Origin of the sequence: Eisenbergiella tayi (assembly GCF_001881565.1) — a bacterium.
GTDB lineage: Bacteria > Bacillota > Clostridia > Lachnospirales > Lachnospiraceae > Eisenbergiella > Eisenbergiella tayi.
On sequence record NZ_MPDJ01000008.1, the window covers coordinates 190,113 to 235,349 of the forward strand.

Sequence of the window (45,237 nt, forward strand, 5' to 3'; positions counted from 1 at the left end):
TAAAGCTCCAGCCTTTGGCAGTTTATGCCGTACTCAGGGAAGTGCCGGGACTTAAACGTTTCCAGCTGGTTCAAAAGGAACGGAATGTGCTGGAGCTTAGAATGCTGGCACAAGATCCAAAGGAAGTTTTCGGAAAGGCGGAGGAGGTCCTGCAGAGCTACTTTAGGGATAATGGAGTGCATGCCGTTATATATGCGGGAAAGGTTTTGCCGCAGGTACATCCTGAGAGCGGGAAATTCAAGCATATTGTTGCGCTGGGGCGGGAGTGAAGAGCGTTTGACGGTATACGTGAAAACGTATGAGAAGGAAGATTCTCCTGATGAAGAATCGTAGAAAAAATGAATATTATTATCCTGGTGCTATTGATTTTACTCTTGCCATATGTTATATTACATATAGAACAAATATAACTATGCCTTCATACCCAACCGGGCAGCAGAAGGCAGATGAATGGAAGGTGACAGCAATGGCAGCAAAAAGAGATTATTACGAAATTCTTGGAATAGATAAAAATGCAGACGATAATACCATAAAGAAAGCATACCGTAAGCTTGCAAAAAAATACCATCCCGATCAAAATGCCGGCAATGCCCAGGCAGAGAGGCAGTTTAAGGAGGTAACAGAAGCTTATTCCGTATTGAGCGATCCGGAAAAGAAAAAATTATATGACCAGTTCGGCCATGCCGCCTTTGATGGTTCAGCACCGGATCCTGACTCCTTTACCCGGGGCGGAGCCGGAAACGGCGGGTTCCGTGAATTTCATTTTGAACAGGGAAATATGGACGATATTTTCGGAGATATTTTCAGCGGTATATTCCATGGAAAAGAAGATGCGGGAAGAGGTTTTTCTTTCCATGGCTTTGGAGGAGACGGCTTTATGGGGCACGGTGCTGACGGCCGTGGCTTTGCGGGAAGCAGCTTCGGAAGCCATGGTTTCGGCGGAAATGGCTTTGCGGGTAGTGATGTCCGGATGAAAGGCCAGGATATCCAGGCGCAGGTGGAGGTCAGCTTCGATGAAGCGGTATTCGGGTGTGATAAAGTCATCAGCCTGCAGAATGCAGAGGGCCAGGTACAGTCCCTGCAGGTTCATATTCCGGCGGGCATCGAAGACGGCAAGAACGTAAGGCTTAAAGGAAAAGGCATGCCGGGATACGGCGGCGGGAAACCGGGAGATCTTCTTCTTAAAGTGAAGACAGGCAGCAAGCCGGGCTTCGAACGGAAAGGTATGGATGTGTACAGCACTATCTCCATTCCCTTCACCACAGCCGTATTTGGCGGAGAGGTTCCGGTACAGACCCTGTCCGGAAAGATCATGTGCAAAATCCGGGAAGGAACACAGTCAGGAAGTAAAATACGGCTGAAGGGAAGAGGGATTGTATCCATGAAAAATCCCAGTGTACACGGGGACCATTATGTAACCGTTCAAATCCAGGTACCTAAAAACCTGAGCCGGGAAGCGAAAGAAAAATTGAAGGAATATGAAGAAGCGTGTGGGGCAGGACGACATGGCAGCAAAAAGGGAAGCGCCGCATGACAGAGTAATAAATGAAAAAAGAAAAACAGATTTGTTGGCCGTAAACCATCAAATCTGTTTTTTGTGTACAGGCAATCTGCCAGCAGAAATTCATCGTTCTCTGGGAGTGCATCCAAAATAACGTTTATATGCTCTTCGGAAGGTTTGAGGAGAATTATACCCTACTATTCCGGAAATATCGGATACCGTATACATATCCATTTCAATTAATTCCTTTGCTTTATTCATACGAAGCTCCTCTACATATTTGGAAAAGTTCTGTTCAAAGGACTGTTTGAAAAGACGGGAAAGGTAAACTTCAGATATACCGAAGCTGTCTGCCACGGATATCAGGGACAGCTGAGGATCCGCATAATTTTCTTCTATATGTTTCCGTATTCTCTGTTTAATATCATAGGTTTCCTGCTCTCTGATTTTTCTGACCAGATTTTTTTCATCATACCACTGGATAATGCCTTTGAAGGACTCATATTCATTATCCAGCAGGGTACGTATGTGTTTAAAGCCGGAAGGAATCCGGCCGATATCGGTTATCGCATCCCCATGGAAGGAGATGCTGATGCCGCTGTTATTTTCCATTTTTTCTTTGACATAAGCCAGGTTCTGTTCGCACTGCTGTTTGGCCTCCTGCTTTTCCTGACAGGATGACTCCAGTAAAAGAGCAATTCTCTCAAAATCCAAATCGTAAATCTGTGTTGTCCGGAAAGTCTCTTCCATTATTTTCTTCAGATAAATCTTCTGTGCCGCTATTTTTTCCAGATTATTTCCTGTATCCAAATCATTGAGTGAAACAATGATAATCAGATAAAGAGGAGAATCGGCGGCGATTTGTATCTTCTGCAGATTTTCCCCTATCTCTTCCCGGGTATGGTAGCCTCCGGTTGCAAGAGTATGGAAAATGGAGGTCTTCAATGCCGGGATTTGTTTTTCCAGTTCATCCTGCATCTGTTCATTTTTCTGGATTAACCGTTCAATTTCTTCATCAAATTCATCGTAGGAAACGGCAGATTTTCCGGTTTTCAGTAAGTCATAAATTTTGGTAATGGGAGCGGAAAGCCTGGTGGTGAAATAATGTACAAGAAGGATGCCGATGCCCAGAGCAAAGACAAGCATGAACAGAAAATAGCCCCAGGTGTCCTGCACTGCACTCATGACCAGCTTTCTGGGAACGGCACATACATACAGCCAGTTATTTTTATCTTTATAATAGGTGAGAAACAAGTCATTTCCGCCAATTTTTTTGGTGATGAATCCACTGTTTTCTGAGGTCTCCTCTGACGGCAGGTAAATATTTTCAACGCCGGTACGGTTATCCTCGCAAAGAATATTGCCGTCTCCGTCCTGCAGATAAACAAACCCATCCTTTTGATATTCCAGTCTGTCAAAATACCGGAACAGCTTGTCCTGTCCCAGAAGAATAAACACGCAGCCGCTGCTGTAAATACCTGAATTGGCAGGAATGTCGCTGCTGAAAAAAAACATTTGTTTGGTTATGCTTTTGTCTGTGGTTTCCAATGTATGCAGGCGGTTATTCCAGTTATGGATTCCCATGAGCATTTCATGATACCAATGGTCATAATCGATCCCGGTAATGGAAAAGGTATAATCATAGTACCGGTTCAGATTAATAACCACCTGTGTGCCGTCAAGCAGCATTTTGTTATTTTTAGAAAAAATCTGGATATTATCGATGGCATCATTGGCAGTTATCAGGGAATTTATATCTTTCTGAAGAAGAATGACCTCATTGGTATTAGTTCCGTCTTCGTTCAGAGAATAAAAGTTGAGAAATTTGTTTACGGAAGAACTTTCGTCAAGATAATTAACAATACTTTCCACAGAAGCCATCATGCTCTCTCCCATAAGTGCGCTGTTTTCAAGTATGGAAATATTTTTATCATAGATTTCCTGCTTGAACAGCTTCTGGTTCCGGAAATAGGCACTGAACAGAAGGAAAAGAGGAATAATAAGAATCGGCAGAGCATTAAGCAGAAAGCGTATATATATTTCTCTGTTTTTTCCCTTGCGCAATACTATTCCCCCCTTGCCAATATGGCTTCATGTGTTATCAGTATAATAGAAAGAAGATATTAATTCAAGTATGACAGGTCAGAAAACACTGCGTTTTCTGTGTATAAAGCACAGAAATAAATAAAAAAGAAGCAAAACTTAAACAATATGTACAATAATGATCCTTGTGGACAAGCACTGAAATCATATGATAAGAGTATCAATATTGTTTGCAGTAGGCAGAAGGGAGCAATTATGGGGATGAAGGAAAAAAGCAGAGTAAGCCAATATGATGTGGTATATCATTCTCCTGGTAAAAGTGACAGGAGCGCCATGCCTCTGGGAAATGGAGAGCTCGCTGTCAGTGTGTGGATGGATGAAAAAGGGGTTCTGCGTTTTTATCTTGCCAGGACGGATGCGGTAACGGAATTGGACAGAACGGTAAAGCTGGGAATGGTGGAAGTGAGGACAGCCCCGGGATTCCTGTCAGATGGTGATTTTATTCAGAGGCTGGAGCTGGAGCATGGGATCGTACATATGAAAAGCTGCGGTAAGGAATTATGGATTTGGGTGGACGATGCTTCGGATATAGTATATGTCAGCGGTAGGATGAAACAGGAGATGAAAGTAAAGGTACGATATTATACCTGGAGGACAGAAAAAAATCTGCCATGGAATTCGCCTGTCCGTTCCACAGGGCTTACAGAAGCGGCAGATATGGTGGATGAGCTGGAGGATCGAATCTGTTTCCACCATATAAATGGGGAAAATGGAATTGAGCATCTGGCAAGGCTTCAGTGTGTGGATGATCTGTCCTGTGTTCCGGATCTGCTGACAGGGCGCATTTTCGGAGGAATAATGTATCTGGAGGGAGGAAGAAGAGTCGGATACGAATTGGTAAAAGGGGAATGCACGGATTTTTGTCTGAAGGTAGCAACACATAGTGCCCAGCTTGAGGAAAGAGAATGGCTGGGCAGAGTTGACGGGATGCTTAAAGGAAGCAGAACGGCTGATGAATCCCGGGAAGCCACTGCTGTTTCCTGGGAAGCTTTTTGGAAAAAGAGTTATATTTTTGTGGAAGGAGATAAGGAGAGGAAGCCTGTATACAATGAGAGGATCCTTGACTGTGTATCGGAACCCATGGAGTGTACCGGTACCGCTTCTCCGGTCACCAGAGGTTATCTTCTGACAAAGTATATGCTGGCCTGCTGTAAGGATGGCAATTTCCCTGTTTTTTACAATGGCATGCTTTTTAATCTGTGTCCGGGGAACAGGGAACATCTGGGAGTTATGGAATTTGTAAGCGGTTTTACCAGAATCCCCTGTGGAGAATACCCTACGCTTTCTATTAATCCGGATGAAAGATCCTGGTCGAATGAACACTTGTGGCAGAATCTCAGACTTCCCTACTACACCATGCTGGCAACGGGAGATTTTGACAGCCTCAAAAGGCTTTTCGTATATTTCCGGCGGTTTTGGGAGCTGAACAGAATACGCGCAGAACGTTTTTATCATGCGGGAGGGCAGCATAATACGGAAATGACACTTTCCTGCGGTCTGCAGTCTGAAGATATTTATGGGCTGGAACGGGAGGGAAAGCCTGATGGCTGGTCGGATAACCGGTGGGGAGGGGCGATTGATATTTCGCCGGGCCTTGAACTTACCCATTTAATGTTTGCTTATTATCTTTATACTATGGATGAAGAATTCCTCCGGACACAGGCGCTTCCCTATGCGAGAGAGCTTCTTCGTTATATTGAAACCCGTTTTGAGGATAGGGAAAAAGGAAAAATAGTAATCGGCCCGCTTCAGTCGGTTGAAACTTATTTTGATACAGTGAATCCGACCCCGGTAATTGCCGGAATGCGGGCAGTCCTCAGGGACATTCTGGAGCTGCCGGAACAGTTGGTTGATGACAGGGATTTTTTTGAAAGGATCTATGAAATGACTCCGGAAATACCCACCGGGGTATGGAATGGGGAAAAAGTAGTAAAGCCGGCGGAAGAATATGAGGATGTGAGAAGGAATGTAGAGGCGCCGGAGCTTTATGCCATTTATCCGTTTGGGCTTATGGGAAAATATGAGGATGGGAAAAAGGCATATCATACCTTTCTCCATGCTCTGGAAACAGGCGGGCAGATGAAGCCTCACATTCTGGGTGAAAATCCGGGGGCTCCCTGTTACAGCGGCTGGCAGTATATCGGAAATGCGGCTGCTTTACTGGGGCTTGGTGATACGGCAGGAACCATATTGGAAAATAACTGTGCGCTGCAAAATCCGGGCAGCCGCTTCCCTGCAATGTGGGGGCCGGTATATGATGCGGTACCGGATACGGATCACGGGGCAAATATCATGAATCTGCTACAGCTGATGGTTCTTCAGTGCCGGAAAGAAAAAATTTATGTACTGCCGGCGCTGCCGGATTCCTGGGATGTTTCCTTCCGGCTGTATGCCCCATATCAGACTATTGTAGAGGCTGTTTATGAAGAGGGCAGGCTTATCAGCCTTCGGACGATACCGGAAAGCCGTATGAGTGATGTGATAATGGGATAATAAGGGACCGCAGCGGTATATAAGTGTATATTCCGCTGCGGTTTGTTATTATATGAGGTAAAAACGCAGTCGATAGTTAAGAAATGGATAAATCTGAATGACGAACAGATGAAAAAATAAATAAATAATATTAAATAATAAGATAAAAAGTATAAAAAATACAGAACAAAATTTAACATGAAGTATAAATAAAGGATTACGATATCTAAAAAGCTGTAAATAATGAACTGAATGATACAAAAATAAAACATAATGCACAAAAACGCTTCTTGAGAAAGAGTTGTAAGATATGTACTATGGATTCATAGAAAGGAGGCAGACATGAAAAACAAAATCAGGATTGTAAAGAATACAAATCCGAAAAAGCTTAAAAAAGGAATTTTGCAATTATATATACTTGCATTGATTCCCCTTATCTTCGTTATTATATTTAATTACCTTCCAATGGGAGGACTGCTGATGGCATTTAAGGATTACAGTATTCGGAAAGGGGTATTCAGGAGTCCCTGGGCAGGTCTTAAATATTTCAAACAGCTGTTTAACACACCTATATTTCCTCAGATATTAAAAAATACCATTATTTTGAGTCTGGAGTCATTAGTCATTGGTTTCCCGGTTCCTATCATTCTGGCGCTGGCATTTAATGAACTGAGCAGCGAGAGGGTAAAGAAAGCGCTTCAGACATTTACCTTTGCTCCCTATTTTATTTCCACAGTAGTGGTAGTAAGTATTATGACCCAGGTATTTTCTTACCGTTATGGAGTGGTAAATTCTTTTTTGAATTTGTTTGGTATGGAATCCATTGATTTTATGGGGACAAAATCCTTTTTCAGGCCGGCATATATTTTTTCAGGAATCTGGCAAAGTGCAGGCTTTAATTCTGTCCTTTATATCGCGGCTCTGTCCGCGGTGGATACCTCATTATATGAAGCGGCGGCCATGGACGGGGCAAACAGGTGGCAGAAGGTTATAAATATTGATTTGCCCTGTATTATGCCTACTATAATTATCACATTGATACTAAATACGGGAAATATCCTGAGTATTGGTTTTGAAAAAGTATTTCTGATGCAGAATCCTGTTAATTATGCCTCTTCGGAAATTATTTCCACTTATGTTTATAAGGTTGGTATTGAACAGGCACAATTCAGTTTTTCCACGGCGGTAGGCCTGTTCAATTCGGTGATTAACTGTATTGTATTGTTCCTGGTAAACAGTTTCGCTCGTAAAGTAAGTGAGACAAGCCTGTTTTAAGGAGGGGCAGATTAAATGCACAACAATAATATTATGAAAAAAAGTCCGGCGGACAGAATATTTCTTGCCATTGTATATCTGTTTCTTGGATTGTTTGTATTGGTGGTTCTGTACCCTCTTATCTATGTGGTCAGTTGTTCTTTTTCATCTCCCCAGGATTTGGTGGCGGGAAGAGTATTTCTGTGGCCTGTGAATCCGGGGCTGCAGGGGTATAAAGCTGTTCTGGGAGATGAGCGGGTATGGAGCGGATATGGGAATACTATTGTATATACCGTACTGGGAACATTAATTGGTACGGCAGTTACCTTTATCGGAGCCTTTGTATTGTCGCGGAAGGAATTCCCCATGAGAGGGCTGTTAACCACTGTTTTTGCCATCACCATGTTTTTCGGAGGAGGTACCATTCCGACATATTTGCTGCTGAAGCAGCTTCACATGCTGAATACTGTATGGTCAATTGTATTACCGGGGGCATTTAATGTGTGGCTTGCTATCGTGGGACGTACTTTTATCCAATCCTCTATTCCGGAAGAATTGTTTGAAGCCACATGCCTTGATGGAGGTGATTATTTCCAGTATCTTACCAGAGTGGTGCTGCCCCTGGCTAAGCCGATTCTGGCCGTATTGGCTCTGAACTTTGCCCTGACCCACTGGAATTCCTATTACAGTGCACTGCTGTATTTGAATGAGAGTGTGAAGTTCCCTCTTCAGCTGGTTCTCAGAAATATCCTTTTGAATAACCAGGTGGATATAACGCAGATGAGTTCGGATGCCTTGGATATGATGAATAAGCAATATCTTTCAGAATTATTGAAATACTCCCTGATTATTATTTCCAGCGTTCCGTTAATGATTACATATCCGTTTTTACAGAAGTATTTTATAAAAGGGGCTATGGTAGGTTCTGTCAAAGGATAAATTTAAATTGAAAATCTTAAGCATATGCTTGATTTTAATAAAAAATATAAGGAGGAAAAGGGTATGGTATTAAAAAAGATGATGTCGGTGTTACTGGCTTCCGTGATGGTGCTGTCATTGGCAGCCTGCGGAAACAGTAAATCAGAGGGAGGTGTTTCTTCTTCAGCAGAGAGTGGTTTGGCAGAGAACGGGACTGCAGAGGAAAAGGAATATGATGGAGAATTTGATGAGAATGGACTATCAAAGCCCGGCCAGCTTCCGATCAGTAAGGAACCCATTACTATGAGTATTTTCGTAGGACAGCAGCCAGGAGTGGTTGATATAACCAAGCATTCTATTTTTAAGGAATTGACCGAGAAGACCAATATTAACTTTGAATTTATTGTAGCACCTCAGGAAGGCGCACAGGATAAGCTGAATATGCTTCTGGCAAGCGGGGATTATCCGGATATTATTATCGGCGGTTTTTTTACCAATGCAGATCTTGTTAAATATGGTACAGGTGAAAATATTCTGATACCTTTAAACGATTTGATTGAAGAAAATTGTGTCAACCTGAAGGAACGCTGGGAGGATGCACCGAAGATTAAGGAAATGATGACCACTCCCGACGGGAATATCTATGGAATTCCCAGTCTGGATTCCGGCGGGCTTGGACATGGTGCAGTGAATTATAAGGTCTGGATGAATAAGGAATGGCTGGAAAATGTAGGTATGGAAGCGCCGCAGACAACAGAGGAATTCCGGGCAGTCCTTGAAGCCTTCAAAGAACAGGATGCTAACGGAAACGGGGATCCCAATGATGAAATCCCGTTCTCAGGTGCGATTAATACATGGGCGGCAGAAGTATATCCATATCTTATTAATGCATTTGATTATTTTGACCCTTCCAACGGTTATCTGAAGCTGAAAGATGGTGTTATCAGCGGTACGGCAGGTACTGACGGGGTCAGAGAAGGCCTGAAATATATTGCCGGCCTGTATGCAGACGGACTTATCGATCCGGCGGCACTGACTCAGGATGAATCCCAGCTGTCAGCTTTGGGAACGAAGGAGGAGGTTATCTGCGGTACAGCAGCATGCGGACATATCGGCATGTTTGTTGATATCAATGATATACAGCGTTCGGCTGCTTATGATAATCTGCTTCCGCTGGAGGGGCCTGACGGATACAGAGGGATCCCCACACAGACAGAGCCTGTGGTTTCAGGCGCAGCTTTTGTAATTACAGATAAGTGCAAATATCCCGAAGCAGCTATAAAGCTGGCAGATTTATTCTGCGGTGAGGAATGGTCTCTGCGTACTCAGGTTGGTATCAAGGGACAGCAGTGGGACGATGCGGATGAAGGTACTTTCACAATGGATGGAACTACACCTGCCACACGGAAATATCTGGAAATGCGAACTCAGAATGCAACCGCAGCAGAGGATATCAAATGGCACTGGACACTGCGTCTGGTAGAACCGGACTGGAAAAATACATTCCAGGTAGTGGGAGATATCACGGATCCGGCCAACTACGAAGCGAGACTGATTCAGTGTACACAGAAGCTTGCACCTTATGCCGCAGATGCGGAATATATCCCGCCATTTTACATGGAAGTGGAAAAGGCTAATCAGGTTGCCAGTATGAAAACAGCTATTGATGATTATGTAAAGGCATCGTTCATAGAATTTATTACGGGCGCCAAAGATCCGGAAAAGGATTGGGATGCATATCTGGCAGGCCTGGATAAATTACAGTATAATGATTATATTGCTTTGAACCAGGAGGCGTATGATTCCACATATAAATAAAGGATGACTGTAATACTGTATAAGAACAGTCAATGAGCAGGGAGGCATCCGGCGCCGGGGAGGTACCGGATGCCGTTTCAATATAAAGGGGAGAGGACTATGACGTGGTCTGTAAAAGAAAGAAAAAAGGAATGTGAACCGGACTATTTATTCCAGGTCTTTTCAGAAAAGGAATGGGAGGAATACCCGTTCGCAGGAGAAGAAAAGCTGCAGTGGTTCAGAGATGCCAGGCTGGGACTTTTTTTCCATGTGGGAATTTCTGCCGTGGGCGGCGTAGATATCGGCTGGCCCCGTCAAACGCATAAGCTGCCGGATCCGGGACAAGGAACGGTGCCGGATGAGGTATATGACAGCTGGGCCGGACAGATAAAGATGGAAAATTTCCATGCGGAAGAATGGATTGACCTGGCGATAAAAGGCGGTTTCCGTTATGTAGTCATTATTACAAAGCATCATGATGGTTTTCATATGTGGGATACCGCCTGGTCAGAATATAAAATAACCAATGCTCCCATGGGGAGGGATTATCTGAAGGAATTAATTGATGCCTGCCATGAGCGAAAAATGCCGGTAGGACTGTATTATTCCCAGAGAGACTGGCACCATGAGGATTATGAACCTGTGGATGCCGCTATTGCGGAACGCAGTGAGAACATACCCTTTTATCGCATAAAGGATGGGCAGGAATGGCGCTATGGAAAACGGCATCCCGATTATATCAGGTATCTTCATCGGACCGTGCTGGAGCTAATGAAAAAATACGGCAAAATTGATATCCTCTGGTGGGATGCCTGCTGGTTCGGAGGCATGTTTACAGAACCTATGTGGGAAACCCTGAAGCTGGAAAAAGAAGTGCGAAAGTGTCAGCCTCATATTTTGATTAACAACCGGGCTAGTGTACCCGGAGACTTTGATACTCCCGAATGCAGAGTGGGTTTTATGCAGAGGGATCGGGCATGGGAAACCTGCATGCCGATGGGCAGGGAATGGGCGTGGACAGGTAATGGACTGAAGCCATGGGAGGAAATCATGCATGAGTTCCTGTATTCGGTATGCGGGGATGGTAATTATCTCCTGAGTATCGGTGCCATGCCCGACGGAAAAATAGCACCTGAGGAAACGGAATACATAATCAGAACAGGAAAATGGATGAAGCAATACGGAGAATCGATTTACGGCACAAGAAGCGGGCCGTGGAATCCTGGGAATTATGGGGGAAGTACTTTCCGTGGAAAAACGATCTATCTGCATCTTTTAAACAGACCTCTGCAGGAAAAACTGATATTGCCTTTTCCTACAGAAGGAGGTAAGGTGCAGGAGATTACCTGTATGTCAGGAAGTATGCCTGATATCATACTGGAAAAAGGAAAATTAGAACTGACCAATATCTGTATACCGGAAACCTGTGTGGATTTGATACTGCGTATTCAGATGGAGAACGAAATGGAACTGTCTCTGCAGGGAATTGATGTGGAACAGCCTTTGGACTGCTTCCGGAAAGAGCCGGCACTGTATGGCAGTGTCCTTGCCTTTTGCGGGGAAGAAAAGAAAGAATTTTTCTGTGACCTGGGGCAATTACATAAAGCTACCGGGATACATGGGGAATTCAGAAGGGGAAAATTGGCTCTTGCACTTTCCGCAGATGGAATAAGCTGGGAAACATGTAATACGGGAGAGTGGGGCATAGGAAAGCCGCAGCTTATACTTAAGAGCTATGAAGCCGGAATGGAGAGTGTGGGGAAAACCGCACGCTTTATACGGATAAAGGCGGAAAATGAAATGAAGAATATTGAGGTCTTCGGGTTTTAGGGGGGAAGGAAAATGGTATTGAGGGAATTTGTAAATCCACCTGAAAAATATGGGGAAGTTTCTTTTTTCTGGTGGCATGGTGACAAAATTGAAAAAGATAAGCTGCACTGGATACTGGAACAGCTTAAGGATAAGGGGATTGCAGGAATCCAGCTGAATTACTGTCATTCTGATAAAGGCGGGCTTCAATACGGGCTTACTATGGATTCGGATCCGCGTCCCTTTACTTCAGAATGGTGGGAACTGCTCGGCTGGCTGCTGGAGGAATGCCGGAAGGATCATATGGCTTTCAGTCTCAGTGACTATACCCTGGGAGCCCCCGGACAGGGGAGCTATATGGATAGGGTACTGGCCAGACATCCGGAGTTCGGGGGTCAAAAGCTGGAATGGCGGAATGGCCGTGTGGAGATTGTGAAAGTACCGTATTCTGCAAATCCTATGGCGAAGGGGATTGGAGAAGCTGTGGCGGATGAATTTTATGGAGCATTTGAACGTCATTTCCCCGGAGAATGCGGGAAACATATTAACTTTTTCTTTTCTGATGAACTGAATTTTAATATACGGGGAAATCTTTGGTGCGGGGATTTTCGGGAAGAGTTTCGGAAGAGGAAGGGGTATGATATTACGGAAAAATGGGAGGCTATTTTTCAGGATACCGGGCCGGAACCCCCTAAGATCAGGCTGGATTATTACGATGTGATAGTTGCCTTAAGTGAGGAAGCATATTTTAAACCGGTGTATGAATGGCATGAAAGCCGGGGAATGACTTTTGGCTGTGATCACGGGGGAAGAGGACAGGATGTCACGGAATTCGGTGATTATTTCAGGACAATGAAATGGAATCAGGGACCGGGCAATGATCAGCCCAGGCTGGCCTCCAATATTATCAAGAGTAAGGTTTCGGCATCCATAGCCCATTTGTACCACAGACCCCGGGTGTGGCTGGAGGGTTTTTATTCCAGCGGCTGGCAGACTTCCAGCGCGGATGTGGCAGATGCGGTATTCCGTAATTTCGGCCTGGGACATAACCTTTTGTCTCTTCATGGCCTGTATTATTCGACCCATGGAAGTATGTGGGAATGGGCGCCTCCCTGCAACCATTATCATATGCCTTATTGGAATGAAATGGGGACACTGCTGGAATGTACAAAACGTCTCAGCTATTTTCTGGCTCAGGGTGTACACAGATGTGATGCTGCTATTATTTACCCTGTGGCGGCTATGGAGGCAGATGAGGAACAGGGGAAAGCTTCGGTTGCCATGGCTTTTGCCATGGGTCGCTGTCTGTACCAAAATGGAATTGATTTTGATTTTATTGATTTCGAAAGTATACAACGGGCAGAGGTACGGAATAACAGGCTGTGTGTGTCGGGGGAAGAGTACCGGTATCTCATCCTTCCGGATATGAAAAATGTACGGTTTGGTATGTTTCAGGCTCTTATCCGCTTCGCAGAAGCAGGAGGCACGGTGCTTGTTCTGGGAGACCTGCCTGAAGGCAGCGACAGGATGGGACGGCAGGATCCTCTTCTGGATGAGCTTTGCGGTGTATTGAAAGAAAAAGGAAAAATATTTACAGGTGCAGAAGCAGCAGAAGCTTATATCTGTCAGCAGGGAGATTTAGATCTGGAAACAGGAATAAAAGAAGTATTTTATCAGCACAGGGTAATAGACGGACGGGACTGTTACTATCTCTATGGGGTGGAAAAAGGGAAAGAATGCCGATTCCGGGCATCGGGCATACCGGTATTGCTGAATCCATGGTCGGGAAAAAGAATGCGGATTGCAGATTTTGATACGGATGGATGTACGACAAGGCTGCGTTTTCCCTTAACTAAAAAAGAGCCGGTACTCCTTGTATTTGAAGAGGATTGCCCGGAGACAGAGGTACTGCCTGTATTTGATAAAACTCCGGAGACAAGATTGGATCTGCGGGGAGACTGGGAATGCGAAATCATACCAACTATGGACAACCAATATGGAGATTACCGACTGCCAGCCGAAGAGGCTTTTATCGGTCCGGAGGCCAGGGAAGCATTATACTGCATTACAGAAGAGGACATGACGGAAAATAAAGCTGCCGGAAGATGGCGCTCGGAATGGCTTTCTTATGGAGAATACTTCTGGATCTGTCAGGGACATGAGGCGCAGGAAAAAGAATTTGCCAGGATGGAGAGTCCGGTAAAAGGTTTCGAGCCGGCGGTTGTATCCATGAAATACGGGGTAAAAGGGGACGCCGGGTACCAGGGCAGCTATCACGGCCTGAAGGGAAAACTGTCGGATGAATTTATTACTCTTGGGAAAAAGCGGCTGACTTTTGCCGGTTCATCCAGCGTTTATGAGGGGGAAGGTTGTTATTATGTCTTTTTCATCTTTTATGGGGAAAAGGAGATGACAGTACATATGGAAACAGGAGAACTGAAGCCATGTTCCGTATGGGTGAACCATGTAAAAGTGACGGAGGAGGAAGTGCTTCTGCAGGAAGGAAGCAATTATGTGCTGTTAAAATATGACAGAAGCGGACGCACCTTCTTTACCCTGCTGAAAAAGAATGGATTTGTACAGGAACGGCCCTTAGTGACCAAATGGTATCAAAACAGCGATATCATTCCTTTCGATCCTCATCCGGATTATGCAGGAAAACTTTGCTGGTACCGCTTTACGGCTCCTCCCGGGATGAAAGGAGTCCGCCTTTCCACAGTAGGGGATACCCATGTATATATCGATAAAGAGGAACTGAAAGCAGAGAACGGCGTTTACTTTTGCAGGGAAATATATCCCACATCAGCAGAGGTACTGGTAAGCATTCGCCAGGAAAGGGGATATTATGGCTGTAATGCGTTCATGGAGCCCGTAAGCTTTGTGTTGGGAAAAGGGATCCTGCAGCTGCCTCTGGAACGGGAAAAAGAGGGACTCCGTTTTTATTCCGGAGGGATTCGGCTGTGCAAAGATGTGGATATTGTAAAAAAGGAACATATGAAGCTTTGCACCGGCAGCCTGGGAAGTGCAGTCGCCGTTTATATAAACGGAAGAAAGGCACTCAGTCTGGTTGCAGATCCCTATGAAGGAGACATAACAGATTTTCTCCAGGATGGAAGAAACAGAATAGAGCTGGTCTGCTATAATACTCTTTATAATCATATGCTCACAATTCCTACGAATTATAATTATGAAAAAAGCCCGGACTGGAGATTGGATATCTGAGAAACTGCCGGCTGTACAGAGTGGAAAACCCGGCAGACGCCGCGGCAGGACATCAAATATCGGTAGGGCTGGCATAAGGAAAAATTAGCAATCCACTGGTGTGTCCGTCATAATTGTGCTATTATTATATATAACGTCAACTATTTAGCTGGCAGGGGAAAGCCTTTCTCCTGCCAGCTGATTATTATGCGGGCAGACACAGGAGACCCGCAGTATGCCCTAAAAGTAATGAGGAAAGAGGAGAAGAGTGATATGGAAGCAATGACACAGGATGAGGCGCGCAGGCAGGCGCATTATGAAAAAATGACACAGACACCGGTTCCTAAGCTGGTAACCACGCTGGCAATTCCCACGATCATAAGCATGATGGTATCTGCCATTTACAATATGGCGGATACCTTTTTCGTGTCCCAGCTAGGAACGAGCGCGGTGGGGGCGGTAGGAATCGTATTTTCCCTGATGGCTATTATCCAGGCCGTCGGCTTTACACTGGGTATGGGTTCAGGAACCATCGTATCCCTGCATCTGGGGGCGAAGGAAGACGATAAGGCGACCTGCGCGGCCAGTACGGGATTCTTTACTGCTATCGTGATGGGGCTTTTGCTCACCATCTTCGGCTCCATTTTTGTAGTACCGCTGATGCGGCTTCTGGGCGCTACGGAAACCATACTTCCCTATGCGAGGGATTACGGGCAGTATATCCTTCTGGCAGCTCCGATCATGTGCGCATCCTTTGTAATGAATAATATTTTCCGCTGTGAAGGGAAATCCGTGCTGGGAATGCTGGGAATCGGTACCGGCGGAATCCTGAACATCATCCTGGATCCCATTTTTATTTTCGGCCTGGGACTGGGAACGGCAGGAGCGGCTATCGCAACAGCATTAAGCCAGACGGTCAGCTTTATCATTCTGCTGATATTGTTCCTGAAAGGAAAGAGTGACGTACGCTTACGGATTACCAAGGTTTCCAAAAAATTGAAAACCTATGTTGATATTATTACGACAGGTATGCCCACCCTCTGCAGGCAGGGGCTTGCCAGCCTCGCTTCGGTGGCTTTGAATGTAAATGCTGCTATTTACGGGGATGCGGCAGTGGCGGCTATGAGTATTGTAGGAAGGCTTATGTTCTTTATGTTTTCTGCCATGCTGGGCTTCGGTCAGGGCTTCCAGCCGGTAGCGGGCTTTAACTACGGCGCGAAAAAATATGGAAGGGTACACGAAGCTACCCGTTTTACAATCCTGGTAGGTACGGTGGTGATGGCGGTATTCAGCCTTGTGATTTTTATTTTTTCTCCTCAGATATTGATGGCTTTCCGCAAGGATGATGCTGTGGTTATTGAGCTTGGCAGCTTTGCCCTGCGGGCGCAGTGTCTGGTCATGCCGTTCTGCGGAGTCACGACAACAGCGAATATGGCGCTGCAAAGCACCGGACAGTCAGGCAGGGCCACCTTCCTTGCATTGTGCAGGCAGGGCGTGTTCTTCCTTCCGCTGATTCTGATCCTGCCGCGTTTCTGCGGTGTCCTCGGAGTTCAGCTGGCACAGCCGCTGGCGGACGCGTGCACCATGGCGGCATCCATACCGTTCCTGGTGGCATTCATGCGCAGGCTGAAGGTGATGAATGTACAGGAGGGTGAAAATCTCTGTAAAGAATAAGGTATCTTTGCGGAAAATACATAGTAACAGCAGGAAGGAGTGTTTTATGCTGCAGGCCATTCAGGACAGAAGAAGTATAAGGAAATATAAACAGGATGAAGTTCCTGTTTCTGCTATAGAGGAAGTTCTGCGGGCGGGGATGCTGGCGCCGTCCTCCAAAAACCGGCAGCCCTGGAGGTTTATTGTGGCAGCGGGCAGGGAGAAGGAACGCTTTCTTGATGCTATGCGCTCCGGTCTGGAGCGGGAAAAGACGCAGCCGCTGCTGCCGGAGAGCGCCTGTTATCTTGGCGGCGCGGAAAATACCCTTCGGATCATGGAGCAGGCGCCGGTGCTTATTTTGATTCTCAATACCCTGGGAGTTGATCTTCATGCCGCTGCAGGGCCGGAAGAGCGCATTTTTGAGATATGCAATGCGCAGTCCATAGGGGCGGCTGTTCAGAATATGACGCTCACGGCGACGGAACTCGGCCTGGGAAGCCTGTGGATATGTGATACTTATTTTGCCTATCAGGAATTATGTTCCTGGGCGGGCGGAGAACTGGCCGCGGTAATGGCGCTGGGGTATCCCGATGAGGAACCGGGCCCCAGACCCCGGAAGAGTCTGGAAGAGGCTGCAGAGTGGAGGATATAGATATAGAAGCTTTTTATAAGGAAATAGGGAATGAGGCCTGCTCACGATACATGAGCGGGCCTTTCTTTTTAGGAACAGCATATATTTCAGATCCGAATGAATCCTTTCTAACCTAACCAAGCGGACGGTTCCGGAAACCATGTTATGGCAGTGAGATAACCTGTTGCCCCTGAAAGTTAACCTCTTGCTTCTTTTCTATTTACGATTTCACGGATTTCTGTATAATGATAACTATCAGCAGGGCAGTTAAACATCTGGGTAAATGAAAGGTAAAATTATGAGGGTGAGAATTGAAATTGAACCGGAGCTTCCGGAAGATGAAGTCATTATCCGGTGCAGGAAGGTGGAGGAACATATCCTGAAGCTTCAGCAGATGGCTGTGGATTCCGGGCCGGGAGACAGCTGCATCGCTCTGCAGAGCGGAGATACCAAATATTATGTCCCACTGGCGCAGCTCTTGTTTTTTGAAACGGAGGGGAAGCTGGTCCAGGCCCATACGGCAGATAGGCTGTATCTGACGGACCGTAAGCTTTATGAACTGGAAGAAAGTCTTCCCGGCAGTTTCATGAGGATATCAAAATCCACGATTGTAAATCTGGATCACATTTATTCCATAACAAGAAACCTGACCGCTTCCAGCATTGTTGAATTTTATGGAACGGCCAAAAAAGTCTATGTTTCCCGAAATTATTATAAAGCCCTGACCGAAAGGCTGGGAGAGAAGAGGAGAAAAATATAATGAAGAAGAAAAATGTTTTTTGGGGCCTGTTATTCATACTTGGGGCGCTTGCAGTGCTTGTAAGCAAGCTGGGTGTTTTTGAGGGTCTGGGCTTTTGGTCGGTCCTGTTTTCCATCGGCCTGATAGGGATCCTGATTAATGGAATTATACACAGAAGCTGGGGGACGATTCTTTTTTCTGTGGCATTTCTTGCCATTGTCAACAGCAGGCTTCTTGGCATTGAAAAGCTGGTTCCCTGGCCGGTGCTGGGCGCGGCGCTTCTGGGAACAATCGGTCTGAATATGCTGTTCCCTTCCAGACACCGTCATGGTCATTATGTGTATAACAGGGGAATCGGCGGAGAAGTGGGTGAAGTGGAATATCATGAGGAAGTGAGCAATGACGGATCGGAGCAGGTAAATTGCGGAGTGAGTTTTCATTCTTCCGTCAAATATATCCAGTGTACACAGCTGAAAAGTCTCAATCTGGACAGTTCCTTTGGCGGTCTGACCGTGTATTTGAATAATGCGGTACTTAAAGGTCATGAAGCCTTTGTGAATGTGGATGTTTCCTTCGGAAACATGGAGCTTTATATCCCTGCGGGCTGGCGTGTGATCTGCAATGTTTCCTCCTCTTTCGGGAGCGTGCAGGAGCATGGACGCTGCAGAGGGGAGGAAGCGGATATGCTTACCATCAATGGCGAGGTTTCCTTTGGAACCCTGGATATATACTATATTTAATGAGTGAATAACAGAAAAATGCACCGGGAGCGATAAGAGGCTTATCGTTTCCCGGTACTTTTTGTACCGTATGCAGCCGAATAGAAAAATATCGGCGGAGAATAAATGAATGGAGGCAGCACATGATTGAAAAACTGGCATTTTCACTTGGAAGAAATGACGAGCTCCCCAATATCGAGCTGGCACAGCAGCTATGTAAGGAAAACAATGCAGAAGGCATAAAAGAAATTGTTGAAGGCCTGAAAAACAAGGATAAGCGGATTGCGAATGATTGTATTAAGGTTTTATATGAAATCGGAGATAAAAATCCTGCTTTGATTGCCGAATATGCAGATGTGTTTATAAATCTTTTAAACTCACGCAGCAACAGACTGGTCTGGGGGAGTATGACTGCTTTAGCCTCAATAGCGGAACTGGTTCCGGAGGCTATACATGAGAGGATAGCCTTACTGCTGCAGGCTTTTGAGAATGGCAGCGTTATTACAGTGGACAACTGTGTTTCCGTCCTGGCAGGGCTTTGTAAAGCAAATGAAAAATATAAGGAAGAACTGTTTCCTGTATTATTAGAACACCTTAAGACGTGCAGGCCAAAGGAAACAGCTCAGCATGCCGAACGTATCGCAGTCTGCGTAGATAAAGATAACAGAGATAGTTTTATAGAGGTGATTGATAAAAGGATGGAATATTTGCACAAATCTCAAATTAATCGTCTGCAGAAACTGAAAAAAGCATTAGGTAATCTCAAGTAAGTAATGTCAAGTAAATACTCTCAAGCAGGAAAATTGGCTTGATAAAGTACGGAAAACCTCATATGATTAACAGGACAGCAATTATATGTTTGGAAAAAGGGGTAAGATAATGTACGATTTTATTATTATAGGGGCAGGGCCTGCGGGCTGTACGGCTGCCGCACAGTTAGCGGAAAGGGGGCTGAAGGTACTGCTTGTGGAAAAATGCAGGCTGCCCAGATATAAATCCTGCTCAGGCGTCCTGATAAAAAAATCCATGGATTTGGTAAGGCTTTATTTTGGGGAGGAAACCCCTCTGCATACCATGTGTACACCCACAGATAACAGAGGGATGATATTTACCAACGATAAAGGAAAAGAATACCGTTTCGAGCAGGAAGGGCTGAATGTCTGGCGCAGCGGCTTTGATAACTGGCTTGCCGGCAAAGCTGTGGAAAGAGGGGCGCAGCTGAGAGACTGTACGACGGCTGTATTCTGTGAAGACAGGGGAGAATTCGTGTCTGTTACTCTGCATGGGGATAAAACGTATACGGAAAAAGCGAGATATGTCCTGGACTGCGAGGGCGTGGTGGGAGCATTGAAAAGAAAGATAATGGGCAGAACAGACGGTTATATAACGACCTTTCAGACCTTTAACCGGGGAAGCATCGAACTTGACAGCCATTATTTCTATGCTTATCTTCAGCCTGAATTATCCCAATACGACGCCTGGTTTAACGTGAAGGATGAACTTCTCGTACTTGGGGTATCGGTAAAGGAACCGGAAAAAACGGAGTACTATTATGAGAAATTCCTATCCTATATGAAAAAGGAACACCATTTGTACATAGAGGAACAGACCAAAGCGGAAAAGTGGCTTATGCCCCATATCCGTCCCGGCTGTGCGGTTGATTACGGCAGAGGCCGGATTTTATTTGCTGGTGAAATCGCAGGCTTTCTCAATCCCATGGGGGAAGGCATCTCCGCAGGGATGGAAAGCGGATACCAGGCGGCGGAAGCGGCGGCAATGTATTTTGAATATCCGGAAAAAGTGCTTGAAGCCTACCGTGACGGAACGGCTTCCCTGCAGTCTTATATGCGGCGGCAATGGAGCTTTGTCGGCGGGATTACAGAAACCTTCAGGGAAATGGAATAACAGGAAAGGATGATAAAGCCATGTTTCATTTATTTAGTAAAAAGAAAAAGACAGGGGAACCTTTTCTCTTTCGCATCGAAGATACCTTCGCCATGAAGAACGGAGACTGTGTACTGGCGGGAGAAGTGACGCAGGGAAGCATTCATGTGGAGGACGAGGTGCAGTATCTGGATGCGAAAGGCAATGAAGTCCGTAAGGTACAGATTGGAGGTATTGAATATGGACGGGAAGGCCTCAGGGAAACTGCCGCGCTGAATCCCGGGGGAACATATGGTTCTCATTATGGTATACTGATAAAAGGCCATTCTAAAGAAGAATTTGAGATCGATGGATCGCTTCGTGCATAGCTTAAGAGAAAACAGGAGAATCAGCAAATGAGTACAGCAGAATACCATAAACTCGTCCGGGACAAAATACCGGAAATGATTCGGGAGCAGGGAGAAACACCGGTATTCCGGATATTGGAACAGGAGGAATACCTGAAAGAGCTGGACAGGAAACTAGACGAAGAAATCCGGGAATATCAGGAAGATAAATCTCTGGAAGAGCTTGCCGATGTTTTTGAGGTCATGCTGGCTATTTGTAAGGCCAGAGGCTATTCCGAACAGGAATTAAGGGATGTGTATGAAAAAAAGCACGCGAAACGCGGAGGTTTTGAAGATAGGATATATCTGATCTCCAAGGAATAACAAAAACAGAAGAGAAACGGGAGATAATATGACAATTACAGAAGCAGACAGCAATACGCTGAAGGTTACGAGCAATGCATTTAAGGATGGCCAGTATATGCCGGTAGATTATACCGGTTTTGGCAAAGACATGTCACCGGATTTCCGGCTTCACAATCTCAGTAAAAAGGCTGTTTCCATAGCCATTATTATGGATGATTTGGATATTCCTTTCCTTCCGGCCTATAATCACTGGCTGATCTGGAATATCCCTGCAATGCAGGAGATACCGGAAAAGATTCCTCACGGACCGGAAATCCCCGGACTGGGAAATGCCAGACAGGGGATTGCTTATGGCAAAAACAAATACCGCGGGCCGAAACAGCCGGTTTTTATCAGAAATATGCACCGGTACGTATTCCGTATTTATGTACTGGACTGTTTTCTGGATCTGACAGCCGCATCAGTGAAAAAGGATCTTACTGAAGCCATGGAAGGGCATGTGCTTCAGCAGGGAAGCATTATGGGAAAATACAAACGGAAATGAGAATACAGAGTGTGGGGAAAAACGGAGAAATGCTGAGAGGTACGAAATGCCGAAGTACACATTTGAAGAAATAAAAGCATTGTTATTGAAATGTATAAATGAACATAAATGGGAAGCAGAACTGACTCTGACCTTTGCTGATAAGCCGGATGAATATATGATTATTATTTATGAAGATCATTGTTCCTTTCAGCGATGTGGTAATGCAGAAAAGCAAAGCGGTGAATATAACTGCACTACATTAGATAAATTATATAGTGCAGAACAAATGGACGGAATTGTATTAGAAAAAGACTGGAATAAGATAATAGATTTCAGCTGTTGTGATTTTGATATATTAGGACTCTGGTAATTTATCAATTCCTAATTGATATAGCAGCGGTAAAAGATGATTTTATCTGACAGAATGTGTTCTGAAAGTAATGGATATGGACGGGAGAAATGCAAATTGGAAAAAACAAATGTGATAAATTCACCTGATAATACTTGTAATTGGAAGCTGCTTAATGCCACAACATTGAAGCTGCTTGCAGTTGTTTTGATGTTTCTGGATCACATTCACCAGATGTTTGTCTCTGTCGGTGCACCTATATGGCTTACTATGGCAGGACGACTTGTGTTTCCTATTTTCTTATTTGCGGCATCCGAAAGCTTTCATTATACACACAACAAAAAGAAATACTTACAGCGCCTTCTGTTCGCAAGCTGGGGAATGACGGTTTTTACGTTTGTGCTGCAAAAGGTGCTGCCAAACGATAATGTCGTGTTAATGAACAATGCCTTCAGTACCTTTTTTGTGGCGGGCTTATATATGCTGTTTTGGGATAAATTGGTTGAGGGTATACGTGACAGGAAGCCAATGCAGGCGGTAAAAGCAATATTGTTCTGCTTTATCCCGGTTTTGTGCGCATTGCCTTTGCTTTTTGTCGCAGCCCTTTCTTACAATGAGAATATTCCGTTTGCGGTTATAAGGATGTTGGTAACCCTCTCACTGCTGATTCCCAACATATTGGCTGTCGAGGGTGGCGCAGCGCTGGTTGTTTTGGGACTGGCCTTTTATATTTTCAGAAAACACAGGGTTATACAGATTTTGGTTTTGCTGATTTTCTCTGCTGCCGTATATGTGGTGGACAGAGATTTTCAGTGGATGATGTGTTTTGCGGCTATACCGATTGCGTTATACAATGGAGAACGGGGAAGGGGCATGAAAAATTTCTTCTACATTTTCTATCCGCTCCATATTGGGGTGTTATATATTATATCTACACTTTTTTGTTCTTGATACGCATTGGGGGCTGTGCAGATGAACCATATTGAGGTCAGATATATAAAAACATGCTATGATTATTATGAATACTATTGGGTGATTGATGACGAACCCATAACCGTGTATTTGGACCGCAATAACACAGGTTCTCTCTCTGCTTTTGGTTCGCTGTTGGGATTGCTTCCCGCATGGAGCGGAGAACTGATATGGCAGTGGGAAAATGATTTTATATGGGAAATGGCTGACAGCTGTGAAGAACTGAATGTACCTGTTCTTGTATGTGAGGATGACTGCGATTTGTCTTGTATTGTCATAGTGGCGCATATCCGTAAGGAGAAAAATGCGGTGTACTGGGATCGGATTGGAGTGTTGGATAAATCCAATATCAGCGCACAAGATTATGGGCAAAGCGGGATTCTTTGTCTGGAGGCTTATACAGATGAGGATTGGGAAAGGTATGGCGACAACATAGCATTAGAGGAATATGGAAGTTCGGAGTACTGGAAATGGGTAAGTGAAAACAGTTACGAGGAACATATACGAAGATTACGGAATTATTTGAAGCCATATATGCAGAACGGGCAGAATATTGAATGGATTTGGGACACTGGCTGGCAATTCGAAAGAGAAGAATATGAAATAATGGCAGAACAGTATAGGGAAATAGCAATGAAACGGGAAAGATAGATGATACTTCAGGAGAAAAAGATATGGGAGACACTAAAATAGTTTACGACGAAAAATTTGGGATAACTACTTTTAAAAGAGAAATTTGCGCACAATTGGGAGAATCCTTTTGGAATGAGCTCGTTGAAAATATTGAGTTACCTGACATAGATTCAGAATGTAAGTGCCAATGCCATAATATGTATCTGTTTATGAAGCGGCTTGAAGAAATGACAGATGAAGAAACCTTAAAGAAAATATTGTATAAAGTCAGGCATGGATTACATCCGTCTCAATGTGAGTGGGCTCATAAAGAATTTATGGAAGCAGGAAATTTAGATGATTTTCTGAAGAAGCATTTGAGTGATGAACTGAATGGCTTTATTGAATTGAACAAAGAAAAAAAGGATTTTTACGGACAGGAGATCACGGATGAGGTATTAACGTTTATAAAAGAAAATCCGAAAATGTTAGCGCCTGAGAGAAAGGGAAATAAACTGTATTGCATGGCATTCCCCTGCAATATGAAAGAGTATTTAAGTGTCACTGATGAAAAAATGAAGCGATATCATGCCTGTCACTGTCCTTTTGCAAAGGAATCTATTTTATCAGAAAATGTGGTGTCGTCTGTCTTATGTAATTGCAGCCTGGGCCACGTGATGAACTTTGCAGAAGCATTTATGGACAGAGATCTTAGAGGGAAAGTGGTTCATTCCGTTTTGAATGGAGATTTGATTTGTGAATATGAGATTGAAATACCGGATGATATCATGCAAAAGTATGTAACTTCAGAGGAGTAGGAAAAAGATGTTTCAATCTGGATGATATTTGTTATGGTGGAAGGGCAAACTGCATAGCTGCGGGCAATCTGGGCATGGGTAAGTCCTGTTCCCCGTTTTTCGTCCAGTTCAAGCAATATCTGGCACCGCTTTAAAATACTTTTACAGGTCTTCTTATTATGATTTCAGCCGGTATTTTCGTTTTACCAAACATGAGACTGACAATGGTTTTGGAGAAAATCCGGTAAAATCAATGGAGTGCGGCATTTAACAATTGTCTATAAAAAAGGAGTAAAGGAGAAAACCATTGTATGATCAAAAATATTATTTTTGACGTATATGGAACGTTGGTATCTACTGGTATGGGTTCTTTAGAAGCGACTGACAAGATATTTGATAAGTATCATTTAAAACAAAGCACTAAAGAAATATATAAACGTTGGAAAGAAGTGCATCGAATTCACACAAAAGAAAGTGAGGAGTTTATCACTGAAAAAGATGTTTTTATTAAGGATTTGGATGTGTTGTTCAAGGAGTACAATATTGAAGGGGATGCAAAATGTGAGATTGAACCAATGTTAGATTCATTGTTGGGGAGAGAATTATTTGCTGATGTAGAAGATGTAATGAGAATGCTTCTCGATCATTATAATGTTGCAATCGGCTCTACAACAGATACATATCCACTGATGAAAAATATTGAAAATACTGTATTGAATGAGATACCATACATTTTTACTTCAGAGTTATTGAAACAATACAAACCAAAGAAATTGTTTTATGAAGGAATACTGAGCGCAACCGGATGGAAAACGCAAGAGTGCTTGTTTGTAGGGGATTCTATAGATGATGACATTATAGGACCACAAACAGTGGGCATGAAAACGATTTTTATTAATAGAAAAAATATAGATAAACAGGAGTTGTTAAGTATTCCTGACTATGTAATATCATCACTAGATGAATTGGGTGAAATAGTTAAATCATTTTAATGAAAAGTCGGATCTTAGCTATGCTGGGAGAATAGAATAAGTGGAAATGGTGAGGATATCAATAAAAAATCTCCTGTGCTATATTACTTTGTACCCATAACAGCGAAGGACGGGGTAGAAAGCCTGAAATAACCGATTCTGATATCACCTGGGTCGTGAACAAAGCACACCAAAAACCTACCAGGTAATTGGGGCAACCACGGAGGACAGGCCGCCAAACTCAGGTGCAGATAGGAATAGTTGCATATACCGGGATTATGGATATGTGCGTTATGGTACATTATCGCTGCTTGCTGCCATTGGCCTGCTTACAGGGGAAGCGATCCCCTATATAAGCCCTGCCCATAATCTGGCAATACTAATTGATAAGTATCAAAATACGTATGGCTTTTTAATGTGAAAAGATATTCCTTTCAGAGAAACAGATAGATTGTATTTTTCCTGATGGAGGTATAAATGATGACAATCACACTGGAAAAAGCGGATATAAGTGATGCCCGAGAAATTTATGATCTGCAGATAGAATCGTTTAAGGCATTGCTGAATAAATATCAGGATTTTGATTATAGCCCGGGAGCGGAAAAACCGGAGCGAACGGTACAGAGACTGATGGAGCCAATCACGGATTTTTATTTTATTTCTTTGGATGGAAAGCATATTGGCGCATTAAGAGTATGTGATTTTGACAGCCTGTGCAAGCTGAAGCAGATTTTCATTCTGCCGCAATACCAGGGGCATGGCTATGCGCAAAAGGCGATGATATTGGCAGAGACACGGTATCCCGCTGCTGTAAGATGGGAGCTTGACACCATACTGCAGGAAGAAAAGCTATGCTATTTATACGAAAAAATGGCTTATAAAAAGACTGGTCAGACCATACGTATTAAGGACGGAATGGATATTGTGTTTTATGCCAAAGGAGAATATTCTGAAGGCGGCTGATAAAGCCGCCTTCATTGCGGTATAAAGGTTAGTGTGTTAATATAAAACCAGACATGCGACGAGGGAAAATGTCCATTCTGAAAAAAACACATACGAAAATAGGACAGCGGCAGAGGAGATGTGTGTACTGTAAACAGAAGGACTGTCAGAAAGGATAAGGACAAAAAATGAGTGAAAAAACGGAAGGCTTCGATACCATTGCCGATGTTATGAAAAAGCAGTATCCGGATCAAAAGAGTTTCTATTACGGTACCTTGCTGCCCTATAGGCTGGGAGGAAACGATCCCCTGGACGGTGTGGAAATCTGGGAGAGTGAAAAAGGCATGCCACACTGGCATTATGTAACTTATGGTTTTACGGAACTGTACGATAAAGAAAGTGATGATCCTCAGGTCAGCGGCTATGGTTTTGAACTGACCTTCCGGCTGAAACGAGGAAATGAGGAAGAGCCTCCGGTATGGCCGGTGAACCTCCTCCAAAATCTTGCCCGTTATGTCTTTTCATCCGGTAATGTGTTCGGATCAGGACATCATCTGGACTGCAACGGGCCAGTAGCGCTGGAAGAGGATACCCTGCTGATGGCACTGGCTTTTCGGGTGGATCCGGAACTGGGAGAAATGGACACTCCTAACGGACATATGGTATTTCTCCAGGCCGTGGCAATCACCAGGGACGAACTGGATGCCATGGTATGCTGGAATGTGGAGAAGGCCTTGAAGGAGATGGAAAAATATCTCCCTCTTTGTATCACCGTACTCGACCGGCCGTCCCTGATGGAAAATCCGGCCTTTCATAAGGCATGGAAAACAGGCGTGGAGGCAGATGGATCTTCCACCGGCTTCCTTTATGTGGAAAAGGGAGAGGTAAGACTGGAGGATGGCCGGGGAACTTTGACTTTAGGGGCGATATGCACCAAGAACCTGCCGCTTATGCTCCGCGCCCGCATAGGAAAAGGGCGTGAACTGTTTATCCAAAGCCGGGATGCCGCTTTTTCTTTCCGTCCGGGCTCACAGTCCGGAATTGAAAAGGATGGAGAATTGTATCAGCTTACGCTGACAGAACAGGCATTATCAGAGCTGTGTGCCCTCCTTCAGCCCCATGCCGGCAGCTGGCAGCTTACATCCATGCCCCTGACACTGCAGCTGGAGCCTACGGAAATATTGGATTCGGATGGGAAGGTAACGGAAGTGATCCGTTAAAAAGGAATTTAACTATGGACTTAAAATATATAGACATTGGCATAAATTTAATGGGAAAACAGTTCGCCTCCGACAGGGATAAGATAGTTGAGGAATCCCTGGAAAAAGGCGTAGGACTTATCATAACGGGAACCGATATGCGGTCAAATAAGGATGCGGCTTCCTATCTGAAGGCAAAGCACCCGGAAAATGTCTGGTGCACCTGCGGACTCCATCCTCATAATGCGGACAGATGGAATCCCGATTACAAACGGGATTTCACGGAATTTATCCGGAAAAATAAAGAGAATATCGTTGCCCTGGGTGAGGCAGGCCTAGATTACGACCGTATGTTTTCCACGAAAGGAAATCAGCAAAAATGCTTTTCTGATATACTGGAACTGGCGGAAGAAATGGATTTGCCCCTGTTTCTGCATGAAAGAGATGCAGGAAGGGATTTCATAAAATTAATGAAGGAACATCCTTCAGTATGCAGCCGAAGCGTCGTTCACTGTTTTACAGGCTCGAAGGATATGGCCCGGCAGTACCTGCAGCTGGGGTGCTATATCGGTATAACAGGCTGGATCTGTGATGACCGCAGGAACCATGATGCGGTGGAAGCAGTGAAACTGATTCCGATGGAACGACTGATGATAGAAACCGACGCCCCTTATCTGACGCCAAGAAATATAAAAGGATTATCGAGCAGGAATGTCCCGTGGAATATAGCTTATGTGGCTCAAAAGATTGCAGAGATAAAGAAAACTGATACGGAAGAAGTCCGGCGTATCACGCTGCAAAATACTAAAAAATTCTTCGGTCTTTAAGACGGTGGATATGAGGAGGCCAGGAAAGCGGTGTTTACCGCACGGTATTATCATGGAGACATGAGGCATTACCTGTATTCCATAAGCCGGTCAAATCCATAAATGGTAATGTGCAGATATGGAGAGAAAAAATAACCGTCGGTTAAGAATTCACGTCTGTCGGTTAACGGCGCCTCCATTGTGCAACACAGTATGCACAGCTATACTTTTTTTATCGGAACAGATAATAAAAGAAAAGGAGCCTTCATTATGAATATGGATTTAGGAACACGCATTTCCGAACTGCGCAGGGAAAAGGGAATGACTCAGGAGCAGCTGGCAAAATTAGTGGGGATATCCGCACCGGCGGTGAGTAAATGGGAAACAGGTTCTTCCTGCCCGGATATTGCACTGCTGTGTCCGCTTGCAAGGGCTTTAGACACCAATGTGGATACGCTGCTCCAATTTGAGGAAGAACTGTCTCAGGAAAGACTGGATGAATATCTCAATGAGATTTTGGAGAAAGCCCGGACAGGGAAACAGGAAGAAGCGGAGGCAATGCTGCAGAAACAGCTTCATACGTATCCTTCCAGCAGCGCCCTTAAATACAATGCCACTACGGTACTGAATTTCTTTCTCATGATTTTTCCCATGGAAAGTCCTGAAAAGAAAAAAGCCTGGCAGATGCAGAAGAAACAGTTGTTTGAAGAGGTACGTATATCCGGGAATCCCCAATATTGGCAGGGCGCTGTGTCGGGCCTGGCGGCAGCCGCCATACAGGAGGAGGATTTTGAAGAAGCGGAGCTTCTGCTGAAGGAATTGCCTGAAAACAGCACGGAAAGCACCTTGCTTTGGATGCAGCTGTATCTGAAGAAAAAAGAACCTGAGAAGGCCCTGGAGGTAACCCAGCACCGTTTGTACGTGCTCGTGCGTCAGATGCTGATGTGCCTGACAACTCTGATGAACGGCGGAATGATAACCGATAACGAAAAAGTGCTGGAAATATGCGGGGTGTATCATAGGCTGGAAGAAATATTCGGCGTTGGAGGCGGAGTGAGCGAGGGCTTTTTTGTAGAGGCCTACAGGAGAATGGACAGGCCGGAGGATGCGCTGAAAAGCCTGATTAAAATGGTGGAGGTTTCCATCAGTCCTATGCAGGAACCAAACCCTCTTCTTTTTTCTCCTACGATTCACATAGAAGAGGGACAGTCGGTCACTACCCTGGAAATGAAACAGATGCTCTTGAATAGTATTTTAACCGATGATTTTTTTACTGGCTTTCTGGAGAGGGAAGAGCTTCAGGAGGCTGTAGAAAAATTAAAACAGGATATCCGGAAGGAGTCTGCCGGAGCAAAAGAATGAGGCTCAGAGGAGGAAAATGGATAAAAAAGGGATGGCGCCCTTATGGCTTATGTATCCCCATATACCTAATGGAAGCATCGGATGGAGAATGGGTTACGGAGAAAGCTATGGGGATGAATTTTACAGATGGTTCCATACCTTAAGCAGGGAGGAAAAAGAGGAATATAACAGAAAATTTCCGGAGCCTGTCTGCTGGAGTCTTTCAGAGTATAACCTTATGCGTTATCATACTTTCTGGACGTATCAATGGAACAGGGATACCTGCCGCCATTATTCCATGGAAAAGCTTCGGGAAGAAAGAGCGGCAGGAAAAGAACGGGAAATTATTTTCTTCTGGGGACATCAGCCCGGAAAAGAGGGAAAAACCGGAAAAGAATGTCTGAGCCAGTGGTATCAGGCAGAGTTCCATGTGGGGCATGTGGCCTATTGCTGTATGGAACAATATCTGATGGCCGGAAAGGCCAGGTTATTCGAAGATTCAGAAACAGAAAAGAAGATCATGCAGTCTGCCGATCCCTCTGAAATAAAACAGCTGGGGCGCATGGTGAAGGGCTTTGATGAAGACGTCTGGGAAAGGTTCAGAGTCCCCATTGCATTGACCGGAAATTATTATAAATTTTCCCAGCTGAAGGAGCAGCGCTCCTATCTTCTTGGCACCGGAGACAGCCTGCTGGCGGAGGCCAGCCCTTATGATGACATATGGGGAATCGGACTGGATCAGGCGCATGCCGCCGGAGTGGATGTGACAGGCTGGAGAGGACAGAATCTGTTGGGATTCGCGCTGATGGAAGTCAGGGAAGAAATCAGAAGACTGCGTGAGTTTGAGGATGAAGTGGTTTTCCAGGAATGGTAACGGGCTTTTTAGCAGAACATTCTGTCACAGGTTTTGCCTGTGTTTATCATAGATATTCATTAAGCAAAGGAGATGGTTTTTATGAAGAATTATATGAATTTGATACAAGTCCATGGGAGGGAATCCATGAGATAGTCCTCCCGGCATTCGATTTATGGAGGAAAAATGACAACTAAAATGAATAAAAATGAAATCCTGCTTCTTTTAACAGATCGCTGGTGTGATTGGGAAGCCGCTTATGCCATTGCAGTGGCTAATTCTTTTTCGGACTATACGGTAAAAACTATTGCTGCAGAGGGTGAGTCCATGCTATCCATGGGCGGCCTTAAAACCGAGATTGATTATTGTATCAAGGATTACAGGGATTTCAGCAATACCGCAATAGTGATACTTCCCGGAGGCCTTTCCTGGGAAGAAAACGATTATGATGAAATAACCGAATTCCTGACGCTGCTTGCTGCCGAGGGCATACCCATCGCAGCCATATGCGGGGCGACAACATACTTGTGCAGGCATGGTTTTCTGAATCATGTGAAACACACGGGAGACAGTTTGGAACTGTTCCTGAATCAGGATGGCTATACCGGACAGGAATTGTATGTACCGGCCCAGGTGGTAGCTGACGGCGGGTTTATCACTGCCAATGAAACTGCCGCTGTAGAGTTCGCTTATGAAATTTTCAAGCTGCTGAAAGTGGACAGTGACGAGGAAATGGGCCAATGGTTTGATAACTTTAAATACGGAGCGGTGCGCTAGATGGGAAAATTATGGATAAACACAATTTTTTTCATGGGATTGCGGAAGAATTAAGCATGGGAGCTTTGACAGCGCCGGCAGAACGGGTGACAGGCGGTTATCTACACGAGATGTATAAACTGGAAACTGCATCTGGGAAGTATGCCGTGAAGCTGCTGAATCCTGTGATCATGAAAAGGCCGGATGTATTTGAGAATTACCGGAGAGCAGAGCTGCTGGAAAAAGAGTTGTGTGAAAATAAAATTCCGGTAATTCCTGCAATGGAAATAAACGGCTGTAAGATGCAGTGCAAGGACGGCCAATATTTTTATGTGTTTCACTGGATAGAGGGGAAAGCGCTGGCATGGGATGAGATAAAAGCGGAGCATTGCAGAGAGGCCGGTGCATTATTGGCCCGGATTCATAAAATCCGGCAGGTAAAAGAACCTTCCGACATAAAGGAAATCTGTGCCGACTGGGATTTTTATGTCACAGCGGCGGACACAGAATGCCGTGAAATCGCGGGAGAACTGGAAAAAAACAGGGATCTGCTGTACTATTGCCAGGAACAGTATAATTCCGCATTAAGGCTTCTTCCGCCGGTATCCTGCATCTGCGACGGGGATATGGACTGCAAAAATGTGCTTTGGACGGACGGAAAGCCGGTCATCATCGACTTGGAATGCCTGGATTATGGGAATCCGCTTTCGGAAATGTTCCAGCTGGGCTTAAGCTGGTCCGGCGGCACGGTATGCAGTATGAATTATGAATCTCTGAACGCCTTTATTTCCGCCTATAAGAAGGAATACGGGGATCTTAATCCGAATTGGAATGCGATATACGGTATCGGCTTCAGCTGGCTGGATTGGTTGGAGTATAATGTAAAAAGAGCTCTGCGCATAGAATGCGGAAGTGAAGAAGAGAGGAAACTGGGCATCGGACAGGTGCATGAAACCCTCCGGCGTATTATTTATTATCATACTATCAAAGATGAACTGCTGAAACAGTTATCCAATTAGTGAAAGCGGGAGCATGGGCATTTAACCATGCTCCCGTTTCCCTTGTATTATCAGGCGGGTTCCGGCAGCTCCAGATATTTTTCCATGAGACAGAACCGTCCCTTCCTCCAATCCGCATAGCCTGTTATCCGGTAACCCAGACTATGATAGAGCTTCAATGCAAATGGGTTTTCCGTAAAAGCGTCTAACCGTATGGCTTTTATTCCCATTTTCAGGACTTCACCTTCTATATGTTTCATTGTCCTTCCTGCGACTCCCATATTCTGGAAATCCGGATTCACACATAAACGGTGTATTACGCAATACGGCAGATCTGCATATTCCCACCGCCCGTTTATATAGTCATCATCACTTTCCTGGTTCAGAACATAGATGGAGGCGATTCTGCCGCTGATAATTCCCACGTTTAACTCTTTTTTTATAATGTCCTCCCGCAGGATTTCTTCATCTGGATACAGATTGTCCCATTGAAAAATATTATGCCTTTCCAGATTTACAATTGCCCCCTTAATGAGAGTGCAGATTTCTTTCAAATCTCCGGTGTTTCCTTTTCTGTATTCTATTTTCATCATTATCCTTCGCTTTTCCCAACACTATTTGTTATCGGGTTTTCCTGTACATTCTGTAAATATTCCGTTTCTATTATACCTGATTTTTAAAAGAAGCCAATATGTTTTTGCAAAGATCGAAGGAATGAGTGATATAATATAATTACGGAAAAACCGGATAAATGGAAAGGTATGGAGGTTTGGGTTATGCTGATTGAGACGCAGAGACTGGTAATCAGGGATTTGCAAACAGAAGATGAAGTACCATTTGCTGAAATGGCGGCAGATGGAAGTCTGAATGATATTGGCTTTGATGAGGACTGCGGCAGCTGGATGGCAGAATGGGTGGCCGAGGCAAAGGAGCTTACACTCAGAGATAATCCTTTAATGGATTATCTGGCTTATACGGTAACTTTAAAGGATTCAGGCATTGTGGTTGGTTCTGTTGGGTGCTCCTATTATGATGACCTTCAAGAGACAGGAATTACATATTTTATGAGTGCACAATACCGGAAGAACGGTTATGCGGCAGAAGCTGTAAAAGCATATATCGAATTCTTTTTCAGCAATTATAACGTACACAGGATGATAGCGACAGTCAGAGATGAAAATATATCATCCTGGAAAGTGGTTGAAAAAGCCAATTTTATATTGACTGAAAAAAAGAGGTATAAGGATATAAACGACGATAAAGAGGAACTGTATCGCTTTTATGAGATTACAAGAGGGAAATGATTATGAATCGACTTCTGATTATTGACGGCAGCAATCTATTATTTCAAATGTTTTTTGGTATGCCTGCAAGAATAGTAAATAAACAGGGTAAGCCTATTCAGGGAACGCTTGGTTTTGTCGGCGCATTACTGAAAATCATTCGCAAGACAGAGCCCACATTTATAGCAGCAGTGTTTGATGGCGAGCATGAAAATAGCCGTTCTGCTCTCGATGCTGACTATAAAGCAAACCGGGTTGATTATAGTGCCGTTCCGGAAGAAGAAAATCCTTTTTCGCAGCTGCCGGATGTATATGAGGCTCTTAATTATCTCGGCATTAAGCATACAGAAACGGTAACTTGTGAAGCAGATGATTTAATTGCAGGATATGCCCGAACCTACGAAAAGGAAACGGAGATTATCATATCGTCATTCGACAGCGATTTTTTCCAGCTTATAACAGATAACGTTTCTGTACTCCGGTATCGCGGGGATAAAACTTTCATCTGCACGCCTGATTACATAGAGGAAAAATATGGTATCTTTCCATCGCAATATGCTGATTTCAAATCACTTACAGGAGATACAGCGGATAACATAAAAGGAGCAGATAGAATCGGTCCCAAAACAGCAGCTTATCTGCTTAACGAATTCGGTACGCTTGATAATATTCTTGCCAATGCAGAAAAGATAGAGAAACCGTTTATAAAAGATTCGGTTATCAGGAACGCGGAACGATTAAAGACAAACTATCGTCTTATCAAGCTTGGCAGCAAAGTGCCGCTGCCGTTTGTTCTGCATGAATTAAAGTACAGCTATAATGGAATTACGACAAATGAAGTTTTAAAAGAGATAAAATTAAGATAATATAGATTCCCTATTCCTTGTAATCATTTCTTGAAAATATATTTATTCTTCAGTCATTATACCATCCATATAATTTAATTATACAAAATCTTATTGACAAATATGATCTGTGTGTTATTCTGAATTTATATTGATTGTGTGCGCACACGATAACATTAGGAAGTGATTTGTTTATGGCGACAATAAAGGACATTGCTAAACTTTGCGGAGTCTCTGAAGGAACGGTAGATCGCGCGATTAATGATAGGGCCGGAATTAATCCGGAAACCAAGAAAAGAATCATGGAAGTAGTGGAGCAGGTGAACTATAAGCCGGATCGGATTGCACAAAGTCTGGCGAGAGGAAGGACCAGGACATTAGGTTTGATCTTCTTTGACCTCAACAATGATTTTATTGCTGCTTTAGTAGACACTATCGAGACTATTGCCAAAGAAAAGGGATACTTTATCAGTTTGGTATTAACACACGGAATAAAAGAAGAGGAAATAAAGGGTATCAATTATCTGTTGGAACGGAAGGTGGACGGAATTATAGTATTTCCGGTAGGAAAGCAGTCAGATTATCAGGAGCTTAAAATCAACATCCCGGTTATTTCTATTTATAATAAAATTTCGGATGAGACTCCTTATGTCGGCGTGGATGCCCAGTCGGCCATGCGGGATGCGATAGGCTATATCGCAGATTGTCAATATGAAAGGGTAATATTGGTCAACTCCTCAATAACTAAGAAGGTGAAAAGCGGACTTAACGTATATACCCTGCAGGAACGGCAAAAAGGATACATAGAGGGGATTGAGAAGAACAAGATTAACGAGGGAGAGGGGCCTTTGATTGTCGAGGGGCTGGATTTCAGGCGTATGGATGCTCTGTACCGCCAGGGACAGGGAAAAAAGACTGCGTTTTTATGCATTTGCGATGTGTTTGCCCTGGAAGTCCTGACTCATTTCAGGGAGCAATCCCTGAAGGTTCCTGAAGATGTCGGTATCATGGGTTTTGATAATATGTCCATCCGTAAATATGTTTCCCCTCAGTTAACGACGGTGGGCTATCATATGTCGGAAATGGCACAGAAGATTTTTGCGTATTTAATGGATATGATTCATGGAAGTGACATACCTAAGGATACTGCTTTTCCGTGTCAGATAATCGAAGGAAATTCCTTATAATATTTATCCGGCTGTAAGTGTGAGAAAAAATAGCGTAGGAGGTGCTTATATGAAAGCAAATATTACAATTGACAGCAGTAAAAAAGCGGGAGAAATCGACCGTAAAATTTTCGGTCATTTTATGGAGCATGCCTTTGGAAATATTTATGGCGGCGTTTATGACCCCGAAAGCAGATTTGCCGATGAAGACGGATTTAGAACGGATGTTATTGAATTGCTGAAGGAGGTAAAGGTTCCTGTATTAAGGTATCCCGGCGGGAATTTTGTTTCCAGTTATCATTGGGAGGACGGCATAGGCCCTAAGGAGAATCGTCCCAAAAAATTCGATTTTGCATGGGGCGCATCAGAGAGCAACCAGTTCGGCACGGCTGATTTCATAAAGCTCTGCCGTAAAACCGGAGCCGAGCCATTGATATGTGTCAATATGGGAAGCGGAACCGCAGAAGAAGCCATGAATTGGGTGGAATACTGTAATGGCACCCAGGATACCTATTATGCAAATCTGCGCCGTTCTCACGGATATGAGGAGCCTTTCCAGGTTAAGTACTGGGGGTTAGGCAATGAAATGTACGGAGTCTGGCAGATGGAAAGCATGACAGCGGAGGAATACGCCGGCTCTGCCGCCCAGTTTGCAAAAGCGATGAAAAAAGTGGATGAAAGCATTCATTTGGTGGCATGCGGCATGGAACAGGATGCAGAGTGGAATCATACCGTGGTAAAGAAGCTGGAGCCCTATATTGATATGATATCCGCCCATTACTACGGCATGGGATGGGAAGAATTCGGCGATATCTCCAAACAATACGAGCAGACCCTGTATATTCCCTATCAAATGGAAGAACGCCACAAGCTGACTCTGGCTTCGATTATTACCGGACAGAACGGTATCAAGGATAATATCAAGGTAGCGTGGGATGAATGGAATATGTTCGGCTGGAGCTTTGACGCGGTCAATGAGGACAGTACCTATAACCTTCATGATGCGATCATAACCGCCCTGATTTTAAATATGATATTAAGGAACTGTGATACCATAAAGATGGCGATGTATTCGACTTTTGTAAATATTACCGGTGCTTTGAGCGTTACAAAAGAGGGCTGTCTGAAGAGGACACAGTACCATGTCTTTGATATGCTTTCCAACCATACAGGCAGCCATCTGATTCGTACGGATGTTGACTGCAGCAGTTCCATTACCATTCATGATATAGGGCATTTATCATTTGGTGCGAATATCGACAATAAGAATAATAATGCCTCCGGTAAAATTGTGGATAAGGATATTCCTGCAATTGATGCGGTGGCTACCATGGACAGCAAAAATATCTACGTGTCCGTGGTAAACCAATCCCTTAACGACGATTGTGAATTATTCCTTGATATTCATGCGCAGAACATAGGAAGCACCATGGAAAAAACAGAACTTTACAGCGATTCGATCCTTGATGCCAATACGTTTGGCGACCCGGATCATGTTTGTCCGCATGAATCAATGCAGGATGTGAATCAGCCGGTGATAATCAGGAAGCATTCCGTTAATGTGATTACAATTCCACGTGTATAAGATTAGTTAAAACAGCTTCAGAAAATGAGAGATACCGAAACGGTGGGGGATACCGTTCCGGTATCTTTTTTAGATGTGCAAAAGATTTTAGTATTTTTAAAATATTAGTACTTGACATTACATAGTAGTGAAGATATGATGTCTTTAAAGGGAGATAAAGCGATGAATGCACAATTTAAAAAAGGAGTTCTGGAGCTGATTGTCCTGGAATCTGTGAGACAGAAGGATATGTATGGCTATGAATTGGTGGAAGAGGTTTCCAAGGTGGTGGATGTGAATGAGGGAACCATATATCCGCTGCTGAAGCGGATGACCAATGAGCATTATTTTGAAACATATCTTAGGGAATCCACAGAAGGACCGCCCAGAAAATATTACCATATCACGGCGGCTGGCATCTTGTACAGGGACAGTCTGGAACGTGACTGGAATGAATTTAATCAGAAGGTCTGTTCATTCCTGGAGGAACAGAAAAGAGGGAGAGAATGAATAAGGCGGAATTTTTACATATTTTACGGGAAAGGCTGTCAATTCTTGATGAGAATGAACTGGAGGATATCCTGAGTGAGTACGAACAGCATATCGACCTGAAGGCAGCCGGGACAATGACAGAAGAGGCGGCTATCGCTGATTTCGGAGATATCGGCGAGCTGACGGCCGAGATTCTGGAGGCATACCATGTCCGTGCCGATTTTGACCGGAATAAAGAGCCGGAGAAAAAAAATGAGAGTCATAAGAATGCGGTCATGAGGGCCGGCCGGAAAATCTCGGATTCCTGTAAAAAGGGATGGGAGGGTTTCCTGCGGGGTCTGGAGAATATCGGGCTGTTTGTGCAGAAATGGGCAGGAAAATGCGGGTCAGCCATCCATAATCTTTTCAGCGGAAAGAAGAATACGGAAGAGAAGGAAGAAAAAAAGGCGGCAAAAAGGAATGAGAATCTAAAGAAAAACAGGCTTCTTTCCTTCGGAAGCAGGGAACATGAGGAGAAACGGGACAAAATGGAGAATAAGAAAAGAATTACGCTGTTTTCGGTTATTGGTATGATGTGCAGAGGATGCGCGGCTGCGGTAATGTGGTGTGTCAAAGCCATATGGAATGTGTTCTGTACCTGTGCGGGATTGTTCACCGGCCTGTTTGCCTGTGTCTGTATTTTTATCCTGGGGACGACAATTGTACTTTTGGCCATGGGATATCCGCTCCTGGGAATCCTTCTGGCAGTTTTGGGCCTGACGATGTGTACCTGCAGTTTTACGGTTCTGTGCTTTACCCTGATTATCCGCAGGAAAGGACAGGCAGGGGAAAGTACAGGAACAGCAGTAAGGGAAGCGGACGAAGAGGAGGAAACGGTTCATGCGTAAGATACATGTAATTTTGCTGGCGGTTTTTACCACAGGGGTTTTGTGCGGAGGTATCGGGACTGGAATCGCTTTTGGGGAATATAGCTCCATGGAATATGGGGGCACTGTGATGCTGGGAGAAGAATATTTGGTAACGGGAGAGCTGATGTATGAATTTGATCCTGTTCCGGGAGAAAAAATTGCTCTGAATCCCACGAACTGGGGAACCAGCAGGGGGACAAGCAAGCTCGTAATGGATGAGACCCTTCCCATGGGCACTGTCTGCTACGATGTTACTTATAACAGCAAACTGACTATTCCGCACCTGTACTACTGGGAATCGGAGGAAGGGCTGGAGGAAGAGGACATATTTGAAGCGGGAGAGACGGAAACAGGAAATGGAATGGAAATAAATGAAGCATCAATTGACGAAGCGGACGCCGGAGAAGAGGCAGATGCCGGAGAAGAAGCGGACGTCGGAGAAGAGACAGATGCCGGAGAAAAAGCGGACGCCGCAGAAGAAGCAGTGACAGGAGAAACGGCGGAAGAAAAAAAGAAATCCAGGATAGTGGGACATCTGGAACTGGGTACGAACTATATAGGAAATGAGTTTGAACTCTTTCTGAGAAGTAAGGACAGGATACTGGAGGATATGAAAAACAAAAAGTTCAATTCCTTTGAAACGGCATACATTACTGATGTAAAAATCCGGGTAAATCCTGAAATGATGGATTATATTGAAGACAGGACCATGTATTGACACAATTCATCCGGATGAGGCGGCAGTAAGACTGCGGTGAAGAAGGCGGAAAGAGGGAGCATGAGGAAAGCCCGGAGAAAAATATGCTGACGGGCAGGCCCATGTTCCGTTTTTCGTTTCAGGCCCGGCCCAAAGGCATAGGCTGAAAGCCTTCAGCCCTCGCTGAAGGCAGCCTTAACGGGAGGATGCAGTTGCTGTACGTACCCGTATGGTGTGGACAGCAACAGGAACGGTATGGATATATTTTCCTTGACATATAAATATTACAAATGTAAGATTTAGATATGCAATAATACTACAGAGAAATCAGGGAGAAAAAGAACGTGAAGAAAATAGAATGGCCTGAGAAGACAAAGGGCCTTTTGCTCCTGCTTCTGCTCCTGTTCGTAACAGCGGCTTTTTTGTTGAAAGAGGAGCCTGCCTATACACTGACAACAGAGGAGGCGCGGGAACCGGAGGCTTTGGGAGCGTTTGATGCAGAAGCAGACGGAACGGGTTCAGAGGCAGCAGAAGGATCAGAAGCATCAGGAACAGAGGTATGGGGAACTGCGCCGTCAGGGACGAAGGAGGAAACAGCAGGTGGAAGTAAGGTATCTCCTCAGGAAACAATCAGCCTTCTGACAGAAGATGAACAAAAGCAGCTGCAGAAGGAAGCGCTGGAGGCGGCGGAATACTGCCGTGAGCTTTATAAAGACATTAGGGCTACTGAAAGGGAATCCGAAGGAGAAAACAATACGTTTCTTCTGACAAGGGAACAGCAGACAGCCATCACAGCCAGGCTTGGAGAGCTTGGCCTTGTCAGCGCTGCCGATAACATAAACATGGTAAATTATGAAAAAGTAGAAGACTTTTATGCGGCTTATCAGGAAGGAAAGGATGCTCTTATCACCATTTTCTATGTAGATCCGGAAGGCGGAATGAGTGCGCTGACATTTGTATACCGCAAGGGAGTGCTGCAGACTCATTTTACAGCCATTGGATGGGATGAAGGAGGAACTCCCGGGATCAGGGGAAGCGGAACCAATAATTTGAAAGAAATGAAGCTCACCGGGAAGGGCTATCTGATTTATACGAATGAAGAGGTGGTGGCCCACGGTAACCTGCGGGAATATTTCCGGGTGAAACCCTTATCCGGGGAGTGCAGGAAACTGACGGAAACCTACGTTTCCGGCCTCAGCTATGTGGATTACAAACTGCTGGTTACGGACTGGAACAGCAGCAATGTGGAAGAGATTCTGACGCCAAGCCTGTTTGAAGATCTGTATCGGATTTATTACGGGGAAAATGTAAAGCCTGAGAGGGACAGAATCCCGGCCGACATTTATGAAGAGGTGATGACGGCCTGCCTTCCGGTGACGCCGGAGCAGCTCAGACAGCACTGCGGCTATGATGAAGGCAGCCGCTCTTACCCTTATGAAAAGTTTTTGCCCCGTCAGCATCCTCCTTTTGGAGAGGTGGTTGATTATACCCGAAATGCGGACGGCACCATTACCCTTATTGTAGACGGTGTCTGGCCGGATTATAATTCCGACTGTGCGTTTACAAACAGGCTTCTGGTGCAGCCGCAGAAGGATGGAAGCTTCAGGTATCTGTCTAATTCCATAGAGGAAAAGGAACTGAAAATACCGGTTTCAGATTAATAAATCTTGTCTCATAAAGGGAATGAAGCAGAATCATAATAAAGATCAGAACCCATAAATCCTGCTGTATTTAGACTGTAAATAATCCAGCAGCGGCCTGGCGGATATTTCACAGCCGCATACCCGCTGAATCACTTCACGGGAATTATACATGCTGCCATAACGGTGTATCTTTTCCTCCAACCATGCGGTAATTTCCAGGATCCGTCCTTTTTCCAGGATAGTATCCGTATTTCCCATTTCCTTTTCCAGCTGGTTTAAAAACATGCCGTCATAAACGCTTCCCAGCAGATAGGAAGGGAAGTAGCCGAAGGAACCGTCGGACCAATGCATATCCTGAAGGATCCCTTCCGCATCATTTCCCGGACGGATGCCGAGCAGGGCTTCCATTTTATCATTCCAGAGAGCCGGAAGCTGATCGGTGGGAACCTGATCCCGGAAGATCGCTTTTTCCATTTCGTACCGGAGGATGATATGCAGGCAGTAGGTTACCTCATCGGCCTCGGTGCGGATATAGCTGGGATGTACGTCGTTAATGGCCCGGCAGAAGGTATCAAAGGGAACTTCCTTAAATTGAGGCAGAAGTCCGCCCAGTTTTCCGTAAATAGGAATCCAGAAGGCAGGCCTGCGTCCAAGGATGTTTTCATAAAAACGGGACTGGCTTTCATGCAGGCCCATCAGGTTTACCGTCTCTGCTGCGGTATCCGCGAGAGAGGAATCAATGTTTTGCTCAAAGATAGCGTGTCCGCCTTCATGGATGGCACTGAAGATAGAGGATATGGGGTGCGTCTCATGATAATGATTCGTAACCCGGATATCTCCGCGGCACAGGGTTGCGGTGAATGGATGCGCACTCTCTGCCGTTCCTCCGGCATCGAAGTCAAACCCGATATAAGAAAGAAGCAGATTCTGCACCTTTTTCTGGGCATCGATGTCGTATGTCCCTTCCAGGGCGGATAAATCAGGCCTGCCGGCATCCCTGATCTTATCGAGCAGCGGGATCAGCCCTTCCTTCAATTCCGCAAAAATGCCGTCAATTGTGACGCTGTCCATCCCTTCCTCGTACATATCCAGGAGTACCTCGTAAGGATCCTTGTCCGGTTCCATATAACCCACATATTCTTTGGTCATGGCAATTATTTTATCCAGGCTGGGAGCGAAAATACGGAAATCGTTGGCGAGCTTGGCTTCCTCCCATACCTTTTCCGAGCGGCCGGAGGTGGTTACGTATTCCGTATAGAAATCCTGGGGAACGCGCTGGAAACGCTGGAAATCCCTGTAACCGCGTCTGACGGTGACCTTCATGCCGTCATCCAGGGTATCAAAAATTTCCGGGCGGGAGAGTTCGCTCAGCATATCGCCGTAGCATTCCGCGGTGGAAAGCCGGAAGGCTTCCGTGGAGAAAAAGCCGAGGGCTTCCAGTTTGCCCTCCAGGCTCTTTTTCGGAGCCGCGGTCTGAAGATCCCAGCTGATCAGGGCGGATGCCTGTTCGTATTTCTTTATCCTTTTCAGATATTCTTTAAAATTTTCCAATGTCTTGTTCATCATTTCTCCTTCAATCAAATCCGACGATATCCTCCACTCCCTGGACACCGATTTCCAAAAGGGAGAGTTTGGTGGAGGCAAAGCAGTTTTCAAATAATGCGCGGCAGGCATGCGCAAGTATGTCACTCCGGGAAGAACGGCAGCCTTCGCGGATGGACGAAGCGATTTCAGGCCAGCCGGGAACCGTTTCCTCTCCGGTTTCATCCAGCCGGAGAATACTTCCTACCAGCAGAAGATGGGTGAGCTTACTGTATATTTCGCGCAGGGAGGCCAGAGGGCTGAAACGGACAACTGTCTGAAGAACCATTCCTATCGCAGCCACCATTGCCTTTTTCTGGCCTTTTTGACCGACGGCTTCGGCCAGTCTGTCCAGCGTATCGGCAGGGATATGGGGAAAGGTATGGCACATTACTGGCTCCGCAAGAATGGTTAACAGTTGGATGGCATCCAGGAAGCTTCTCAAGTTGCTGTCAAGGGTCAGATCCTTAAGCTTGCGCGGAATGGATGCATCTCCCTCGGAAATGACACGGGTTCCCACGCCGTTAAAGGTCTGTGTGACGCCCAGCTGATTCATGAGGCTGATGGTTCGACGTATGGTAATTTCGGAAACATGGTAAATATCCGCCAGAACGGCTCCGTTTGGAAGCAGCGTCCCCACGGGGTAGAATTTCTGGCTGATCTTGCATATCATGTCGATGGCTACGAAATCACAGTAACGTGTGCGCCCCTTATGAGGCTCCCAGACGAAGGGAATCTGTTCTCCCTCCTGGGCCGGAAGATCCTTCAGATATTGAATAATCCTGTCAAAAAACAAATGGTTCAGGCGATCCAGACGTTTTTGGAAAGCCTCCCCATCATTTGCTTTGAATTGTATGGCACATTCCCGGTATTCATTTTCTATTTCCTGCCACAGACGCATGGTTTCTTCTTTTCCGCAGGGAGAGCAGAAGATATCCAGAAAAGCGCTTCCCACAAAGGAGCCTACGTCATAATACAGATTCAGGGCAGTCTGGCTGCCGATAGCATGCAGGGCCTGATCAAACTGCCGGTAAAGGCTTCTGACTGCGTTGGCGGTCCCTTCTTCTTTCGGGGGTTCAGAAAGGGCTTCATAATCCAGGGCGTGCAGGCTGTGGAAGCAGATGGCCGGTGAGATCAGCTTCAGTCCTTCGCACAGGTCAAGGAGCGCTGCGGAACGCTGCAGGAATACCGGGTTTCCCAGATAATCCTCATAGGGTTTTGCCAGAATCTGAGTCGCTTTTCCGCGGCAGAGCTTTATAAGGCCGTCCTTTTCCAGCATCTTAAGAGCCCTTTGGGCAGGGCAGTAGGAAACCTGATATCCGCTGGCAATTTCCTTTGCCGAAGGAAATCGTTCACCGCCGTCATAAAAACCGAGCTGTATCTTTCCTGCGAGGTTGCGGTATATAGTTTGTTCCTGACTGTTGTAATTAGACATGGCGTGTTTTCCTTTCCTTCTTTATTACCTTCCATCACCCGTTCTGTCACCAGGAAGGAGCCGTTAGCAAATACTAATTTATAATACCACAGAACCGCCTTTTAGGGTGAAAAAATTGTTTGTTTTTTTACCGTAACACAGATATAATGTGATATAGTATAATATGATTAAGGTATGGGCAATCGGGCTTCATACTGTCGTGATAAACAGCACAGGTGATAAAAATATGAAAAACAAAAATGATATAAGGAAAGAGGAAGGTTCTCTCTTTCCCAAAGCGGCAGTCACATGCCCGGATATAATGGAAGGCTTGGGAGTGGGCGTTATCTGCTGCCTTCCGGATGAGGATTTGACCTTCCTCTGGGGAAACGGCTGTTATTACAGCAGTATTGGATATAAACAGGAAGAATATACGGAATCCTTCGGAAGCCTGCGTGAGTATTTTGCCGGCTATGAGGAAGATTTCGCCAATATAAAGAAGGAACTGGAACGGCTTCGTGAGACGGGAGGGAAGGGCAGTGAACTTTCCGTGAGAATGCCGGGGAAGGACGGAAGCTTCGGCCGGTTCCGTTTTTCCGGAAGCCTGGTGACGGCAGAAGAGGAAGAAGGGCCGCTGCTCCAGGCTGTTTTTACGGATATCAGCCGTCTGTCAGAGGAAAAGGAAGAGCAGTTCAGTGCTTATAAGCAGAATCAGCAGTATTTCCACTGGATGATGGATACCTATGTGGGAAATGTTTATATCAGCGATATGGATACTTATGAGCTGCTGTATCTGAATCAGCATTCCTGTGATACCCTGGGATATCCTCTTGCCAGCCTGATCGGGAAAAAGTGTTATGAGGCAATCCAGGGAAGGACGAGTCCCTGCCCCTTCTGCACCAATGACCGTCTGCGGGAAGATGAATTTTATGAGTGGAAGTTTTATAATCCGGCTTTGGAACGGACTTTCATGATCAAAGACCGGATAATCAACTGGGAAGGCCGCCGGGCAAGAATTGAGCTTTCCCATGACATGTTCAGCACCGAGTATAAGCTGGCCCAGAAGGATCAGGAAAGGGATGCTCTTCTGAGCTCCATACCAGGAGGAATTTTCCGTCTGGACGGCAGGGATATGAGTACTGTGCTGTG

41 protein-coding genes and 1 pseudogene (1 of these 42 cut by a window edge) are annotated in these 45,237 nt (G+C 45.0%); 38 read left to right on the forward strand and 4 right to left on the reverse strand.

Annotated elements, in window-relative coordinates; genetic code table 11:
- Nucleotides 1–269 carry the final stretch of a phenylacetate--CoA ligase family protein gene (locus tag BLA28_RS25800; protein ID WP_069157034.1) on the forward strand. It extends 1,078 nt beyond the left edge of the window, so only the last 269 of its 1,347 coding nucleotides appear in the window; its start codon lies beyond the left edge, outside the window; it ends in the stop codon at nt 267–269.
- A gap of 197 nt (nt 270–466) precedes the next feature.
- The gene (locus BLA28_RS25805) at nt 467–1,534 is read left to right on the forward strand and encodes a DnaJ C-terminal domain-containing protein (RefSeq protein ID WP_069157367.1); all 1,068 of its coding nucleotides are present in this window, start codon (nt 467–469) and stop codon (nt 1,532–1,534) included.
- Between the two features lie 90 nt (nt 1,535–1,624).
- On the opposite strand, the gene BLA28_RS25810 is transcribed toward BLA28_RS25805, so the two are convergent.
- Entirely contained in the window at nt 1,625–3,565 is a 1,941-nt protein-coding gene (locus BLA28_RS25810; protein WP_069157035.1) for an AraC family transcriptional regulator, read from the reverse strand.
- Nucleotides 3,566–3,799: 234 nt separating this feature from the next.
- Between BLA28_RS25810 and BLA28_RS25815 the strand changes: the two genes are divergently transcribed.
- From BLA28_RS25815 to BLA28_RS25955, 27 genes are all read left to right on the forward strand, one after another.
- The gene (locus BLA28_RS25815; protein WP_069157036.1) at nt 3,800–6,097 is read left to right on the forward strand and encodes a DUF5703 domain-containing protein; all 2,298 of its coding nucleotides are present in this window, start codon (nt 3,800–3,802) and stop codon (nt 6,095–6,097) included.
- Between the two features lie 321 nt (nt 6,098–6,418).
- On the forward strand, nt 6,419–7,351 hold the full coding sequence (locus BLA28_RS25820; protein WP_069157037.1) for an ABC transporter permease: 933 nt from the start codon (nt 6,419–6,421) through the stop codon (nt 7,349–7,351).
- A gap of 15 nt (nt 7,352–7,366) precedes the next feature.
- Nucleotides 7,367–8,269: a carbohydrate ABC transporter permease gene (locus tag BLA28_RS25825; protein WP_069157038.1), complete on the forward strand. Its 903-nt coding sequence runs from the start codon at nt 7,367–7,369 to the stop codon at nt 8,267–8,269.
- Between the two features lie 63 nt (nt 8,270–8,332).
- Nucleotides 8,333–10,066, forward strand: coding sequence for an extracellular solute-binding protein (locus tag BLA28_RS25830; RefSeq protein WP_169897304.1), 1,734 nt, complete (start codon nt 8,333–8,335; stop codon nt 10,064–10,066).
- Between the two features lie 99 nt (nt 10,067–10,165).
- Nucleotides 10,166–11,875: an alpha-L-fucosidase gene (locus tag BLA28_RS25835; protein ID WP_169897305.1), complete on the forward strand. Its 1,710-nt coding sequence runs from the start codon at nt 10,166–10,168 to the stop codon at nt 11,873–11,875.
- A 12-nt stretch (nt 11,876–11,887) separates the two neighbouring features.
- The gene (locus BLA28_RS25840; protein WP_069157041.1) at nt 11,888–15,076 is read left to right on the forward strand and encodes a glycosyl hydrolase; all 3,189 of its coding nucleotides are present in this window, start codon (nt 11,888–11,890) and stop codon (nt 15,074–15,076) included.
- 252 nt (nt 15,077–15,328) lie between these two features.
- Nucleotides 15,329–16,729: an MATE family efflux transporter gene (locus BLA28_RS25845; protein ID WP_081329991.1), complete on the forward strand. Its 1,401-nt coding sequence runs from the start codon at nt 15,329–15,331 to the stop codon at nt 16,727–16,729.
- A 46-nt stretch (nt 16,730–16,775) separates the two neighbouring features.
- Nucleotides 16,776–17,360: a nitroreductase family protein gene (locus BLA28_RS25850; protein ID WP_081329950.1), complete on the forward strand. Its 585-nt coding sequence runs from the start codon at nt 16,776–16,778 to the stop codon at nt 17,358–17,360.
- A gap of 277 nt (nt 17,361–17,637) precedes the next feature.
- A complete protein-coding gene (locus BLA28_RS25855; protein ID WP_009253494.1) occupies nt 17,638–18,099 on the forward strand; it encodes a LytTR family DNA-binding domain-containing protein in 462 nt (153 codons plus the stop codon).
- Entirely contained in the window at nt 18,099–18,818 is a 720-nt protein-coding gene (locus BLA28_RS25860; protein ID WP_069157042.1) for a LiaF transmembrane domain-containing protein, read from the forward strand. The genes BLA28_RS25855 and BLA28_RS25860 overlap by 1 nt, the downstream gene beginning before the upstream one ends.
- Nucleotides 18,819–18,940: 122 nt before the next feature.
- Complete coding sequence (locus BLA28_RS25865; protein WP_069157043.1) at nt 18,941–19,567, forward strand: hypothetical protein; 627 nt, start codon at nt 18,941–18,943, stop codon at nt 19,565–19,567.
- A 109-nt stretch (nt 19,568–19,676) separates the two neighbouring features.
- Entirely contained in the window at nt 19,677–20,702 is a 1,026-nt protein-coding gene (locus tag BLA28_RS25870) for an NAD(P)/FAD-dependent oxidoreductase (RefSeq protein ID WP_069157044.1), read from the forward strand.
- A gap of 20 nt (nt 20,703–20,722) precedes the next feature.
- Nucleotides 20,723–21,049, forward strand: coding sequence for a hypothetical protein (locus BLA28_RS25875; RefSeq protein WP_069157045.1), 327 nt, complete (start codon nt 20,723–20,725; stop codon nt 21,047–21,049).
- A 27-nt stretch (nt 21,050–21,076) separates the two neighbouring features.
- Complete coding sequence (locus tag BLA28_RS25880; RefSeq protein WP_044964361.1) at nt 21,077–21,391, forward strand: nucleoside triphosphate pyrophosphohydrolase; 315 nt, start codon at nt 21,077–21,079, stop codon at nt 21,389–21,391.
- Nucleotides 21,392–21,419: 28 nt separating this feature from the next.
- Nucleotides 21,420–21,917 carry a YbhB/YbcL family Raf kinase inhibitor-like protein gene (locus tag BLA28_RS25885; protein WP_009253488.1) on the forward strand — a complete coding sequence of 166 codons (498 nt, stop codon included), beginning with the start codon at nt 21,420–21,422 and terminating at the stop codon, nt 21,915–21,917.
- A gap of 46 nt (nt 21,918–21,963) precedes the next feature.
- The gene (locus BLA28_RS25890) at nt 21,964–22,269 is read left to right on the forward strand and encodes a hypothetical protein (protein WP_069157370.1); all 306 of its coding nucleotides are present in this window, start codon (nt 21,964–21,966) and stop codon (nt 22,267–22,269) included.
- Between the two features lie 96 nt (nt 22,270–22,365).
- Nucleotides 22,366–23,199 (forward strand): TraX family protein, encoded by an 834-nt coding sequence (locus BLA28_RS25895; RefSeq protein ID WP_242880583.1) that lies wholly within the window; start codon nt 22,366–22,368, stop codon nt 23,197–23,199.
- A gap of 21 nt (nt 23,200–23,220) precedes the next feature.
- On the forward strand, nt 23,221–23,871 hold the full coding sequence (locus tag BLA28_RS25900) for a hypothetical protein (protein WP_069157046.1): 651 nt from the start codon (nt 23,221–23,223) through the stop codon (nt 23,869–23,871).
- A gap of 23 nt (nt 23,872–23,894) precedes the next feature.
- Nucleotides 23,895–24,650: a hypothetical protein gene (locus BLA28_RS25905; protein WP_069157047.1), complete on the forward strand. Its 756-nt coding sequence runs from the start codon at nt 23,895–23,897 to the stop codon at nt 24,648–24,650.
- A 290-nt stretch (nt 24,651–24,940) separates the two neighbouring features.
- Nucleotides 24,941–25,621, forward strand: coding sequence for an HAD family hydrolase (locus tag BLA28_RS25915; protein WP_069157048.1), 681 nt, complete (start codon nt 24,941–24,943; stop codon nt 25,619–25,621).
- 456 nt (nt 25,622–26,077) lie between these two features.
- Entirely contained in the window at nt 26,078–26,563 is a 486-nt protein-coding gene (locus tag BLA28_RS25920; RefSeq protein ID WP_242880585.1) for a GNAT family N-acetyltransferase, read from the forward strand.
- Between the two features lie 167 nt (nt 26,564–26,730).
- Nucleotides 26,731–27,762, forward strand: a complete 1,032-nt coding sequence (locus BLA28_RS25925; protein WP_071699654.1) for a suppressor of fused domain protein — start codon at nt 26,731–26,733, stop codon at nt 27,760–27,762.
- Nucleotides 27,763–27,776: 14 nt separating this feature from the next.
- On the forward strand, nt 27,777–28,568 hold the full coding sequence (locus BLA28_RS25930; RefSeq protein WP_069157051.1) for a TatD family hydrolase: 792 nt from the start codon (nt 27,777–27,779) through the stop codon (nt 28,566–28,568).
- Between the two features lie 249 nt (nt 28,569–28,817).
- Complete coding sequence (locus BLA28_RS25935) at nt 28,818–29,909, forward strand: helix-turn-helix domain-containing protein (protein ID WP_069157372.1); 1,092 nt, start codon at nt 28,818–28,820, stop codon at nt 29,907–29,909.
- A gap of 16 nt (nt 29,910–29,925) precedes the next feature.
- Complete coding sequence (locus BLA28_RS25940) at nt 29,926–30,762, forward strand: NADAR family protein (RefSeq protein ID WP_069157052.1); 837 nt, start codon at nt 29,926–29,928, stop codon at nt 30,760–30,762.
- 165 nt (nt 30,763–30,927) lie between these two features.
- Nucleotides 30,928–31,518, forward strand: coding sequence for a type 1 glutamine amidotransferase family protein (locus tag BLA28_RS25950; RefSeq protein ID WP_081329951.1), 591 nt, complete (start codon nt 30,928–30,930; stop codon nt 31,516–31,518).
- Between the two features lie 11 nt (nt 31,519–31,529).
- Nucleotides 31,530–32,516, forward strand: a complete 987-nt coding sequence (locus BLA28_RS25955; RefSeq protein ID WP_069157055.1) for an aminoglycoside phosphotransferase family protein — start codon at nt 31,530–31,532, stop codon at nt 32,514–32,516.
- A gap of 50 nt (nt 32,517–32,566) precedes the next feature.
- On the opposite strand, the gene BLA28_RS25960 is transcribed toward BLA28_RS25955, so the two are convergent.
- Entirely contained in the window at nt 32,567–33,088 is a 522-nt protein-coding gene (locus tag BLA28_RS25960; protein WP_069157056.1) for a GNAT family N-acetyltransferase, read from the reverse strand.
- A gap of 183 nt (nt 33,089–33,271) precedes the next feature.
- On the opposite strand from BLA28_RS25960, the gene BLA28_RS25965 reads away from it, so the two are divergent.
- The 8 genes from BLA28_RS25965 (at nt 33,272) to BLA28_RS26000 (ending at nt 41,111) form a co-directional block, all read left to right on the forward strand.
- Nucleotides 33,272–33,799, forward strand: a complete 528-nt coding sequence (locus tag BLA28_RS25965; protein WP_069157057.1) for a GNAT family N-acetyltransferase — start codon at nt 33,272–33,274, stop codon at nt 33,797–33,799.
- Between the two features lie 2 nt (nt 33,800–33,801).
- Complete coding sequence (locus BLA28_RS25970) at nt 33,802–34,644, forward strand: 5'-3' exonuclease (protein WP_069157058.1); 843 nt, start codon at nt 33,802–33,804, stop codon at nt 34,642–34,644.
- A 173-nt stretch (nt 34,645–34,817) separates the two neighbouring features.
- Complete coding sequence (locus BLA28_RS25975) at nt 34,818–35,810, forward strand: LacI family DNA-binding transcriptional regulator (RefSeq protein WP_069157059.1); 993 nt, start codon at nt 34,818–34,820, stop codon at nt 35,808–35,810.
- A 49-nt stretch (nt 35,811–35,859) separates the two neighbouring features.
- Nucleotides 35,860–37,374, forward strand: a complete 1,515-nt coding sequence (locus tag BLA28_RS25980; protein WP_069157060.1) for an alpha-N-arabinofuranosidase — start codon at nt 35,860–35,862, stop codon at nt 37,372–37,374.
- 162 nt (nt 37,375–37,536) lie between these two features.
- On the forward strand, nt 37,537–37,863 hold the full coding sequence (locus BLA28_RS25985; protein WP_009253471.1) for a PadR family transcriptional regulator: 327 nt from the start codon (nt 37,537–37,539) through the stop codon (nt 37,861–37,863).
- Nucleotides 37,860–38,732: a DUF1700 domain-containing protein gene (locus tag BLA28_RS25990; protein ID WP_069157061.1), complete on the forward strand. Its 873-nt coding sequence runs from the start codon at nt 37,860–37,862 to the stop codon at nt 38,730–38,732. The genes BLA28_RS25985 and BLA28_RS25990 overlap by 4 nt, the downstream gene beginning before the upstream one ends.
- Nucleotides 38,725–39,471 carry a hypothetical protein gene (locus tag BLA28_RS25995; RefSeq protein WP_069157062.1) on the forward strand — a complete coding sequence of 249 codons (747 nt, stop codon included), beginning with the start codon at nt 38,725–38,727 and terminating at the stop codon, nt 39,469–39,471. The genes BLA28_RS25990 and BLA28_RS25995 overlap by 8 nt, the downstream gene beginning before the upstream one ends.
- Nucleotides 39,472–39,794: 323 nt before the next feature.
- On the forward strand, nt 39,795–41,111 hold the full coding sequence (locus tag BLA28_RS26000) for a DUF6070 family protein (protein WP_069157063.1): 1,317 nt from the start codon (nt 39,795–39,797) through the stop codon (nt 41,109–41,111).
- 45 nt (nt 41,112–41,156) lie between these two features.
- Here BLA28_RS26000 and BLA28_RS26005 read toward each other — a convergent pair whose 3' ends face one another.
- Together BLA28_RS26005 and BLA28_RS26010 are read right to left on the reverse strand one after the other, a co-directional pair.
- Entirely contained in the window at nt 41,157–42,674 is a 1,518-nt protein-coding gene (locus BLA28_RS26005; protein ID WP_330388782.1) for a carboxypeptidase M32, read from the reverse strand.
- Nucleotides 42,667–44,109: a GntR family transcriptional regulator gene (locus BLA28_RS26010; RefSeq protein WP_069157064.1), complete on the reverse strand. Its 1,443-nt coding sequence runs from the start codon at nt 44,107–44,109 to the stop codon at nt 42,667–42,669. Before BLA28_RS26010 ends, BLA28_RS26005 begins: the two co-directional genes overlap by 8 nt.
- A gap of 226 nt (nt 44,110–44,335) precedes the next feature.
- On the opposite strand from BLA28_RS26010, the pseudogene BLA28_RS26015 reads away from it, so the two are divergent.
- A pseudogene (locus tag BLA28_RS26015) lies at nt 44,336–45,237 on the forward strand (PAS domain-containing protein); the annotation flags it as partial.

Coding starts and splice junctions, on each gene's coding strand:
- BLA28_RS25970 (WP_069157058.1), top strand. CDS start 33,802: ATGAATCGACTTCTGATTATTGACGGCAGCAATCTATTATTTCAAATG.
- BLA28_RS25920 (WP_242880585.1), top strand. CDS start 26,078: ATGATGACAATCACACTGGAAAAAGCGGATATAAGTGATGCCCGAGAA.
- BLA28_RS25865 (WP_069157043.1), top strand. CDS start 18,941: ATGATTGAAAAACTGGCATTTTCACTTGGAAGAAATGACGAGCTCCCC.
- BLA28_RS25820 (WP_069157037.1), top strand. CDS start 6,419: ATGAAAAACAAAATCAGGATTGTAAAGAATACAAATCCGAAAAAGCTT.
- BLA28_RS25915 (WP_069157048.1), top strand. CDS start 24,941: ATGATCAAAAATATTATTTTTGACGTATATGGAACGTTGGTATCTACT.
- BLA28_RS25925 (WP_071699654.1), top strand. CDS start 26,731: ATGAGTGAAAAAACGGAAGGCTTCGATACCATTGCCGATGTTATGAAA.
- BLA28_RS25830 (WP_169897304.1), top strand. CDS start 8,333: ATGGTATTAAAAAAGATGATGTCGGTGTTACTGGCTTCCGTGATGGTG.
- BLA28_RS25885 (WP_009253488.1), top strand. CDS start 21,420: ATGACAATTACAGAAGCAGACAGCAATACGCTGAAGGTTACGAGCAAT.
- BLA28_RS25960 (WP_069157056.1), bottom strand. CDS start 33,088: ATGATGAAAATAGAATACAGAAAAGGAAACACCGGAGATTTGAAAGAA.
- BLA28_RS25935 (WP_069157372.1), top strand. CDS start 28,818: ATGAATATGGATTTAGGAACACGCATTTCCGAACTGCGCAGGGAAAAG.
- BLA28_RS25850 (WP_081329950.1), top strand. CDS start 16,776: ATGCTGCAGGCCATTCAGGACAGAAGAAGTATAAGGAAATATAAACAG.
- BLA28_RS25805 (WP_069157367.1), top strand. CDS start 467: ATGGCAGCAAAAAGAGATTATTACGAAATTCTTGGAATAGATAAAAAT.
- BLA28_RS25825 (WP_069157038.1), top strand. CDS start 7,367: ATGCACAACAATAATATTATGAAAAAAAGTCCGGCGGACAGAATATTT.
- BLA28_RS25990 (WP_069157061.1), top strand. CDS start 37,860: ATGAATAAGGCGGAATTTTTACATATTTTACGGGAAAGGCTGTCAATT.
- BLA28_RS25880 (WP_044964361.1), top strand. CDS start 21,077: ATGAGTACAGCAGAATACCATAAACTCGTCCGGGACAAAATACCGGAA.
- BLA28_RS25890 (WP_069157370.1), top strand. CDS start 21,964: ATGCCGAAGTACACATTTGAAGAAATAAAAGCATTGTTATTGAAATGT.
- BLA28_RS25900 (WP_069157046.1), top strand. CDS start 23,221: ATGAACCATATTGAGGTCAGATATATAAAAACATGCTATGATTATTAT.
- BLA28_RS25965 (WP_069157057.1), top strand. CDS start 33,272: ATGCTGATTGAGACGCAGAGACTGGTAATCAGGGATTTGCAAACAGAA.
- BLA28_RS25950 (WP_081329951.1), top strand. CDS start 30,928: ATGACAACTAAAATGAATAAAAATGAAATCCTGCTTCTTTTAACAGAT.
- BLA28_RS26010 (WP_069157064.1), bottom strand. CDS start 44,109: ATGTCTAATTACAACAGTCAGGAACAAACTATATACCGCAACCTCGCA.
- BLA28_RS25930 (WP_069157051.1), top strand. CDS start 27,777: ATGGACTTAAAATATATAGACATTGGCATAAATTTAATGGGAAAACAG.
- BLA28_RS25995 (WP_069157062.1), top strand. CDS start 38,725: ATGCGTAAGATACATGTAATTTTGCTGGCGGTTTTTACCACAGGGGTT.
- BLA28_RS25835 (WP_169897305.1), top strand. CDS start 10,166: ATGACGTGGTCTGTAAAAGAAAGAAAAAAGGAATGTGAACCGGACTAT.
- BLA28_RS25975 (WP_069157059.1), top strand. CDS start 34,818: ATGGCGACAATAAAGGACATTGCTAAACTTTGCGGAGTCTCTGAAGGA.
- BLA28_RS25815 (WP_069157036.1), top strand. CDS start 3,800: ATGGGGATGAAGGAAAAAAGCAGAGTAAGCCAATATGATGTGGTATAT.
- BLA28_RS25905 (WP_069157047.1), top strand. CDS start 23,895: ATGGGAGACACTAAAATAGTTTACGACGAAAAATTTGGGATAACTACT.
- BLA28_RS25855 (WP_009253494.1), top strand. CDS start 17,638: ATGAGGGTGAGAATTGAAATTGAACCGGAGCTTCCGGAAGATGAAGTC.
- BLA28_RS25985 (WP_009253471.1), top strand. CDS start 37,537: ATGAATGCACAATTTAAAAAAGGAGTTCTGGAGCTGATTGTCCTGGAA.
- BLA28_RS25980 (WP_069157060.1), top strand. CDS start 35,860: ATGAAAGCAAATATTACAATTGACAGCAGTAAAAAAGCGGGAGAAATC.
- BLA28_RS25860 (WP_069157042.1), top strand. CDS start 18,099: ATGAAGAAGAAAAATGTTTTTTGGGGCCTGTTATTCATACTTGGGGCG.
- BLA28_RS25875 (WP_069157045.1), top strand. CDS start 20,723: ATGTTTCATTTATTTAGTAAAAAGAAAAAGACAGGGGAACCTTTTCTC.
- BLA28_RS25845 (WP_081329991.1), top strand. CDS start 15,329: ATGGAAGCAATGACACAGGATGAGGCGCGCAGGCAGGCGCATTATGAA.
- BLA28_RS25940 (WP_069157052.1), top strand. CDS start 29,926: ATGGATAAAAAAGGGATGGCGCCCTTATGGCTTATGTATCCCCATATA.
- BLA28_RS25955 (WP_069157055.1), top strand. CDS start 31,530: ATGGATAAACACAATTTTTTTCATGGGATTGCGGAAGAATTAAGCATG.
- BLA28_RS25840 (WP_069157041.1), top strand. CDS start 11,888: ATGGTATTGAGGGAATTTGTAAATCCACCTGAAAAATATGGGGAAGTT.
- BLA28_RS25870 (WP_069157044.1), top strand. CDS start 19,677: ATGTACGATTTTATTATTATAGGGGCAGGGCCTGCGGGCTGTACGGCT.